Source organism: Arthrobacter echini (assembly GCF_008107445.1).
GTDB classification, from domain to species: domain Bacteria; phylum Actinomycetota; class Actinomycetes; order Actinomycetales; family Micrococcaceae; genus Arthrobacter_D; species Arthrobacter_D echini_A.
This window is the reverse complement of the sequence record NZ_VSLD01000001.1, coordinates 398,375-456,045: the sequence shown is the minus strand read 5'-3', so window position 1 is coordinate 456,045 and position 57,671 is coordinate 398,375. Positions and strand designations below refer to the sequence as shown.

Genomic DNA, 57,671 nt, shown 5'->3' with positions numbered 1-57,671 from the left:
CGCTCGAGTCCGTCGAGATCACCGTCCTCGACGAGGCCGACCACATGGCCGACCTCGGCTTCCTGCCGGTGGTCAAGAAGCTGCTCGACACCACACCCGCCGACGGTCAGCGCCTGCTGTTCTCGGCGACACTGGACAACGGCGTGGACAAGATCGTCAACCGCTACATGACCAAGCCCGTCACGCACTCCGTCGACGACCCCCAGGCCTCGGTCACCACCATGGAGCACCATGTCCTGCTGATCGGTGACCAGACCCAGAAGAAGCAGCTGATCGTCCAGCTGGCCTCTGGGACCGGGAAGCGACTGCTGTTCATGCGCACCAAGCACCACGCACGCAAGCTCGCCAAGACCCTCACCGACGCCGGCATCCCGGCCGTCGACCTGCACGGGAACCTGTCGCAGAACGCCCGCGACAGGAATCTGGCCGAGTTCTCCTCCGGCGACGTCCGCGTGCTGGTGGCCACCGATGTCGCAGCGCGCGGCGTGCACGTGGACGACGTCGAGCTCGTGGTGCATGTGGACCCGCCCACGGAGCACAAGGCATACCTGCACCGTTCCGGGCGTACCGCCCGCGCCGGCTCCTCGGGCACGGTGGTCACGATCACGCTGCCCGAGCAGAAGTCCGAGGTGCACAAGCTCATGAAGGCGGCCGGCGTGGACGTCGCGTTCGAGACCGTCAAGGCCACTTCGCCGCACGTGCTCTCGCTGGTGGGCGACATGGCCGAGAAGATCGACCCCCGCACCCGCGCGGCACTGCTCGCCTCACGGGAGACGACGCGCGGCGAGGGGAACTCCACCGGGGCCAACGCCCAGCGCAAGCGCGCTCGCCGCGGTACCGCAGCCCCGGCTGCCGGTGGACGCGGCGGCAGGGGCGGGCGCGGGCGTGTTGCCGCGGAGTCCCCGTCGACGCAGGGCAATCGCGCCGAGCGCCGCAAGGACCAGCCGCAGGCACCGCGCTTCGGCTCCGACGCCGGGTCAGGATCCTCGTCGGGCGGCTCGCGCGGCCGTGCCGCCGAGCCACGCACGACGTCGGAGACGTCGTCGCGCAGCCGACGCCCCGCCTCCGGGCAGCGCGTGGGCGATGCGGTGCGCCGTCCGGCAGCAGGAGCACCCGCAGCTCAGGGACGGGGCAGCTCGACATCGGCTCCCCGCTCCGAAGGCGCGCGGCGCTCCGGCGGGACACGCAGGGCGAGCGCCCCGGCCTCCAACGAGCGCCGTCCGCGCTAGCGGGAACGGCGTCCGAGCATCCCGGAAGTCCCCTGCCCGATCATGGGTGGGGGACTTCCGTCCGTCCGTCAGGGGCCGTGGTAGTGGTCGAGCGATGGTGCAGGTGCAGTGCCGGACGCCGTGCGGGAGAATGGGCGCATGAATGCACTCCTGAACATCATCTGGCTCCTGTTCGGCGGCATCTGGCTGGCCTTGGGTTACTTCGCGGCGGGGATCCTCTGCTGCGTGCTGATCGTGACCATCCCGTTCGGCATCGCCTCGTTCAGGATCGGTGTGTACGCGCTGTGGCCGTTCGGCCAGACCGTGATCAGCAGGGGCGGAGCGCTGGGTGCCTTCTCCACGATCGGCAACGTGATCTGGCTGCTCGTCGCCGGCATCTGGATCGCCATCGGCCATGTGCTGACGGCCATCCCCATGTTCGTCAGCATCATCGGCATCCCGCTGGGTATCGCCAATCTCAAGCTCATCCCGGTCTCGCTGGCCCCGCTGGGCAAGGTGATCGTCCCCTCGTCGTCGTACCTGCCCATGGTCCGCTGACGCGACGTCGGGCACCCACCGGAGAGGCAGCAAAATCGACCGCTGATGACGGTGTGACCGGCCCGTTGAAGTACCGATCGCAGCAAATGAAGGGCACATGGCGCAGGTGGTCGGCGGTGCAGCCTGTTGACAGATTCCGCCGTCGCGACTTCTAATGAGGTCCCGCTGATATGTAGGTCAATATGCGGACGCACGAAGGAGCTCACATGAGTTGGGTTTCGAGCTACGACAGGAACCGTGGTCGTGGACACTCGACGGCGCGCGCCAGAGCCGACGCCGACGCGGCTGCCCGGGCGGCGGTGGACCGCAACCGAGCCGCCAGGCAGAATGAAAATCAGTCGGAGTCGTGGGTGGTGATACTCCCTCGCAGAGGCTCAGAAGGTCATGCTCGGATTGCCCGTCGCGGACGAGTAGCCCTCGCTCACCCTGCGGCCCGGATCATGAGCGGCAGTCCTGGCAGTGACGGCAGCGTGACATTCGGCCTCGTCACGAAAGCGGCCGCTGCAGCGCTGATAGCAGGAGTGGGGGCAGCTGCTGGCCGGTGGCGTCACCATGGAGAGGCGAGCAAAACGGCAGATCCCCGCTCAGGCTCGTCCGCAGTCTCGAACCCTGCCGGTGAGCCTCTGTCAACCGTGACGATCGCTGAGAAGAAGCACCGGGGAAGAGAGAACGATCCTGCGTTCGAGCTTGACTCGGTCCAAGCCGCGGCCTTGCTGGCCGAGGTACGCAAGAGAGCCGAGGGGTGGAGAATCGGGTCTGCGTCTCTGGTGGCCATAATTGTTGTTTCTTTGGCGCTGCGGTCAGACAAGGGGTGGATGACCTCGTTCAAGGGTGCGCAGTTGTACTTCATCTCGGGTCTGGTAATCCTGGCGTTGCTTCTGGCGCTGCTCAGCACGTGGTTCATACTGCGAGCAGCGAACGGACCCTACCGCCTCGACACCCGCACACGTGACTACCGCGTTCCCCACGACGCCAAACGATTCTACGGTCGTGCCAAGGCCGCCGCCAAAGACCTCGCACGTGGACACATGCTGTTGTGCGGTAGCGTCATTCTCTTTTCCCTCGCTGCTTTCGCAAGCTGGCTCTTAGACCCGGGTGCTGGCTCTTCGTGGACGTTCCGGTGAAGGGGTTCATAGCGGGTCGTGGGGAACGGAGCTCGTGTCCTGGCTAGTAAGGAGCTCGTGGCCCTGCTGAGATCAGTGTCACCACGCATTCATCGTGGGCAGGAGCCACGAGCCTAAACCCATGTCGGCGGCTGTTGGCGCTGCCACGATCACCTTCGACCTGCCTGCACCCCGGGTCCTGGACGCCCTCGCTTTGCGTCACCACTGTAGGACCATCAGCGACCGGAGGCGCCGCGATGACGCCTCCAAGCCGCTCAAGAGTTGTCCTGCAAGGGTGCTGTGGAAAACACGGCACCCGCACACGAGAGGATGAGACTTCTGACGCTGCTGCCGCCCTGCTCCTCGGGAACGCGGAGCGGCGGGCGACCTCGGCCATCCCGCGGTCTTTCCGCTGGGCCGGATCTGACCGTGGTGCCTCGACAGAGTTGGGACTGCCACCTCTGCCGAGGCCGGACTACTCGGAACCGGTGGGGTTACCCGAGCTCCTCGGACCGGGTTCGGCCGCGTTCCTGAGGAGATCTCCCAGCAGGGCGATGATGTCGAGCCCTGTGGTGTCCTTGACCAGCTGTGAGGTCTGCTGGACGCCGTTCGTGACGTTCCTGCTCAGCTGGCTCGCGCCGTCGGTGGAGACCACCGTCATGGTGTCGATGGCCGACATGGGCGCCGCGATCTCGCGGGCCATCGCCGGCAGGACCTCGAGCACCTTCGAGAGGATGGCTGCCTGGTTGAACTTCTCGTAGGCCTCCGCCTGCGCGGCGATACCCGCGGCCTCCGCCTTGCCCCGCGCTTCGGCGGAGCCTGCCTCGGCGTCACCACGGGAGGCGATGACGGCGGCGTCGGCGCGGCCCTTGGCCTCGTTGATGGCGGCCTCTGCCGTGCCACGTGCGGTGTTTGCCGCGGCGTCGGCCTCTGCTGCCACGCGATCGCCCTCGGCGACCAGTTTGCGGCGGGCGAGGTCCACCGTGGCCTCGATCTCCGTGGCTTCCGAGCCCCGGCGTCGCTCCTCGAGCTTGGCGTCGGCCTGCTGGATGAGGCGGTACTTCTCCGCGTCGGCCGGCTTGCGTACCTCGGTGTCGAGCTCGCGCTCGCGCAGTTCCGCGCGTCGCTGGGCCACCTGCTGCTCGCGGATGATCACCTGCTCCTGCTGCTCGGCCTGGGCCAGGGGTCCCGAGGCATCGGCGCGGGCCTGCCGGGCATCGGCCTCCTCCTTGAGCTCCGCACGCTTGATGATCAGCTGCTGCTGGGCGAGCGCCACCTGCTCGTCGGAGAGGGCACGGGCCTGCTCGGACTCCTGCATGGAGCGGGCCTCGGCGATCTTCGCGTTGCGCTCGGCGAGGGCCGCTTCGGGTCGCCCGAGGTTCTTCAGGTACCCGGAGTCGTCGTCCACCGACTGGATCTGGAAGGTGTCGATCTCCAGACCCTGGTTGTGCATGGAGTGCTCGGCCTCCTCCTTCACGCTCTTGGCGAAGGTGGCGCGGTCGCGGATGATCGACTCGACGGTGAGGGTGCCCACGATGGAGCGCAGCGAGCCGGAGAGGGTCTCCTGCGTGTAGTGGTCGATGGCGTCCTGCTGGTTGAGGAAGCGCTGGGCCGCCTTCCGGACCGAGTCGGCGTCGCCTCCCACCTTGACCTGGGCCACGCCCGTGAGGTGGAGCTTGATGCCGTTCTTGGAGATGCCCTCGATGCGCAGGGACACCTGCCGGGAGGCGAGGGAGAGCGGGTAGGCGCGTTGGGCGAACGGGTTGATGAAGATGCGGCCGAAGACCACGCGCTGGCTGTCCGGATCCGGCTGGCCCTTGCTGTCCCGGGACGAGATGATCAGGGCCTGGTCGGGGCTGGCGATGTGCAGGGCCATGCGGGCGAGGACGATGGCGACGATGACGACGACGAGCAACACTGCCGCGCCGATGATGAGCGGGATGAACGTGAGATCCACTGCGAGCCTTTCAACGGTCTTCGTTTGCTCCGGCCGGCGGGGGCCGGAGAATGGTCAAGCTACTGGATGATGAGCTGTGCTCCGACCTCCTGCGTCCTCGATGTGGAGAACCCTCCGCGGCAGGGTGCCGGTCAGGATGCTGCACCCCTCAGGAAGGCCTGCATGAGCGGCCCGCCCGAGGTGGAACCCAGCTCGCCCTCCTCGACGAACACGGCGACGGCGAGATCTCCCTGCAGCGCGACGACCCACGCGTGGGTGCGCGGCGGCTTCTCGCTGCCGAACTCGGCCGTGCCGGTCTTGGCCAGGACCGGGTCACCCGGGACATCCTGCAGGAGCTGCGCGCCGCCCTGCTCGACGACGGCGCCCATGAGTGTCTTCAGCGTCCCGGACTCGGCCCGGGTGAACGAACTCGGCACCGCCTCCGTGGAGGGTGCGGCGTCGGGTGACGCCGTCGCGGGGCTGGTGGGACCGCTGCCCGTACTGCCGGCGTCGGGCCCGGCGGACTCGGCGGTCTCGGTGGTTGCGAGGAGGGTGGGCGTGACCCGGGATCCGGCTCCGACCGAGGCCGCCAGGGTGGCCAGGGACAGGGGGGACACGAGGACCTCGCCCTGGCCGATCATGGTGGCGGCGTGCGCTGTCCCTTCCGCGTCGGAGGGTACGGCGCCGAAGAAGGCGGGTGTGCCGATGCTCGCGGGGATGCCGATCCCGAGATCCGCGGCGGCGGTGGCGAGGTCGGCCTGGGTGACCTCGTCACGGGCGGCGATGAACCCTGTGTTGCAGGACTGCGCGAAGGTTTCCAGCAGCGGGATGGTGCCGATGAACTGCTCGGGGTAGGTGCTGGCGTTGTTGAACCTCCGGCCGTCCACGGTCACCTCCTCGGTGCACTTCGTGGGCGTATCGGGTGTGAAGCCGTTCCGCAGGAGCGCGAGGGTCGTGGCGATCTTGAAGGTGGAGCCGGGCGGGTACTGGCCGAGGAGCGCGGTCTGCAGTCCGTCGCTGCCCGGGCCGTTGGCGGCCGCGAGGATCTCCCCGGTGCTGGGTCGGAGGGCCACGACGGCGGATGCCGAGGGTTCGTCCGCCAGGACCTGTTCGCCCAGGGCCTGCAGGCGAGGATCGAGGGTCGTGGCCAGATCCGTGCCGGCCACGGGTGCACTGCTGAAGAGGCGCTGCGTGCTCGCCGCCGTACCGGCAGTGATGGCGTCGACCTCCAGCCCCGGGGTGCCCGCGAGCTGCGCGTCGTGCTGGAGCTGCAGGCCACTCAGACCGGTGATGTCGCCTGCTTCGAGGGCACCGTCGGAGCGCTCCACAAGTTCCTCGGTGGCCTCGCCGACGCTGCCGAGCAGTTCCCGGGCGAAGGTGCGTGTGGGCCCGAGTTCGAGCGTGCCGGGCTGGCCGAGAGCGCCCTCGATGGCGCTGATCTGCGCGTCGGTCACGGTCCGGTCGGCGTCGTCGCGCACCACGAGGGCGACGACGAAGGCCTCTTCCCCCGCGGCGGCCACCTGGTCCGCGTATGCCTCGGGATCGACCTCGAGCAGCTCAGCCAGTGCTCGTGCGGAGGTTGCCCGATTCGGCTCGGGGACCTGCGTCTTGTCGATGCCCACGCGAAGCACGGGCCGTTCCGTGACGATCACCTCGCCGTCCGCGCCCGTGATGTCGCCGCGGGCGGCCGGCGTGCTCGTCAGGGCGAGCTTCTCGTCGGGCAGCAGACCCTCCACGAAGACGCCGGGCTTCCACGCGGTCTGCCAGGCGTCGTCCACGCGGGTGAGCTCCGCCGTCGTGCTGTAGGTCCAGTCCCTGTCAGAGGCATCGACATCCCAGACGTAGTCCAGGGTGGCCGTCGCCGTGTCCTCGCCGGTCTCCTCGACCCCGCCGACCGTCACCCGCGGTGGCGCGGGCGTGAAGCCCTCGGTGATCGCCGCGAGCTCGGCGGTGACCTCCGCCGCCTCCCCGGAGGAGAAGGCGGACTGCCCGACGTCGAGCTGGGCGAGTCCCGCGGCGAGCGTCCCGGCGGCGTCCGCCGCGGTGGGGCGATCATCGGTGCATGAGGTCAGGCTGAGGGCGAGGGCAGCAACGGTCAGGCACGTGGTGGCGCGGTGGAGTTTCCCCATGCGGCTCATTATGTACGAGGAAGCACGCGATCCCCCGTCACGGCACGCGGTGTGCGGTGACGGGGGATCGCGTGCCGCTGCTCAGGACGCAGTCGCGCCCACGGACCGGTCCTGCGTCGATGCTGCTCGCGCCTGCTTGACGAGATCCGCGCACCGCTCGCCGATCATCATGACCGTGATGTTCGGGTTCACCGTGGTCAGCGTGGGCATCACGGAGGCATCCGCGACGCGCAGCCTGGTGATGCCTTTGACCCGCAGCTCGGGGTCGAGGGGTGACATCGTATCGTCCGCCGCGCCCATCCTGACGGAGCCGGCCGGGTGGTAGACCGTGTTGTGCGTCTTCGTGATGTAGTCCCGGATCTGCTCGTCGGTCTGCACCTCGGCGCCCGGGTACAGTTCCTCGCCCGCCCACGCTGCCATGGCGGGCTGGGCCACGATCTCGCGCGCCGTCCTGATGCCGGCGATCATCACGCGCATGTCGTGCGGATCCGTGAAATAGCGCGGATCCACGAGTGGCTTGTCCCGGAAGTCGCTGCTGCGCAGCCGGACCGTGCCGCGCGAGCGGGCATGCGTGACATTCGGGGTGAGGCAGAAGCCGTTCTCGGTGGTCGGGTAGCCCTGGCGGAGGGTGTGCATGTCGAAGGGCACCGAGCCGTAGTGGAACATCAGATCGGGCCGCTCCAGGCCGTCCTCCGTGGTGGTGAAGATGCCGATCTCCCACCACTGGGTGGAGGTCTCCGTCATGGGCTGCTTCGCTTCCCACTGGATGACGCCCTCCGGGTGGTCCTGCAGGTGCTCGCCCACGCCGGGGGAGTCGACGCGCACGGCGACACCGTTCTGGCGGAGGTGCTCGGCCGGGCCGATACCCGAGAGCATGAGCAGCTTCGGGGTGTCGATGGCGCCGGCGGACACGATCACCTCGTGCCGCGCGGTCAGGGCCCGGGTGCGTCCGAAGGCCCCGTCCACGACGTCGACGCCGGTGCAGGTGTTGTCCTCGTCGATGCGCAGCGCGCGTGCCCGCAGATCCGTGAGGAGCGTGAAGTTGGGCCGGTCCGCGATCGGGTGGATGTAGGAGACGGAGGACGACGCCCGGGTGCCGTCCGCCTGGCGGTTGATCTGGAACAGGCCCGCCCCGTTGATGACGGTCTCACCGGTGTTGAACGCCGTGCGGGGGATGCCCGCCTGCTCGCAGGCGTCGAGCAGAGCCTGCCCGGAGGGATCGTGCGCCGGGATGTTCATGAGGTGGACGGGGCCGCTGTCACCGTGGTGCGGTGCATCGGGGCCGGCGTCCTCGTTGCTCTCCAGCCGGCGGTACAGCTCGTAGGCCATCTCCGCGTTCCAGCCGGTGGCACCGAAACGCTGCTCCCACTCGTCGATGTCCTCCCGCGGCGCCCAGAACGCGATGCAGGAGTTGTGGCTCGAGCAGCCGCCCATGACCTTCGCGCGCGCATGGCGCATGAAGGAGTTCCCGTTCTCCTGGGCCTCGATCGGGTAGTCCCAGTCGTACCCCGACTCGAGGAGCTCCATCCACCGGTCCAGGCGGAGGATCACCTCCTTGCCGCGGTCGTCCGGGCCGGCCTCGATGAGTGCCACCTCGACGTCGGCGTCCTCGCTCAGCCGCGATGCAACCGCGGCGCCCGCGGAACCGCCGCCCACCACGATGTAGTCGAAGGTCGTCTTCTTGATCTGCTCCTCGGGCGTGCTCATGCTGATTCCTCCTCGATCCGCGCGTCGAACCAGCCGGTGACGGCGGGGTCGATGTTGTGGTAGATGTGCTTGGCCTCCTGGTACTCGGAGAAGCCCGTGGGGCCGAGTTCACGGCCCACGCCGGACTGCCCGTAGCCGCCCCACTCGGCCTGCGGCAGGTAGGGGTGGAAGTCGTTGATCCAGATGGTGCCGTGGCGCAGGCGGGCTGCGACGCGCTGGCCCTTCCCGGCGTCCTGGCTCCAGACGGCTCCGGCAAGGCCGTAGTGGGTGTCGTTGCCCAGTTCCACGGCCTCGTCCTCGCCGTTGAACGTCTCTACCGTGACCACGGGACCGAACGCCTCGTCGACGAGCACGGAGGACCCACGCGTCACGCGGTCCAGGACGGTCGGGGTGTAGTAGAAGCCCTGCTCGAGGTCGCCCTCACCCCAGGCACCGCCGCAGCGTACACGGGCGCCTTCCTCGACGCCTTTCCGGACGTAGGCGGTGACCTTGTCGCGATGCGCGGCGGAGATCAGCGGTCCGGTCTCGCTCTCGGGGTCGAAGGGGCCGCCGAGCCGGATCTGCCCGGCACGCCGGACGAGCTCGTCGACGAAGCGTTCCGCGATGGGTTCCTCGACGAGGAGCCGGGCTCCGGCGGAGCACACCTGGCCGGAGTGCACGAAGGCGCCGTTGAGGGCGTTGTCCAGGGCGGCGTCGAAGTCCGCGTCGGCGAAGATGATGTTCGGGTTCTTCCCGCCGAGTTCCAGCGCCACCTTCTTCACCGTCCCGGCCGCCGAGGCCGCGATGATGCGGCCGGTCTCGAGGCCGCCGGTGAAGGAGACCATGTCCACGTCGGGGCTCTCCGAGAGCGGAGCGCCCACCACGGCTCCCGGGCCGAGGACCAGATTCGCCACGCCCTGGGGGAGTCCGAGGCGTTCGAGCACATCCATCATGAGGATGGCGGTCGACGGCGTGAGCTCGCTGGGCTTGAGGACGAAGGAGCACCCGGCGCCGATGGCCGGTGCGATCTTCCATGCCGCCTGCAGCAGGGGGTAGTTCCAGGGGGAGATGAGCGCGCAGACCCCCACGGGCTCGTACGAGATACGGCTCACCACGCCGGGATTGTCGGCGTCGACGATCCGCCCGGCGTTCTGGCCGGCGAGTTTCCCGAAGTACTCGAAGCAGTCGGCAATATCGTCCATGTCGATCTCGCTCTCCACGAGTCGCTTGCCGGTGTCCATCGTCTCGGCGCGGGCGAACTCGTCCTTCCTGGCGCGCAGCTCGGCGGCCACCCTGAGCAGGAAGTCCCCGCGCTGGGGTGCCGGGACGGATGCCCAGGCACCGCCGTCGAAGGCGCGCCGTGCGGCGGCGATGGCCCGCTCCGCGTCCTCGCGCGTGCCCTCGGACACCTCGGCGACGAACGAGCCGTCGGCGGGACAGCTGATGGTGCGTGTCTTGCCGTCCGATGCCGGCACCCAGGCGCCGTCGATGAACAGTGTTGCCGGTGGGTTCTGCGTGGTCACTTTGTCTCCTCCTGGAGGGGGAAATCGGATTCCCAGTTGTCCTTGGTGGTCTGATCGTCGATCAGGGCCGTATTGCCGGGCTCGGACCGGTTCAGGTGCAGGAATTCGAGGTGGGTCTCGTAGTGGTCGAGGACGTCGGTGATGACCTGCTCCTTGCTGTACCCGGCGAGGTCGTAGCTGTGGCTGCCCTCCAGGGAGAAGACCTCCATGCGGTAGTACTTCGGGTCCAGGGCGGCGTTGCCGGGTGCGTAGGACGGCGTCTCGTACTGGACCGGGTAGATCTGGTACTTGAAGGAACGCTCGCCGCCGAGTCCCACGTGGAGGTCCACGTGCCGGATGCCGCAGGTCTCCACCACCGCGGTGCCGAGGGTGACGTCGGCGCCCTGGGCCTGGAGTTCGTCGTGCACCTCCTGCAGGGCGGGCAGCGCGACCTCGTCCACGAAGCGGTTCGCCTGCCGCGGGCCGGGATAGCTCATGGCACGGGTGAGCCGCTGCTTCCAATTGCGGCTCGCCGTGCCCTCCGCGCTACGCCCCGAGATGATGCCCGGCAGGCTTGCACGGTAGCTGTCGGTCAGGGAGTTCTCGATCCGCAGGGCCCGGTAGAGCCCGAGCATGATGAACAGCAGCAGGATGGACAGCGGCAGGCCCATGATGATCGTGGCGTTCTGCAGCGTGGTGACGCCGCCTACGGTCAGCATGGCGAGGGTCAGCAGGCCGGTGACGGCCGCCCAGAAGACGCGCAGCCACTTGGCGCCGTCGGAACTGGCGTCCTTGAGGTGGCTCGTGAAGTTGGCCATGACCAGGGCTCCGGAGTCCGCGGACGTCACGTAGAACAGCAGGCCCGTGAACGTGGCGATGCCGATGATCAGTGGCGCGGCCGGGTACTGCTCGAGCAGGCCGTAGAACGCCCGTTCGGGCTGGGCCATCGCGACCTCCCCGAAGGCGGCATTGCCGTTCATGACGATGTCCAGTGCGCTGTTGCCGAAGATGGAGATGAACAGCAGGATGAAGGCGAACGGCACCATGAGCGTGCCCAGGATGAACTGGCGGATGGTGCGCCCGCGGGAGATCCGCGCGAGGAACAGGCCCACGAAGGGTGCCCAGGCGATCCACCAGGCCCAGAAGAAGAGCGTCCAGCCCTGCAGCCAGTCCCCTGGACGGTCGTAGGCGAAGGTGTCCAGCGTCATGCCGGGGAAGCGGCTGAGCACGTCTCCGGTGTTCTGGATGATGCCATCGAGCATGAAGGCGGTCCTGCCGTTCACGAGGATGAAGACCATGAGTCCCAGGGCGAGGATGACATTCAGTTCCGCCAGCCGCCGGATGCCCTTCTCGACGCCGGAGAGCGTGGACGCGGTGGCCATGACCACGGCGACGACGATCAGGCCGATCTGCACGGACTGGTTCTCCGGCAGTCCGAACATCAGCTTCAGCCCGTAGTTGAGCTGGACGACGCCGATCCCGAGGGAGGTGGCGATGCCGAAGATGGTGCCGAGCAGGGCCGCGATGTCCACGCCGTGGCCGAGTGGGCCGTCGATCTTCTTGCCGAAGATGGGGTAGAGGGCACTGCGGATGCTCAGGGGGAGATTGTGCCGGTACGCGAAGTAGCCCAGCGCGAGTCCCATGAGCGCATAGAGCGCCCATCCGGTGATGCCGTAGTGGAACAGGGTGAGGACGAGTGCCTGCCGGGCAGCCTCCGCGGTGGCGCCATCGCCCTGCGGAGGAGCGAGGTACTGCGTCACGGGTTCGGAGACGCTGAAGAACATCAGGTCGATACCGATGCCGGCAGCGAAGAGCATGGACGCCCAGGTGAAGAGATTGAACTGGGGCTTGGAGTGATCGGGGCCCAGTTTGGTCGATCCCACCCGCGTCAGCGCGATCACCAGCACGAAGATCACGACGAGCGTGACCACGAGGAAGTAGTACCACCCCATATTGGTGGAGACCCAGGTGACCAGGGATCCGATGACCGCCTCCGCGCCGGCGGTGTCGATGATGGCCCAGGTGGCGATGGCAAGGATGCCGACGGCCGAGCCGATGAAGACGGTCCAGTTGACCCGGGTCTGCGGTTCGGCCGTGCTGCCGGTCTCCGCGGCGGCACCTCCTGCATCGGCCGTGGGCGGAGCGTCGGTGCTCTGACTCATGTCGTTCCTCTCGTTGGAAACCACCCGAGCGGTGGTGATCGTGCTGATCGAACCGGGGCAATCGTGAGCCGGGCGGCGCGCAGGCCGGCCGCAGGAGCGCTGTGTCGGGAACTCACACGCCAGGGACATGCCGCCTATCGAGGCCGGGGCATCCAGGTCCGGCAGGTCCGGCATTCCTCGCGTATGGCGGGCCCGGGTGGCACGGGATTCTGGATGCCGCGAGCACTTCATTGTACGCCGGTGCCCCTGGCAGGCATCGGGGTGGACCCGACGAGGGCGGGTTCGCGCCGTGACACGGATCTCCACGGCTCAGTCGGTCGAAGCGACCTCGTCCAGAGTTGAGTCGGGTAGACTCAAGGTACTGGTCGGACGACACACAGGGTTGAGGAAGGAACCACTCATGGACACGAATTTCACCACCAAGAGCCGCGAGGTGCTCTCAGCCGCAGCGACGAACGCCTCGACTGCGGGCAACGCGCAGATCGACACGCCACACTTCCTCAAGGCGCTGACGGACCAGCGGGAGGGAATCGCCGTCGCACTGCTGAGGGCGGCCGGTGCAGACCCCGACATGGTCAGCGTGCGGGCCAGTTCGGCCATCAAGGCGCTGCCGGCGTCGTCGGGATCGTCCGTGGCGCAGCCCCAGTTCTCCCGCCAGGCCCTGCAGGTGGTGACCACGGCCAAGCAGGAGGCGGAGACCCTCGGGGACCAGTTCGTCTCCACCGAGCACCTGCTGCTGGCGCTCGCGGCGGACGAGGGTGCGGCGGGCGGGATCCTGCGCAGCGTCGATCTCACGCGCGACGCCCTCGCCGCAGCCCTGCCCGGAATCCGCGGCGACCGGCACGTGAACTCGCCCGATCCGGAGAACACCTTCCAGGCGCTGGAGAAATTCGGGGTGGATCTCACCGAGGTGGCCCGCAGCGGCAGGCTCGACCCCGTGATCGGGCGGGACAACGAGATCCGGCGCGTGGTGCAGGTGCTCAGTCGCCGCACCAAGAACAACCCCGTGCTCATCGGTGAACCCGGGGTGGGCAAGACCGCCGTCGTCGAAGGTCTTGCCCAGCGCATGGTGGCCGGTGACGTGCCCGAGTCGCTCCGCGGAAAGAGGCTCATCAGCCTCGATCTCGGAGCCATGATTGCCGGCGCCAAGTACCGGGGTGAGTTCGAGGAGCGGCTGAAGGCCGTGCTCGAGGAGATCCGTGCCTCCGACGGCCAGGTCGTCACCTTCATCGACGAGCTCCACACGGTGGTCGGCGCCGGTGCCTCCGAGGGCTCCATGGACGCCGGGAACATGCTCAAGCCCATGCTCGCCCGTGGCGAGCTCCGCCTCATCGGTGCGACGACGCTGGACGAGTACCGCGAGAATGTCGAGAAGGACCCTGCCCTCGAGCGCAGATTCCAGCAGGTGTATGTGGGTGAGCCCTCCGTGCCGGACACGATCGGAATTCTCCGTGGTCTGAAGCAACGCTACGAGGCGCACCACAAGGTCTCCATCGCGGATTCGGCCCTGGTGGCTGCGGCGACCCTCTCCCAGCGGTACATCCCGGGGCGGCAGCTGCCCGACAAGGCGATCGACCTCGTGGATGAGGCCGCGTCGCGCCTGCGGATGGAGATCGACTCCGCCCCGGTCGAGATCGACGAGCTGCGCCGGTCGCTCGAGCGGATGCGCATGGAGGAGATGGCGCTGTCCAGGGAGAAGGACGAGGCCTCTGTAGAACGGCTGGAGGCACTGCGCGCCGAGATGGCAGACCGTCAGGAGGACCTGGACGGCCTGAATGCTCGGTGGGAGGCCGAGAAGGCCGGCCTGAACCGTGTGGGCGAGCTGAAGGCCTCGCTCGACGAGCTCCGGTCCCAGGCCGACCGCGCCCAGCGGGAGGGCGATCTCGAGACGGCGTCGCGCATCCTCTACGGGCAGATCCCGGGCCTCGAGCGCGAACTCCGCGAGGCGCAGGCCGCCGAGGAGCAGACGGTCGACCCCCACGAGCTGATGGTGGCCGAAGAGGTCACCGCACACGACATTGCCGAGGTCATCTCCGCATGGACCGGCATTCCCGCCGGGCGCATGCTGCAGGGCGAGAGCCAGAAGCTCCTGCAGATGGAGGACAGGATCGGTGCGCGGCTGATCGGCCAGCGGCGAGCAGTCACCGCGGTGTCCGACGCCGTCCGCCGTGCCAGGGCGGGCGTCTCCGACCCCGACCGACCCACCGGTTCCTTCCTCTTCCTGGGCCCCACGGGCGTGGGCAAGACCGAGCTGGCCAAGGCGCTCGCGGACTTCCTGTTCGACGACGAGCGCGCCATGGTGCGGATCGACATGTCGGAGTACTCGGAGAAGCACTCCGTGGCGCGCCTCGTCGGCGCTCCTCCGGGTTACGTGGGCTACGAGGAGGGCGGACAGCTCACCGAGGCGGTGCGCCGCCGGCCGTACAGTGTGGTGCTGCTCGACGAGGTGGAGAAGGCCCATCCGGAGGTCTTCGACCTGCTCCTGCAGGTGCTCGACGACGGTCGCCTCACCGACGGCCAGGGACGGACGGTCGACTTCCGCAATGTCATCCTCGTGCTGACCTCCAATCTCGGCTCCCAGTTCCTCGTGGACTCCTCGCTCGACGAGGCCACGAAGCGCGCCGCCGTGATGTCCGCCGTCAATGCGAACTTCCGGCCCGAGTTCCTCAACCGGCTCGACGACGTCGTGATCTTCGATCCGCTGGATCTCGAGGAGCTCTCGCGGATCGTGGACCTGCAGGTGGGACTGCTGGGGGAGCGGCTGCGGGATCGGCGGCTCGAACTCGACGTCAGTGCCGCGGCGAGCGAATGGCTGGCCCTGACGGGATTCGATCCGGCCTACGGGGCCCGGCCGCTCCGCAGGCTCGTGCAGCGGGAGATCGGTGACCGGCTGGCCAGGGGAATCCTCTCTGGGGACATCGTCGAGGGCGACACCGTCGTCGTCGACCGGCCGGAGCCGGACCCGGAGGCGATCGACGCGGGCGGACTCTCGGTGCGGGCGGCCGACCGCACGTAGGACGGCACGGCGCGGGGGGAACCGGATCGGTTCCCCTCGCGTCACGCGTGGACGAGGACCGACACCGGAGCCGGGTGGTCCTGGGGTGCCGCATCGGCGGGGCCCAGACCGCTCACGAGGGAAGCGACGAGCCAGATCAGCAGGCCGACGAGCACCACGACCGCTCCGATGACCAGCAGCAGCGGGAGTGCAATGCTCCGGGTGCGGGGCTCGTCCCTTGTGGCCCGCTCCTCCTCGTCCGGTCGGTCGCCCGATCGCTCCCCAGCGGCGATGGGCCGCCCGGTGGGCGCGTCGTGGTCCCCCTGGTACGCGCTCCCGTCCGAGCTTTCGCCAGGAGTCGGGGACGTGCCCGGCCCGTCTTCCACTACTGCCCCGGCGGGCGCGGTCCCGTCGCGGGAGGCGCGGGCAACCGGCGCGTTCCGCGGCATCGGGCCCCCCACGAGCGAACTCGCCTCCTCCGCCTGGGCGGCGACGGCGCGTGCCTCGGCCGCAGCGGCATCGAGCGAGGCGGCGTCGGCCACCTCGGGAGTGATCTCGGCGGGTGCGAGATCGGGTTCGGACAGGTCGATGGTGTCGCGTGCCACCGACAGCTCGGGGTCCAGCCGGGTGGGCGCGTCGTCGGTCGCGAATCCGCCGTCGGCGCCCGCATCGTCGGTCCGGGGGTCGTCGGTCGTCGCCGCCGGCACGGGAACGTTCTCCGGCGCCGCCCCCCGATCGTCTGGGATCTGCCCCTCGGTGCTCATGGTGGCCCCTGTCTCCTCGGATCTCCGGTGGCTCGAGGGCTGGTTGCCCCGACCTGCCGGCACTCCATCCAAGTTCATCCGGCCGGGTGCCCGCAAGGGGCGGGATGCCGGCGGCGGGGGCATGCCGGGCGGCCGTGCGGCGTCGCGTACCGGGAGCATCCGGGCGGCATTTCGGGGATGGTGAAAGCATGTAACCTAGACTTACGACAATTCGACCAAATACTCCGGGGCCTCGCTGCAGCCTTGGGCCTCGTGCCCCAGTGACCACCTCCGGATCGACGCACAAAGGGGGTCACGCCATGGGGCGCGGCCGTCAAAAGGCAAAAGCTACCAAGCAGGCCCGGGACATGAAGTACTTCAGCCCGGCCACGGACTATTCCGCACTGCAGCGAGAGCTCACGGATCAGGAGAGTCGTGCTGCTGCCCGGCGCCCCGAATCCTTCGAGCCGGAGGAGCCGGACTATTCGGCGTACGCGGACAAGTACGGCGACGACGACGACGGCGAGGAGAGCGGCGCCCGCCGCACCGGCTGAGTTCTCCCGCGATCCACGCATGGCGCATCGGCCTACAGGGGCGATGCGCTGTCTTTCGTGGGCCTCGAGGCACGTGGCCTTCGAGCTATTGGCTCGGGTCGCCGGCCGGCCCGGAACCTGACCGCCCCTGCGGTCACGACCTTCTCCCGGGGGAGGAGGTCTCCAGGTGGAACGTTCTGCTGGGTCAGGCGTACGCCCCGACGAGGCGTACCGACCCGCCGTCCACGCCCTTGGCGCCCTGCACGTAGTCCGGCCCCTCGGTGGCCCCGCCTGCAGGGGTACCGACGCTTCCCATCACCCACGAGGGCACGCCCGCCGCATTGAGCCGGGCCACGGCGGCATCCGCCCCGGCGACGCCGACGATCGCCACCATCCCCACCCCGAGGTTGAGCGTGCGCTCCAGATCCGGGAGCGGCACGTCGCCGAGTCCTGAGACGAGGGAGAAGACGGGCGGCAATGCCCAGGTGGAGCGATCCACGGTGGCTTCGAGGCCGCGCGGCAGGACCCGCGCCAGATTTGCGGCCAGGCCGCCGCCCGTCACGTGGCTGTAACCGTGGACCTGCGCCGCGTCGTCACGAGCCAGGGCCAGGCAGTGCGCGGCATAGATGCGGGTGGGCTCCAGGAGCTCCTCACCCAGGGTCCGGCCCAGCTCGGGGACCTGGCGTTCGAGGGACCAGCCGGCCCGGTCCATGACCCGCCGGACGAGGGAGTAGCCATTGGAATGCAGGCCCGAGGACGCCATGCCGATCACCACGTCGTCCTTCTGCACGCGTTCGGGCCCGAGGACGTGCGCAGCCTCGACGACGCCGGTCGCTGCGCCCGCGACGTCGTACTCGTCGACGCCGAGCAAACCGGGATGCTCTGCTGTCTCCCCTCCCACGAGTGCGGTGCCGGCCAGGGAACAGCCGGCCGCTATGCCGCGGACAATATCGGCGATGCGCTCGGGGACCACCTTCCCGCACGCGATGTAGTCGGTCATGAAGAGCGGCTCGGCACCGACCACCACGATGTCGTCGACCACCATGCCCACGAGATCGAGACCGATGGTGTCATGGATGTCCAAGGCCTGGGCGATCGCCACCTTCGTGCCCACACCGTCGGTTGACGTCGCCAGGAGGGGCCGCGTGTAGGTGAGGAGGCGGGAGACGTCGAAGAGTCCGGCGAAGCCGCCCACCCCGCCGAGGACGTCGTCGCCGTGCGTCGCGCGGACCGCGTCCTTCATGAGTTCGACGGCGCGGTCGCCGGCCTCGACGTCCACACCTGCGCCTGCGTAGGTGATGGGGTTCGGCGAACTCATACCCGTTCCTTCTTGTCGTCGTCGGTCAGCAGCACTTCCAGCTCGGCACCCGGTCCCGGGTCGCAGCCCGTTGCGCCGATCTTGTCGGCGGGGTTCACGCGCTCGAGGAATTCTTTGCCCCGGCGGTCGTCGTCGGCCAGCGGGATGGGGTATTTCCCGGTGAAGCAGGCAGTGCACAGGCGCTCGCGTGGTTGCTGGGTGGCATCGATCATGCCGTCCTCGGAGATGTAGGCGAGGCTGTCGGCACGGATGGAGGCCGTGATCTCCTCCACCGCGGCACCATTGGCGATCAGTTCCGCCCGCGAGGCGAAATCGATGCCGTAGAAACAGGGCCAGCGCACCGGAGGTGAGGAGATCTTCACATGGACCTCCGCGGCGCCGGCCTCGCGCAGCATCCGCACCACAGCGCGCTGGGTGTTCCCGCGGACGATCGAATCGTCCACCACGATGATGCGCTTGCCGCGGATCACGGACTCGAGCGCGTTGAGCTTCAGCCGGATGCCGAGCTGGCGCAGGGTCTCGCTGGGCTGGATGAAGGTGCGTCCCACATAGGCGTTCTTCACGAAGCCGTGGGCGAAGGGGATGCCGGACTCCTCGGCGAAGCCGACCGCTGCCGGGGTGCCGGACTCGGGGACCGGGATCACGATGTCCCCCACCTCCGAGTTCTCGCGCGCCAGCTGGCGGCCCATCTCCACGCGCGCCTCGTACACCGAGCGTCCGGCGATCGCGGCGTCGGGCCTGGCAAGGTACACATACTCGAAGACGCAGCCCGCGGACGTCTGCGGGGCGAAGCGGCTGCTGCGTACGCCGTCCTCGTCGATCGCGATGAACTCCCCGGGTTCGATCTCGCGGATGAAACTCGCGCCCACGGTCGCGAGGGCGGCCTGCTCGGAGGCGACCACCCAGCCGCGTTCCAGCCGGCCCAGGACGAGCGGGCGGACACCGTGGGGATCCCGTGCAGCGTACAGCGTGCCCTCGTCCATGAAGACGAAGCAGAACGCGCCGTGGATGGCGGGCAGGAGCTCCAGCGCCGTCTGCTCGAGTGAGCGGTCGTCGTCGCCGCCGAGCAGCGCGGTCACCAGCGCGGTGTCGGTGGTGTTGCCCTGGGCCAGTTCCCCGGCGCGGGGCTTCCCGTGCCGGGCCAGCACCATCTCGTAGAGCTCGGCGGAGTTGGTCAGATTGCCGTTGTGCGCGAGGGCCACCGTGCCGGCGGCGGTGGCGCCGAGTGTGGGCTGGGCGTTGGCCCACAGCGAGGACCCGGTGGTGGAGTAGCGGCAGTGCCCGACGGCGATGTGCCCTTTGAGCGTGTTCAACGTCGGTTCGTCGAAGACCTGGGACACCAGGCCCATGTCCTTGTACACATTGATGCGGCGGCCGTCGCTGGTCGCTATACCCGCCGATTCCTGACCGCGGTGCTGCAGCGCGTACAGCCCGTAGTAGGCGAGCTTGGCGACCTCCTCGCCGGGCGCCCAGACGCCGAAGACACCGCAGGCGTCCTGCGGTCCTTTTTCGTTGGGGAGAAGATCGTGGGATAGCTGTCCGTCGCCGCGCACCATGCGGCCATTCTCTCACGCCGCCCGCTGCGAGCCGCGTGGTGCCGACCGCCGGGGCGCGTGGTGGTGACCGCGCCCCGGCAGATCAGGGCAGGGCGGCGCGGGTCTCTCCGGCGAGCGCCCCGATGAGCCGCTCCATGCGGGCGATCCCCACGTACCTACCTGCGTTGTCGCTCACGAGCAGGGGAGTGAAGCGCGACGTCGGGTCCCTGGTGATCGACCGCGACAGCGCCTCGTCGACGGGTGTGTCCACATTGACGATCAGCCCGGCGGTCACCAGGCCCAGGTAGGCGGCCTCCTCGGACAGGATCGTGACCGGCCGCCGGCCGTCGAGGAGGACGACATCGGTGAGGTGCGCCCCCTCGGCGAAAAGGGCCGCGGCCGCCTCGTGGGACGACGCCGTCGGTGCATGCTCGAGGATTCCGCGCACCAGGTGGCCGCTCGCGGGGTCCGGTCGGGTGGCGAGTCGCAGGGCGAGATCCGGGTCGAGTGAGGACCAGGGCGGCGCGGGCCTACCGAGCAGGTAGCCCTGGACGAGCGGCACCCCGAGGCCGGCGATCACGTCGAGTTCCTCGACGCGCTCGATGCCCTCCGCGAGGATCCATGCGTCCACCCGGCTCGCGAACAGGCCGAGCATCTCCAGCAGTGCCCGCTTCGCCTCGTCGGTGTCGATGTCGCGGACGAGTTCCCGGTCCATCTTGATCATCGCCGGGCGCAGGGCGAGCAGATGCTGCAGTCCCGCATAGCCGGAGCCGGCGTCGTCGATGGCGATGAGCGCACCCGCGGACTTCAGGGCGTTCAGGTGCGGCTCCAGCTCAAGATAGGAGTCGATCGGGGTCTGTTCGGTGAGCTCTACCATCACACCGCCGAGTGAGCCCTGGTCCGCCCACACGCTGCGGATCTCCGGTGACACGAGCAGGTGGGGCGAGACGTTGACGGTCATGAAGCAGTTACCGGGAAGGGAAGCGCGGTGCTCGAACGCGCGCCGGAGCGCGACGGCCTCGAGTTGCGCGTCGCAGCCTGCGCGGCGCGCCCGGGAGAACCAGGCCTCGGGGTTCTTCTCCTCGTAGCCGGGGAAACGGACGAGGGCCTCGTAGCCGACGATCGTGCCGTTACCGGTGCTGATGATCGGCTGGTACGCGGAGGTGACACCCTCGCCGGTACAGGCCCTGAGGAGCTCGATGTCCTCGTGCACCCTCGGGTCGTCGCTTCCGGTAGCGCCGCTGGGAGTCTTGCTCAGACCGTGACGATATTGCTGCGGACCGCGCTGACGAGCTCCGGGCTGATCTCGGTCAGGCCGTGGGCGGACGTGGCGTGGGGTGCTACCTGGGCCAGGATCTCGTCCTCGGTGCTGCAGACCCAGCGGGCGTTGCAGCCGGGTACGACATCTCCACAGGCGAATGATTTCATGGCGTGCTCCTCGGTGGTCGGGGCGGCGTTCGACCGCCAGCTCACTCTAACTGTCGACCACCACGAGTGGGCCGTTAGCCACTCCGACTCGGGCGTTGACAGGAGTCGGGAAGCGGAGGTCAGGCCTCGTCGTCGAAGGCCCGCTCCGCCCGCGCCCGCTCCGCCTTCCGGATACTGCGGCGGTCTATGACCAGGACGAGCAGCGCTGCGAGGAGGAGCCCGGGAACGGCGAACGCGACGGTGAAGAAGCCCAGGACCGAGCCGCGGGTGAGGGTGGGATCCACCGGGCCCGTATAGGCGAGCACGAGGGCCACGAGGAAACCGAGGACGGCACCGAGAACCATGAACGGCACGATCTTCGGGGCCCTCCGGACCGTCACCTCACGGTAGGCCGGACCGCCGGCCACAGGGCTTTCCGGGGCGGCCTGCGGTGCAGTCGTGTCGCCGCCGGCGGTCTCCCGCGAAGGTGTCCTGTCGTGGTCCGTCGGCGCGGGCTGACCGTCCGCCGGGACGGCGCCCCGGGTGTCCGCCGGCTCGGAGGCGTGCCCTGCGGATTGCCCTGCGGATTTTCCGGCGGATCGCCTGGCGGGTGGCTCGGCGGGATCGGTGGGCGGATGCTGCTCGGAGGTCATGCCTGAAGGCTACCGGGATTCAGCGTTCCGCCCGCACGAGCTGGTAACCGGCCTCGTCGAAGTCGACGGTGTAGTCGGTGCCCGGGTAGAGCTGCTCGGCATGGGCCTCGGCGTCGGCGGGTCGCACGGGACCCCAGCTCCAGTCGTCGGCGTCCACGATCAGGTAGTCGGGCGCAGGATTGGCGTTCCCGATCCAGTAGACCCGCGCATCGGGGACCAGGTACGCCATCAGGACCACTCCGCTCTCCACGGAGGCGCCCTCGTCGATGAGGGCCATCATGCGGTGCGCGGCATCCCAGCGCTCGGACTGCTGGTAGGTCTCCGGTTCCGCGAGCACGGCGAACTGCTGGGCAGGCAGGAGGACCAGGCTCGCGGCGGCGGCGAGGGGTACTCCGAACAGCGACGCGGTGCGGGCCACCGGTCGGGGGCTGGTCCGGAGCGTATGGACGCCGTCCACCAGGGCCAGGAAGAGGACCGGCATGAGGACGGCGCTGTAATGCCATTCGGGGCCCCAGTACCCGTCCTGGCCCGAGGCGAATCTCCACAGGAGGGTGGGCAGCAGTACCAGGGCCAGGGACGAGCGCAGGAAGAGGAAGCCCCCGGCGAGCAGGAGGAGCAGCAGCGAGTGGTACTTGGCGGGCCCGGAGACGAGGTCGACGACGGCGGAGGTGGGATCCGCGAGCATCGCGCCGACGTCGATGCGATCCGAGTAGTCGTATCGGCCGCCGGTGTTGAGCGCCGGCAGGATCAGCGCGACCGACAGGACGAGCCACAGCGCGCCCCAGGCAGCGAGCCACAGACCGGCGACGGAGCGCAGCCGCCAGGCGATCACGAGGCCGAGCATCATCACCGTGAGCCCGAGATCCTCCTTGACGAAGACCAGCAGGCCACTCCAGACGACGGCGGGCACCACGCGGTGGCGCAGAACGGCCTCGAGGCCCAGGGCCAGGAGCGGGACCGCGAAGGCGATCTCGTGGAACTGCGCGGCCACCGCGGACTGCAGTCCCCAGGAGAGGGCATACGCGATGCCGACGACGATCCCCGGCGCCGTCCCGAGGAGTCGTATCGCGGCCCGCGACACGACGGCCACCGACAGCCCGAAGAGGAGATTCTGCACCACCAGGAGCGTCAGGGCCGACGGCGCCACGGCATAGGCCGGTCCCAGGAGGACCAGCAGCGGATGGAAGTGGTCGCCGAGCAGGTTGAAGCCCTCCCCCTTGATGGGGACGATCGGCGCGCCCGGCCCGGCGTAGGCCTTCGCGAGCTGCGTGAAGATCCCGAGATCCCACGAGGGCGACGCGAGCCGGTACCACTGGGTCAGGGAGAAGAGGGTGTAGAGCAGGGTGGCGCCGAGACCGGTCAGCCAGGCGGCGGCGGGCTGTTCCCGCCCAGCGGCCAGCACACGCGTGCGCAGCGGCCGGTCTGCCAGACGGCTCACTGCCTTCACCACCTTGCGAAGGGCAGCCACGGGCTGAGATCGGCACGCTGGCCCGACGCCGCGATCCTGCCCGCCGCCACCGCATCCGCCCACGCCAGCGATCCCGTGACCAGGGCCAGCCAGGTGGTGGCGTCCGTCTCCACGACGTTCGGCGGTGTGCCGCGCGTGTGGCGCGGACCCTCCACGCACTGGGTGACACCGAAGGGAGGCACACGCACCTCCACGCTGTTGCCGGGGGCCTGCTCTGCCAGTTCCTCGAGCGTGAACCGTACGGCCATGGCGAGCTCGGACCGGCTCGCGGCACCTGCGGCGACCTGCTCCAGCGCCAGCCGGCCGTCCTGGGAGGTGATGCGTCGTCGTGCCATCGGTCCCGCCGTTCCTAGTCGAGCAGCGCCATGACCGGCGCGGCGAGCCGGAGGCTGCCCACGGGCAGCCCTCCGCCGAGCACCGGCGGGACCACGCGTTCCAGGACCGCTCCGACGGCGTCGGCATCGATCGCGCCCGCCGCGGCGAAGAGGGTCAGGCCCACGAGCGTCGCGGCGCGGGAGTTCCCGTCGAGCACCTTCAGGGCCAGCGCCGCACCGGTCGGAGCGCCGAGGACCAGGACGCCCTCGGCCCCGCTCTTGGCCAGGATCCCGAGGTCGTCCATGACCACGGAGTTCTCCATGCCACGTCCATGGACCGCCCACGGGTAGTCCAGCATCGCGGTGGTGATGGTTGCCGCCCGGGCATCCGCGTGCTTGTCGGAGGGCGCTTTGGCCATCTTCCCGATACCCCGGGCCAGACCGGTCAGCGACATCGCGGCAACGGGAGCGCCGCAGCCGTCCACACCCCAGGCCGCCACGGACTCCTCCGTGTACTCCTCGATGACCTCGGCCACCGACCGCTGGAGCGGGTGGGCCGGATCCAGGTACGTCGCGGTGTCCCAGCCGTTCTCGACGCAGGCCCAGAGGAACGCCGCGTGTTTGCCGGAGCAGTTGAACGCGATGCGCTGCTTCCCCTTGCCTGCGCGCACGAGCTCGTTGCGCGCTGCCTCGTCCTGTGGCCAGTCCGCGGGGCATTGCAGGTGTTCCTCGGTGAGGGAGGCGGCGTCGAGCATGGTCCGGACCACGTCCATGTGCTCATTGCTGGCCACATGGCTCGCGGCGGCGAGCGCCACCTGCGGTCCGCGCAGCGGCACACCGGCCTTCATGCTGGCGAGGGCCTGGAACGGTTTGAGGGTGGAGCGCGGGAAGATCGGGCTGGTGATGTCCCCGAGTCCGGTGACCACGGAGCCGTCGGACGCCAGGACCACGGCCGAGCCGATGTGGCGGGACTCGGTGAAGCCGTTGCGTTCGAGGACGGCGAGGTCCACGGCGTCCGCCGTGGTGAAGGTGGAGGGCATGCGTCCAGTATTCACCATGTCCTGCGGCCGTCGGTGCCTGTTCATGCGGGGCACCCGGGCACAACTGCGCCCACCGGAGGGAACGGTCATCCGGTGGGCGCAGATCGTTCGGAGCGGGGCGCTCCGGGTCTGAGGTGGGGCATGGCCCGGGGATCAGGCTCAGGCCACCGTGAACTGCACGAGCTGCCAGCCCGATGCGCCGTCGGGCACGGTCTCGGCCCGCTCGTCGGTCTGGACGCCGTCGACGGCGTCGGTGGCGCGGGCCCGGACGGTGTGGAGTCCGGCGTCGAGCGTGACCGCGTGGGACCACTGCCGCCAGGTATCCACGGAGGCTTCGGCGGCGAGGTCCACCGCCTCCCAGTCGCCGTCGTCCACCGAGACCTCCACCTTCGTGATGCCCCGCTGCTGGGACCACGCGACACCGCCGATCATCACTTCGCCGGCGTCGACCGAGGCGAACGGCTTCGGGACCTCGACGCGGGTCATGGTCTTGATGGGACCGCGCTCGGCCCAGCCGCGATCCGACCAGTAGGCCTTGGCGTCGGCGAAGCGGGTCACCTCGAGATCCACCACCCACTTGGTGGCGGAAACGTAGCCGTAGAGCCCGGGTACCACCATGCGCACGGGGAAGCCGTGCTCGGCCGGCAGTGGTTCGTCGTTCATGGCGACGGCGAGGATCGCATCGCGGTCGTCCTGCAGGACGGGCAGGGGAGTGGAGGCGCTGAAGCCGTCCGAACTCGTGGACAGCACCATATCGGCGCCGGCGAGGGGGCGGGCGCGGGCCAGGACCTCGCGCAGCGGATACCCGAGCCACTTCGCGGTGCCCACGAGCCCGCCGCCCACCGGATTGGAGACGCAGGTCAGGGTGATGTGGCGTTCGATCAGGTCGGCGTCGAGCAGATCCTGGAAGGAGAGCTCGAACTCCTCCTCGACCATGCCGTGCACCCGCAGCACCCAGTCCTCGGCACTGAGTTGGGGCACGCTCAGCGCCGTGTCGATCCGGTAGAAGTCGCTGTTCGGGGTGACGAAGGAGGTGACGCCCTCCACGGATGACTGGACGCCGTCGGGCAGCGGGGGTGCGGGGCTTGCAGGAGCCGGGAACCGCAGGCTGTCCCGGGCGGCTGCGAGGTTGCTGCGGGCGCCGGCGAGGAGGCGGCCTCCGCCGGCCGCGGCAGCCGCGACGACGGCGGTCACGCCCGCCGCGACGAAGAAGCCGCGGCGTGAGGTGGCGTGACCGGGCGTCGCCGCGGAGCTGGTGGACCCCGTGCGGGGGAGTTCGTCGTCGTGCGCAGCTCCGGCTTCCGCCGCCGCGGAGCTCTCGGTGCGGGTCGCGGCGTCGGCTCGGTGCAGGCGGGCGATGAGCCAGCGGAGAGCGAGCAGTCCGGCGGCAGTGCCGATCACGGTCGGGATCATGTCCGGGAGGGACGCCCCTGCGCGGGTGAGCACGGCGGCGAGGATGATCGCGCCCATCAGGAGGACCCCGGCGGCGCCGAGGACCCACCGGCGGTAGGCCACGATGCCGAGCACGGCGGCGAGGAGCGCGATCGTCACGCCCATGCCCACCAGGAGGGCGAGCTTGTCATTGGTACCGAAGGTCTCGATCGCGAAGTCCTTCATCCAGGACGGTGTGAAGTCGATGAAGGTGGAGCCCATCGCGATGACCGGGGTGGCGCTGGCGCGGAAGAATGCGCCCACGAGTTCGGCGACACCGAGCACCAGGCCCGCGGCGATGATGCCGGCGAGCGCGGCCAGGACGGTGCTGCCGCGGCGTCCTCTGGTGGAATGTGTCATGCCGGGTATTCGGAGGGGTCCGGCAACAGTATGGGTGGCGGCAGGCTCCGTAACAGGCGTCCGGGCTCTGGGTGGGCCGGAAGCCCTCCAGTACGCTGTCCTACTGTGAAGATTCTCGTGCTGGGCCCCGGAGGCCGCGAACACGCCATCGTCCGTGCCCTGCTGGCCGACCCGTTCGTCGCGGAGGTGCATGCGGCCCCCGGCAACGCCGGAATCAGCCAGGATGTGACTGCGCACCAGCTCGATGCCGGTGACCCTGCCGCCGTCACGGAGCTGGCCCGTGGGCTCGGTGTGCACCTCGTGGTGATCGGCCCGGAAGCCCCGCTCGTGGCCGGGGTCGCCGATGCCCTCCTCGAGGCCGGGATCCCCGTGTTCGGCCCCACCCGGGCCGCCGCGCAGCTCGAGGAGTCCAAGGCCTTCGCGAAGCAGATCATGGCCGCAGCCGATGTCCCCACCGCGATGGCGCGCGTGGCCACCACCGAGGAGCAGGCCGACGAGGCCCTCAGTACGTTCGGAGCCCCCTACGTGGTGAAGGACGATGGACTCGCCGCTGGCAAGGGAGTGGTCGTCACGGACGATCCGGACGAGGCGAGGGCGCACGCGGCCGCCTGTTTCCGGGCCGGGAGCGCCGTGGTCATCGAGGAGTACCTCGACGGACCGGAGGTCTCCCTGTTCGTCCTCTCCGACGGACGCACCGTGGTCCCGCTGGCCCCCGCGCAGGACTTCAAACGCATTCGCGACGGGGATCAGGGCCCCAACACCGGGGGCATGGGCGCGTACTCACCGCTCGACTGGGTGCCAACGAGCCTCGTCAGCGACGTCGTCACCCGCGTGGCCCAGCCCGTGATCGACGAGATGGCCCATCGGGGCACCCCGTTCGCGGGCGTCCTCTACATCGGCCTGGCGCTGACCTCCCGCGGCGTGCGCGTCATCGAGTTCAACGTCCGCTTCGGCGATCCCGAGACCCAGGCCGTGCTCGCGCGGCTGACCACCCCGCTCGGTGGCGTGCTGCTCGCGGCGGCCAGGGGCACCCTCGAGGACCTGGACCCGCTGAACTGGTCGCCGAAGACCGCCGTCGCCGTGGTGCTGGCCTCGGAGAACTACCCGGACGCGCCGGTCACGGGCCGCCGCATCCGCGGGTTGAAGAAGGCCGGCGCCGTCGAGGGGGCGCGGGTCCTGCACGCGGGCACGGCGCTCCACGACGGGCAGATGGTCAGCGCGGGTGGGCGGGTGCTCACCGTCGTCGGGCTGGGGGCCTCGCTCGAGGACGCACGCGCCACCGCCTACGAGGCCCTGTCCTGCATCTCGCTCGAGGGCGCGCAGTTCCGCACGGACATCGCCCTGAAGGCCGCCCGCCACGAGGTCGGTGCCGCGCTCGCCGGTGGGCCCTACGGCACGACGCCGTGACGGTCTTCGCCCCCGACCACCCGGAGCTGCCGGGCTGGCGGCACGTCTACTCCGGCAAGATCCGTGATCTCTACGCACCGCTCGACGGGCGCGACGACGTCGTCCTCGTGGTCGCGAGCGACCGCATCAGCGCCTACGACCACGTGCTGGCCACGGAGATCCCCGACAAGGGCCGCGTGCTGACGCAGCTCAGCCTGTGGTGGTTCGAGAGGCTCGACGGGATCCCGAACCACGTGCTCGCCGCCGATGCCGCCGGTGGGGTGCCCGCCGCCGTCGAGGGCCGGGCCATGATCTGCCGCCGGCTCGCCATGTACCCGATCGAGTGCATTGCGCGCGGCTATCTCACGGGCAGCGGTCTGCTCGAGTACCGCGCGTCCGGGACGGTGTGCTCGCTCCCATTGCCCAGCGGGCTGGTGGACGGCTCGCCGCTGGACCCGGCGCTGTTCACGCCGTCGGCCAAGGCCGAGGTGGGCGAGCACGACGAGAACATCACCTACGACGCCGTCGTGACCATGGTGGGCGACGACGCCGCGGCGCAGTTGCGCGCGCTCACGCTCCAGCTCTACACGCGCGCCGAGTCCATCGCCCGGGAGCGCGGGATCATCCTCGCGGACACGAAGGTGGAGTTCGGGCTCGATCCCGTCACCGGGCGGATCACCCTGGGCGACGAGGTGCTGACGCCGGATTCCTCGCGCTTCTGGGACGCCGCTCTGTACGCGCCGGGGCAGACCCAGCCTTCGTTCGACAAGCAGTACGTGCGCAACTGGCTGACCTCGGACGCGTCGGGCTGGGACCGTTCCTCGGAGCCGCCGGTGCTGCCCGACGACGTCGTGGAGCGCACCCGTGCACGCTACGTCGAGGCGTACGAGCGGCTCACGGGGCGCTCCTTCACCTGACCGGCTGCTCTCCCTGCCGCGGGTCCTGTCAGGCGAACTCCTACCGGCTCCGTCGCGACGCGCCGGCTGACGCGACGCAAAACGACGAAGGACCCACCGGCTGCTGCCGACAGGTCCTTCGTTTCCATTGGTCGGGGTGACAGGATTTGAACCTGCGACCTCGTCGTCCCGAACGACGCGCGCTACCAAGCTGCGCCACACCCCGATGTCACTGCTGGTGGAATGGAACCATTCGCACAGCAACCGTCCAAGACTAGCCGAGGATCAGCGGCGAGGAAAACCGGCATCGCCCAGGACGACGCCTCAGACCAGCGAGTCCTTCCACGCCGCATGGAGCGTGGCGAAACGACCCGAACCACCGATGAGGTCATCCGGCGAACCGTCCTCCACCACCTGGCCGTCGTGCACCACCAGCACGCGGTCGGCGATGGCGACGGTGGAGAGCCGGTGCGCGATGATGAGCGCCGTCCTTCTGCCGAGGAGCTTCTGCAGACCCTCCTGCACGAGCCGCTCACTCGGGATGTCGAGGGAGGACGTGGCCTCGTCGAGGATCAGCACGGCCGGGTCCGCGAGGAAGGCCCTGGCGAAGCTGATGAGCTGCCGCTGGCCTGCCGACACGCGGCCGCCCCGCTTGTTGACGTCGGTGTCGAAGCCCTCGGGAAGATCCAGGATGAACTCCTCGGCCCCGACGGACCGCGCGGCCGCGATGATCTCCTCCCGGGAGGCGTCAGGCTTGCCGAGAGCGATGTTCTCGGCCACGGAGCCGGTGAAGAGGAAGGCCTCCTGCGTGACCATGACGACGGCCCGGCGCAGATCCTCCGGTGCAAGTTCGCGCAGGTCCACGCCGTCGAGCGTGAGACTGCCCTCCGAGACGTCGTAGAAGCGGGCGATCAATTTGGCGAGTGTCGACTTGCCGGCACCCGTCTGCCCCACGAGCGCCACGGTCTGGCCCGCGGGGATGGACAGATCCAGACTGGGCAGCACCACCGGTCCTTCCCCGTACCGGAACTGGACGTCATGGAAGCTCACGGCGCCGCGCGGATCCAGCAGCGGCACGGGATTCCTCGGTGGGCGCACCGTGGGGATCTCCTCGAGGAGCCCCGAGACCTTCTCGAGGGCGGCGGCCGCCGACTGGAAGGAGTTGTAGAACATGGCCATCTGGTCCACGGGCTGGAAGAACCGCTTGCTGTACAGCAGCAGGGCGAGCAGGGCTCCCACCTCCAGTGACCCGCCCAGCACGCGGAAGCCTCCGACCACGAGCACGACGGCGACCGTCACATTGCCGATCAGGACCAGCCCGGGCTGGAAGATGCCGTTGAGATTGATGGAGCGTACGGTGACCCGGCGGTAGTCCTCGGCCAGCTCGTCGTAGCGATGGGCGTTGACGGCCTCGCGCCGGAAGGCCTTCACGGCGCGGATGCCGGTCATCGTCTCGATGAAGTGGCCGATCAGCTTCGCGGACACCACCCGTGAGGCGCGGTACGCGAGCTGGGAGTGCCGCTGGTACCAGCGGGCCAGGAGGAACATGGGGACGGCCGCCGCCAGGATCAGGAGCCCGGTGCGCCAGTCGAGCGCGAAGATGGTGACCGCGGTGAAGACCATGAAGATGGCACCCGAGGCCAGGGAACTCACGCCGGAATCGAGCAGTTCCCGCAGCGCCTCGAGATCGGACGTCTGCCGGGAGATGATCCTGCCGGAGGTGTACTTCTCGTGGAACTCCAGGCTCAGTCGCTGCGTGTGGCGGAACACGCGGACCCGCAGATCGAGGAGCATGGCCTGGCTGAGCCGGGCCGTGGCGCGCAGGTACCCGGCGGTGAGGACTCCCGCGAGGACGGCGGCCAGCAGATAGGTGCCGCCTCCCACCCAGAGCAGCATCGGGTCCCCGGCGAGCAGTGCGGGCAGGGCCCGGTCGATGCCGAAGGCGATGATGGCCGGACCCGCCACGCGGGCGGCCTGCGAGATGACCACCAGCAGGACCGTCCAGATGAACTGCCGGCGGTTGGGCCGGATGAGCGAGCCCAGGAGCCTGAACGACCTCGACCGCACCGCTCTGCTCTGCGCCCGGTCGAGGACGACGTCGTCCTCGTTGCGAACGCCGGTGGATCCCTGCGGTTCGCGGTTCCGGCCCGGCCCGTTCTCGTCCTCGTTCCTGTCCGACGGCGTCGTGCCGGACGGTGCGGTGCGGCTCATGCCACGGCCCCCTCGTCGTCGTGCTCGGGCTGCCCTGACCGCTCCAGTTGGGCTGTCTCCTCGTCGTCCAGGCTCGCGATCACATAGCGGTAGTGCTCGCTGCGGGCGAGGAGCTCGGGGTGGGTCCCGACGTCGGTGATGCGCCCGTCCTGCAGCAGGGCCACACGGTCGGCGAGGGCCACGGTGGAGGGCCGGTGCGCCACGATCAGGGTGGTGGTGGACCCGAGCACGGCCCTGAGCCCCTGCTCCACACGCTCCTCGGTGGCCACATCGAGTGCCGAGAGCGGGTCGTCGAGGACCAGCACGGTGGGCCGGGCCGCGATCGCCCGGGCCAGCGCGATCCGTTGCCGCTGTCCGCCCGAGAGACTCAGGCCCTCCTCCCCGATGAGCGAGTCGACACCCTCGGGCAGCGTGTAGGCGAACTGCGCCTGGGCCACCTCGAGGGCTTCGGCGAGGACGCGGTCGGCCTCCTCCCCGGTGGCCTCCGAGCCCATCAGGACGTTCTCCCGCACCGAGCTGGAGAACAGGGTGGTGTCCTCGAACGCCACCGAGACGAGAGTGCGCAGCTCGGCGAGGGAGAACTGCCGAAGATCCACGCCGTCGATCCTGATGCTGCCGCCCGTGACGTCGTAGAGGCGGGGAACGAGGTGGAGGAGCGTGCTCTTGCCGTTGCCCGTCACGCCGACCAAGGCCATCGTCTCTCCGGCCCGCAAGCGCAGATCGACGCCGTCCAGGATGTCGGCCGAGGACTCGGGCGCATCGGGATAGCGGAACCGGACGTCGTCGAACACCACCTCGCCCCGGGGTGCGGCCAGGTGCACCGGCTGGGCTGCATCGGTGATGGTGATCTCGGCGTCCATCACCTCGTAGTGCCGGTCGATGGCGGTCTTGGCGGTGAAGGTCATCGCCAGCAGCGGCCCGATGAACTCGACGGGCCCGGCGACTGCCGCGGCGGTCGCGAAGAACGCCACGAGCGCGCCGATGGTCACGCCGCCGTCGGCCGCCAGCCACACCCCGACCACCAGCGAGGCGCCCAGGGCGAGCTCGGGCAGCAGCGTCACGATCATGGAGAAATTGGCGAGCGACTTCGCCTTGAAGATCTCGGTCCGGCGGAGCTCCTCGGCCTGCTCCTCGAAGTCCTCGAGGGCTTCCTGGCTGCGACCGAAGGCCTTCAGGACCCGGATGCCGTGGACGGACTCCTCGACCGTGGTCGCGAGATCACCGGCCTGGTCCTGACTCCTGCGCGAGACCCGGCTGTAGGAGGTACGGAAGCGGTAGCCGTAGATCATCAGGGGGACGGCGGCTGCGACGAAGATCAGGGCGAGCGGCCAGCTGGTGAAGAACATGATGGTCACGCCCATGACCACGGTCAGCGAGGTCACCACCAGCATGATCAGGCCGAAGGCCATCCAGCGGCGCATCAGATTGAGATCGCTCATGGCCCGGGAAAGCAGCTGGCCGCTGCCCCAGCGATCGTGGAACTCCACCGTGAGCTCCTGCAGGTGCCGGTAGAAGGAGGTGCGCATCCTCGTCTCGACCGTCGTCGCCGGGGTGATGACGAACTGGCGCCGCAGTGCCACGAACGTGGCCTCGAGGACGCCCAGGAGCAGGACGACGCCGGAGGCCACCCACACGGTGCTCGCGGCACCGCCCTCGGCCAGGACGTCGTTGATGAGGACGCGCAGCACCTGCGGGATGGCCAGGGCCATGACGCTCGCCCCGAGGGCACAGAGCAGGCCCAGCAGCAGGCGCGGCACGATGGGCCTGACATGCGGGTAGAGCCGAGCGAAGGATTCCCGCAGGGTGTTCTGGTTCGCCATGACGTCTTCTCGGTACTCGGTGGTTCCTGGTGTCCCTCAGCAACGATCCTGGGTCAGGACGGCCGAGACGCCGATCACCTGCCGCGGGACGATCGGTCAGGTCAGTCGGTGCTCCGCGGGAGCAAGGTCAGGAGTACGGCCTCGGGCCTGCAGGCGAAACGGACCGGAGCGAAGCGTGAGGTTCCGATCCCGGCGGAGACATTGAGGGGCACCCTACGCCCCGCGTGCTCCCACCAGGTCAGGCCGCGGGCGCGCCACGTGGGCAGATCGCAGTTGCTCACCAGAGCCCCGTACCCGGGTACGCGCACCTGCCCGCCGTGGGTGTGGCCGGCCAGGATCAGCTCGGCCCCGCCGTCCGTGAAGTAGTCGAGCACGCGCTGATACGGAGCATGGGCTACGGCCACCCGGAGGTGCGGTGCCTCGCGGGAGGTGCTGCTGCCGGCGGGGTAGCCGGCGTACTTGTCACGGTTGATGTGGGGATCGTCGACGCCGGTGAAGTCGATGCGCATGTTCCTGAAGCCGACCGATTGCGAGCGATTCGTCAGGTCCACCCAGCCTGCGGCGCCGAAGGCACTGAACATGTCGGCCCAGGGGAGCTCCTTCGGAGCTTTTTCCTTGAGCGAGATCGAGGGGCCCGCGAAGTACCGCAGCGGATTCCTGAGGACCGGCCCGTAGTAGTCGTTGGAACCCGGGACAAAGACGCCGGGTACCTTCAGGAGCGGCTCGAGGGCTTCGAGCAGGGGTCCTACGGCCTTGCGATGGCTGAGGTTGTCCCCGGTGTTCACCACCAGGTCCGGCTTCAGGTCCGCCAGATCATGGAGCCAGTCGGCCTTGGACCTCTGCCCGGGCACCATGTGGATGTCCGCCAGGTGGAGGACCCGCAGGGGCGCCGCCCCCCGGGGGAGGATGGGCAGGGACTCCTGCCGTACCTGGTAGAGGGTGCGCTCCACGGCAGAGGCGTATCCGAGGGTGGCTGCTGCGGCGGTCAGGGTGAGCCCGGCCGCCCAGCCGAGTGGCGCCCCGCGCCGGGGTGTCGTGGTCGAAGTCACGCTAGCCGTTTCCTCCAAAGTCATTGCCGCCGTTGGTGACGGGTCCTTCCCCAGTGGTACCACCGAGGATGCCGCCGATGCCATTCCTGGTGTCGGAGCCGTTCCGTCGCTCGGTCGAGTTGCGCTGTGGGGCATTGATCATCTTGGAGGGCGGGTCCACGAATGGCTTACCCACGTAGAGACCGGGGATCTGCTGCATGAAGCGTGCCCAGGAGGGTGCGGCGATCAGCGAGCCGTCGATCTCGGGGTACACTTGGCCGCCGATCTGCAGGCCACCCAGACCGCTCTTCTCGCCCTCCTCCTGCCAGTTGCCCACCCAGCTCGCGGTGACCATGCCGGTGTTGTACCCCATGAACCAGGTCTGCGAGCGGGCATCGTTGGTGCCCGTCTTGCCCGCCATGGGAATGTCCCCGTACTCGAGGAGCTGCCCCGAGCCCTCGGTCATCACGCGCTGTGTGGCGTAATTGACGCCGCGGGCCACGTCGGTGGGGATCTTCCGATCGCAGGAGACGGCGGGAACCGGGACGGTCTCACCATCGACAGCGGTGACGGACGTCAGCGCCCGGGGCTCGCAAACCACTCCGTCGTTGGCGAAGCCGGCGTAGGCGGTCGCCATGGACAGGGGCGCTGCCTCGCCGCCGCCACCGATGAGTGCGGCGGGCTGGTACCCGAACCGTTCTTCCTCGCCGTCGGAGCTCTTGGCCTGGTGGACCCCCAGGTCGTAGGCGATGTCCCTGATGCGGCAGAGGTCCAGCTGCTTCGCGCTGCCCATGGTGATGGTGTTGAAGGACTTCGCGAGTCCCTCGAGCACAGTGGTGTTGCGGTAGTTGATGTCGCCGTAGTTCTGCGGGGTGTAGCCGTCCTCCTCCTGGATGAGGAATTCGCCGCCCGGGGCGCAGCTCGCCTCCCAGGTCTCGCCCTGGCGGTAGGTTCGCTTGGACCCGTCGATCACCTGGTTCAGGGCCTTACCGTCCTCCAGCCAGGCAGCCACGGTGAACGGCTTGTACGTGGAGCCGGGCTGGAAGCCGCCGCCGCCGCCCAGGCTCTTGGCCGGGTCGCCGCCGTCGTACTGGTCCACGTTGAAGTTCAGTACGGTGTTGCCCTCGGCCGGCTCCGGATCGAACCGGGTGTTCTGGGCCATGGAAAGGATGTTGCCCGTTTTGGGGTCCAGGCTCACCAGGGTGTGACCGACCTTGCCATTGGTCGTGTCCGGGTCGGCCGTCTCGTTGACGGCGACCTGTGCTGCCTTCTGTACGCGGGAATCGAGGGTCGTCTTGATCGTCAGGCCTGAGCGGAACAGGACCTTCTCGCGCTCGTCCTCGGTCTCGCCGTACGCAGGATCGTTCATGATCAGGTGGGTCACGTAGTCGCAGAAGTAGGGTGCCTGGGCCGCGCCCACGCAGCCGCTGAGCGTCGGCGTGATTTCCAGACCGAGATCGCTGGCGATGGCGGCGTCGTGCTCCTCCTGCGTGATCTTGTCGCGGGTGAGCATGGCGCCGATCACGAGGTTGCGCCGCTGGAGCGCGCCCTCCGGGTTCTCCGTGGGGCTGTACAGGGTGGGGCCGTTGACCAGGCCGGCCAGCAGGGCGCTCTGCTGGATGTTCAGATCCTTGGCGTCCACGTTGAAGAAGTACTTCGACGCCGCCTGCACGCCGTAGGTGGTGCCGCTGAACTGGACGATGTTGATGTAACCCTCGAGGATCTCGTCCTTGGTCAGTTCCTTCTCCACGGCGATGGCGAGCTTCATCTCGCGCAGCTTGTCGCCGACACCCTTCTCCTTGCCGTTCAGGACGACCGTGCCGCCGTTCTGCCGGGCGGAGTCGTTGAGTACGTTGGTGACGAACTGCTGGGTGAGTGTCGACGCCCCGCGCCGGGTACCACTGGTGACGTTGCTCGCGATGGCGCCGAAGATGCCCTCGAGATCGACACCGCCGTGGTCGTAGAAGCGGTAGTCCTCGATGGCGATCAGCGCGTCCTTCATCTCCGGCGAGACCTGGTCGAGGGTCACGGGCTGCCGATTCTCCTCATACAGCGTCGCGATGAGGGAGTCGTCCTTGGCGAGGATCTTCGTCGGCTGGGCGAGCGCTTCACGCGCCAGCTCCGCCGGCAGATCCTCGAAGAACTGGAGCGACGCCGAGGCCCCGGTGCCTGTAGCGGCGGCAACCGGCACCAGCAGGCCTGCAGCGAGGACACCGGCGAGACCGCTGATGCCGAGGAAGGCGATGAGCTTGCCGAGTGTGGTTGCAGTGTCGAAGAGGGGGGATTTGCGAGCAGCCATTATTGCAGTTTACAAGCACGCGCTAGGCTTTCCTCATGACGAAATGGGAGTATTCCACGATTCCGCTCATCATCCACGCCACGAAGCAGATCCTGGACCAGTGGGGCGATGACGGGTGGGAGCTCGTCCAGGTGGTCCCGGGCCCGGACGGCAACGGCCTGGTGGCATACCTCAAGCGGGAGAAGAACTAGCAGTGGCGCCCGAAGAACCGGTAGTTTCGGCGGTCGAGGGACGACTCGGGGAGTTGGGCATCACACTCCCCGAGGTCGCGGCGCCCGTGGCAGCATACGTTCCCGCCGTGGTCACCGGCAGCTATGTCTACACCTCCGGACAGCTGCCCTTCATTGAGGGCAAACTCACAGCCACCGGCAAGGTCGGCGCGACCGACGGCGTGGATGCGCAGACGGCATCGGCACTCGCTGCCACGTGTGCGGTCAACGCCCTGGCGGCCATCAAGAGCCAGATCGGCGACCTGGACAGGATCACGCGGATCGTGAAGGTTGTCGGTTTCGTGGCCTCCGACCCCTCCTTCACAGGACAACCGGGTGTGATCAACGGTGCCTCCGAGCTGCTCGGCACCGCTCTCGGCGACGCGGGCGTGCACGCCCGCTCGGCCGTGGGTGTGGCAGTACTCCCCCTCGACTCGCCCGTCGAGGTCGAGGTCATCGCGGAGTTCTCCTAGACCGTGGACCGTCTCTGCACCCGGCTCTTCCCGATTCCGCCCGATCAGCGCTCTGCCGCCCAGAGCTGGATCGAGCACGGGGAGCGCAGCCCGCTGGAGGCCCGGCCGGCGTCGTCGGTGGTGCTCCTGCGCGACACCGCGACCGGCACGGAGACGTTCCTGACCTGTCGCCGGGGTCAGTCCCCCCTCGGTGTGATCGGGTTCCCGGGAGGAAGTATCGAGGAGTCCGACGACGACGAGCTGCCCTGGTACGGTCCCCCACCCTCGGCGTGGGCGAAGATGCTCGGCATCGACGACCACCAGCTGGCCCGGCGGCACGTGCTGTGTGCCATCAGGGAACTGTTCGAGGAGACCGGCGTCCTGCTGGCCGGCCCTGACGCGTCCTCGCTGGTGGAGGGTACGCAGGCCAAGGAGTGGATGAAGGCCAGGGAGGCCCTGAACGAGGGCGAATGTACCTTCGCCGACATCCTTCGCCGCCGCGGGCTCGGCGTCCGCACGGATCTGATCAAACCGCTCTCCCACTGGCTGACCCCGGACTTCGCCCATCGCCGCTTCGACACCCACTACTTCGCGGCAGCACAGCCTGTGAATCAGGAACCGAGCATCCTCGGCAGCAAGGGCATCTGGGGGCAGTGGCGCTGGGCTGCGCGGGAGATCGACGATCGGGACACCACGGCGCTCGGTGACACGGTGGCGGAGCCGAACACGAGAGGGCGGACCCTGAGCGACCTCGCGGTACCGGCGGTGGAGATCATCCTGGAGAAGATCGGTTCCTCGCGCGGCTGTATCGCCTACCTCTCCCACAAGCGTCCGGTGAAGGTGTACCACCCGGAACTCGCAGAGCAGGACGGCATGCTCATGCTTCAGGTGGAGTGCCCCAAGCTCACCGAGGGCGGCTCGGTACAGCGCGGACGCTGAGCCGCCGTGAGCGGCTGCTGAGGCGGTCGAGCGTCAGCGGCTGTGCAGGCGTCGACGGTCCCCCGGACTCTGCACTGGGCGGAGACCAGCGGTCAGCGCCTGTTCTGAACGGCGGGCGGTCAGCGGCTGCGGCTCTGTCGGCCGCCGGTTGGTGCATGCTCTGGCCGGAGGCCGATGGCCAATGGTCGACTGCGTCGCGCTGACAGGGCTGCCGCTCAGCAGTGGTGATGTGCTGGCTGCGTCGCGCTGACAGGGCTGCCGCTCAGCAGTGGTGATGTGCTGGCTGCGTCGCGCTGACAGGGCTGCCGCTCAGCAGTGGTGATGTGCCGACTGCGGGTTGGTGCATGTTCTGGTCGGATGCCGATGGTTGCGCCTTGCCGGCCTGGGGTCAGCGGCTGCGCTGGCGCAGGCGGGGCAGATCGAGGATGACGACGGCGCGTGCCTCGAGCCGGAGCCAGCCCCGCTGCACGAATTCGGCGAGAGCCTTGTTCACCGTCTCGCGCGACGCGCCCACGAGCTGTGCAAGTTCCTCCTGGGTGAGCTCGTGGGCCACGAGGACGCCGTCGGTGGCGGGGCGTCCGAAGCGGTCCGCGAGATCGAGGAGGGCCTTGGCCACGCGACCGGGCACATCGGAGAAGACGAGATCCGCGAGGGATTCGTTGGTGCGGCGCAGCCTGCGGGCGAGTGCCTGGAGGAGCTGGGCCGACACCTCTGGGCGCGTCTCGAGGAGCGTGCGAAGGTTCTCGTTCTTCAGCCCGGCGAGCCGGGTTTCGGAGACCGCCGTGGCTGTGGCCGTGCGGGGGCTGGGATCGAAGAGGGCCATCTCGCCGAACAGCTCGCCCGGGCCGAGGATGGCCAGCAGGTTCTCGCGGCCGTCCTGGGCCGTGCGGCCGAGCTTGAGCTTGCCGGAGATGATGAAGTACAGCTGATCGCCCTGGTCCCCCTCCCGGAACACCGATGACCCGCGCGGCAGATCCAGCTCCGTCAGCTCGTCCGTCAGAGCGGCGAAGACATCGTCTCCCAGTGATGCGAAGAGGGGCGCCCGGCGCAGTACCTCGATGTCCATGAATTCTCCTGATGCTTCTCGTGTCAGTCCGTGGTGCGGACGTGTCTGCCGTCTTCTCAAGTCCATCTTGCCGTACACGGGCTCATGTGACGACCGATACACGCGCGCGAAGCTCTCCGGGGCCGCCGCTACCTGCCGGCACGGACTCCGTCCCGCTGCTCTGGGCCCGTCAGCGGGAGAGAGCACCGGATCCCACTGGTCGAGGCCGGGCAATGGGAGCGAGGCTTCGTCCGGGGCATCCGGCACTCTACCCCCACTGCTCGGACCCGAGTACTGGGAGCGATGCAGCGCTTCCTGCCAGCAGTTCCGTCCCTCCCACTGCTCGAGGTCGGTCGGCGGGACGGAGCATCACTTCCCACTGCTGGAGTCCGGTCACTGGGCAGGACGCAGTGCTCCGGGCAGCCCGACGCTTCAATCCCGCTCCTCGAGCCCGATCAGTGGGGCAGAGCGCCGCTCCCAATGGTCGACGCCGAGCACCGGGAGTGGTGCAATGCCATGGGCAGCCCGGAGCTTCAATCCCGCTCCTCGATCCTGATCAGTGGGAGCGACGCAATGCTCCAGTGCTTGCGGCAGTCCTTCCCACTGGTCGAGTCCTAGTACTGGGAAGGACGCAGCGCTTCCCGCCGGCTAGGACGTCCCTCCCGCTGCTAGAGCCCGGTCGGTGGGGCGGGGCGCAGGATCCCACTGGTCGACGCCGACCACCGGGAATGACGCTCGTAGCCTTCAGCGTCCCCCCGTCCCGCTCCTCCGACACCTCACGCGAGAATCCCGAGCAGCGCTCCACGCCCGTCCGGCCATCCCTCCACTTCTCGGACCCGAAGAGTGGGAACGACGCAGCGCTCCACGCCCGCCCGGCCGTCCTTCCCACTGCTCGAGCCCGGTCGGTGGGGCGGGGCGCAGGATCCCACTGGTCGACGCCGACCACCGGGAACGACGCAGCGCTCCACGCCCGCCCGGCCGTCCTTCCCACTGCTCGAGCCCGGTCGGCGGGGTGGGGCGCAGGATCCCCGTGGCACGGAGGACTTCACACGTGGTGCCCATGGAGCGCGGCTAGAATCTCTCGCAGCGACGGGACAGTGGGTGCCCGTCACAGCGCAGGGAGATCGTTCGTGCCGGAAATCAGCTTCGGGGAGTTCACGCTCCTCGACATCATCCTGGTGGTGGTCCTCCTCGGCTACCTCGTCACGGGGCTCCGCAACGGCTTCCTCGTCACGCTTGGTGGCATCGCAGGCTTCGTGGCCGGTGCTATCGCGGCGTTCTTCGCGATTCCGCTCGTCAGCGGCTGGGTGCCCAACAACCCCTGGCGGTTGATCGCCGTCATCGGCACCGTGCTCGTCCTGGTCATCGTGGGGCAGGCCATGGGGTCCGCCCTCGGTGCGTCGATCCGCCGCTGGTCAGACTTCCCGCCCCTGCGCGTCATTGACCGGATCCTCGGCGGTGCCGTGAATGTCGTCGTGGCGGCGCTGGTGCTGTCGATGCTGGCCTTCAGCGTCGGCACGCTCGGCGTGCCGGTGCTGTCCCAGCAACTGGCGTCCTCACAGGTCATCCAAGGGATCGACCGGCTGACCCCGGGCCCGGTGCGCTCCTGGCTCGCCCAGTTGCGTTCCATCGCCGTCGACGAGGGCATCCCTACCATCCTCGACGGCGTGGGCCCTGCCGCACCGCCGGCCGTGGTCCCGGACGCGTCGGTGGACACCCCGGAACTCGCCGCCGCGGCATCTTCCGTGGTCCGCATCACCGGTACCGCCTACGCGTGCGGGCAGAACCAGACCGGCTCGGGGTTCGTGATCGCGCCCGAACGGGTGATCACGAACGCGCACGTGGTCGCGGGCGTCGGCGAACCCGTCGTCGAGATCCCCGGCGAGGGCGCGCTCCCGGGGCGCGTGGTGCAGCTCGACACGGTGCGCGACATCGCCGTGATCGCGGTCGAGGACCTCCAGGCGGCACCGCTGCCGCTCGGGGAGGAACTGGAGAACGGCACGACGGCGGCCTTCGCGGGGTATCCCGCCGGTGGCCCCTACCGGATCCAGCCCGCCGGCGTGCAGAGCCTCTCGCCCGTGCTCGTGAACAATATCTACGGCGCGGACGCGCAGCCGCTCACGGTCTACAGCCTCGCGGCGAACGTGCAGCAGGGAAATTCCGGCGGGCCGCTGCTGGACCTGCAGGGTCGCGTGGCCGGTGTGGTCTTCGCGAAGTCGACCGCCGATGCCCCGGTCGGCTACGCGCTCTCCCTGGACGAGCTACGGCCCATCGCCGACAGTGCCTTGGGGCTGGAGGACGCGGTGTCCGCGGGCCAGTGCAACCGCGGCTGATTCCCGCGCCGTCGTCGCGCGCTACAGCCACTCGATCGACTGGCCGTGCGCGCCGGTCCGGGCGATCGCCTGACCGTTGTACTGGAGCAGGAAGCGCCCGTCGCGCTCCTGGGGATCCTTCACCAGGGCGCCGCTGACCCCGGCCAGGGTGCCGTGGCCCTCGTGGGAGAGCCAGTGCACCGCTCGCCCGCTGTCCCGGACGAGGTCCAGCATGGTGGCGCGGAACCGGTTCCGCCCCGGTTCGTCGAGGTAGGCGAGGACGGCGCTGTGGAACACCACGACGGCGGCGTCCGGCGGGGCCTGCGCGAGGAGCGGCAGGAGCTGCTCGTTCAGATCCCCGCGCACCAGCAGCGGCGGGTCCGCGCGGACGACGTCGAGCGCTGCGCGGAGGCGCTCGACCCGGGCGGAGTGCTCCGGCCATACGAGCGCCTCGAGCCAGCGGGCATCGTCGTCGTTGCCCGCGTCCAGCGGATTGAGATCTATCCCGGCGCGCCAGAGGACCCGGGGGAGCGTCGCGGGGAAGGGCACGTCACCGCTGACCGAACACTCTATGGCCGGAACGGCAGAGCCACCGGGCGGCTGGAGGGCGGGTCCCGGCGAATACACGTACGCATAGCGGTCCGGGTAGAGGCACGCTCCCGCCGAGGCTCCCACCTCGATCAGGGCGAGCGATCTGCCCTCCTCCGCGCTGATCGAGGCGAGGGAGGGCAGCAGGACGGCGCACCGGCCCGCCTCGTTGGTCTGCGTGGAGCGCTGCAGCATGACCTGCCGGACGTCGTACGAGCGGTCCAGGACGAAGGACCGGAAGCCCTCGTAGTCACCGATCTGCACCCCGAGGAAGCGGGCGGCTCCCAGGAACAGATTGGGCTGGCGACGCGGCGCCGGGAGGGTCCCGAGGAACTCCAGGATCTCACCGTCCGTGCTGATGGCCAGGCACCAGGCCTCGTACCGGGGCGAATAACCACGCGCCTCGACCTCGGCGAAGCGCCGGTACCGCTCGGCCGTCACTGCTGCTGTCGTCATGCCCGACCCCTTCCGACCGCGCATCCGCGATGCCAAATCGTAACCACCCAGATGCGCCGAATACCGTACAGACCCGCCCATGAAGTTAGGCTCGTCACACGGATCGGGGCGCGCGGCGCCCACAACCCCGTGGATACCGCTCATCGCGGTGTCCATCACTCGTTCACCAGGGAGCACTACATGTCTAAACGAGTCACCTCCGCGCGTGGCGCGGGAACCGCGCGCTCGCGCGCCACACTGACCGCCGGAATCTCCATCGCAGCACTCCTGCTCACGGGCTGTGTGCAGAGCGAACGCGAGGAGGACGCCGGGGGCGGTGGCGATTCCGCCGTCGACCCCACCTTCGTCTTCGCGGCGTCGTCCGATCCCAAGTCTCTCGATCCTGCGTTCGCGAGCGACGGCGAGTCCTTCCGCGTGAGCCGCCAGATCTTCGAGGGCCTCGTGGGGGTGGAACCGGGGACCGCCGATCCGGCGCCGCTGCTCGCCGAGTCGTGGGAGACGGCGGAGGACGGACTGTCCACCGTCTTCCAGCTCAAGGAGGGCGTGACCTTCCACGACGGCACACCGTTCAACGCCGACGCCGTGTGCTTCAACTTCGACCGCTGGTACAACTGGACCGGGATCCAGCAGGCGGAGACCACGTCCTACTACTACGGATCGCTCTTCCGCGGGTTCGCCGACAGCCCCGAGGACGCCGTGTACGAGTCGTGCGAGGCCCAGGGCGACAACGAGGTCACCATCAATCTCGCGAAGCCGTTCGCCGGCTTCATCCCGGCGCTGTCCCTGCCCGCCTTCGCGATGCAGAGCCCGACGGCGCTCGAGGAGTTCTCCGCGGACGAGATCGGCGGCACCGCCGAGGCTCCCTCCCTCAGCGAGTACGCGCTGGGAGAGCCCGTGGGAACGGGCCCGTTCATGTTCGATTCGTGGAACGTGGGGCAGCAGCTCGAACTGTCGATCTACGACGACTACTGGGGCGACAAGGGTCAGATCACCAAGACCATCTTCCGGATCATCGACGACCCGCAGGCTCGCCGGCAGGCCCTCGAGGCAGGCACGATCGACGGCTACGACCTCGTGGCCCCGGCCGACACGCAGTCACTCAAGGACGCCGGCTACAACATCACCCCGCGCGATCCGTTCACCATCCTCTACCTGGGCATGAACCAGGCGGTGCCCGAGCTGAAGGACCCGCTGGTCCGCGAGGCGATCTCCCACGCGATCGACAAGCAGGCGCTGGTGGACCAGACGCTTCCCGAGGGGACGAAGGTGGCCACCCAGTTCATCCCCGAGGTGGTGGACGGCTACAACGAGGACGTCACCACGTACGACTTCGATCCCGAGCGAGCCAAGGAGCTCCTGGCCGAGGCGGGCTACCCCGACGGCTTCGAGGTCACGTTCAACTACCCGACGAATGTGTCGCGGCCCTACATGCCGACCCCCGAGCAGGTCTTCACCAATCTGCAGGCACAACTGTCCGACGTCGGCATCACCGTCACGCCGGCACCCGCGGCCTGGTCGCCCGACTACCTGAACCAGGTGCAGGGCACGGCGGACCACGGACTGCATCTCCTCGGTTGGACCGGTGACTACAACGACACCGACAACTTCATCGGTGTCTTCTTCGGGCAGGAGAAGCTGGAGTTCGGCTTCGACAATCCCGAGCTGTTCACGGCCCTCGACGACGCGCGCGCTGTCAGCGACCGCGACGAGCAGACGGAGCTGTACAAGGACATCAACGAGCAGATCGCCGAGTTCAACCCGGCCGTCCCGCTCGCCCACCCCGCTCCGTCGCTGGCGTTCGCGCCGCGCGTCACCTCCTACCCGGCGAGCCCCGTCAATGACGAGGTCTTCACCGAGATCGAGTTGAGCGAGTAAGAGTGGTCCAGCGCGGGCCGGTCACCTCGTCGGTGGCCGGCCCGCGCTGCGCCGGCCCTGTCCGGGTCGGCAGAGTCCGAGTCGGCCGGTCAACCCGGAAGGATCCTGCGAGTGCTGCGTGTCATCGGTAAACGGATAGCCCTGCTCATCCCCACGCTGTTCGGTCTGTCCATCCTGCTGTTCCTGTGGGTCCGCAGTCTTCCCGGGGGTCCCGCCACCGCCCTGCTCGGGGAGAAGGCCACTCCCGAGGCGATCGCCCGGGTCAACGAGCTCTACGGCTTCGACCGCCCGCTGATCGCGCAGTACTTCACGTACATCGGCAAGCTCCTGCAGGGCGACTTCGGCGTCTCCATCAACACCGGGCGGCCCGTGCTCGAGGAGTTCGCCACGCGTTTTCCGGCGACGCTGGAGCTGACCATCATCGCCCTGATCTTCGCCATCGGTGTCGGCGTGCCGCTCGGCTATCTCGCGGCGCGGCATTACGGTCGTCTGGTGGACCACGGCTCCGTGGTGCTCAGCCTCATCGGTATCACGGTGCCGGTGTTCTTCCTGGCGTTCATCCTCAAGTACCTGTTCGCCATCCAGTGGTCCCTCCTGCCCCCCGACGGCCGGCAGAATCCACGCATCAATGCCACGCACTACACGGACTTCTACGTACTGGACGGTCTGCTGACGGGCGAGTACGACGCGGCCTGGGACGCCTTCCTGCACCTGATCCTGCCGGGCCTGGCGCTGGGCACCATCCCGTTGGCGATCATCGTGCGCATCACGCGCGCCTCGGTCCTCGAAGTGCAGAACGCCGATTTCGTCCGGACCGCGCGTGCCAAGGGACTCATGGAGCGCACCATCCGGGGCAGCTTCATCCTGCGCAACGCGATGCTGCCGGTCGTCACCACGATCGGCCTCCAGCTGGGCCTGCTCATCTCGGGGGCGGTCCTGACCGAGACGGTCTTCGCGTTCAACGGTATCGGCAGATTCCTGCGGGACGCCATCTTCGGGCTCGACTATCCCGTGCTCCAGGGGTTCATCATCTTCATCGCGATCTTCTACGCCCTGATCAACCTGGTCGTGGATCTCTCCTACTCCGTCATCGACCCGAGGGTGCGTGTGCAATGAGTGCCATCCTTCCTCCAGCAGCCGGCGGCTCCGCAGCCCCGGACGATCCGGCGATCGACACCGGGAGGGGTGCAGGTCTGTGGCGGAACGCCTTCGTGCGCCTGCGGCGGAACCCGCAGGCCATCGTCGGGGCGGTCATCATCGGCCTGTTCCTGCTCGTGGCCCTGTTGGCACCGATCCTGGCCCCCTACGGGGGCAACGACCTCCCCGGCCGCACCGAGATCACCCCGACCACCATCCCGGGGCCGGGGGAGCTGGACGGCTTCCCGCTGGGACTGGACCGCTTCGGCGGGGACGTCCTCAGCAAGCTCATCTGGGGGGCACAGGCGTCACTGCTGATCGGTGTGGTCTCCACGGCGCTGGGACTGGCGGGCGGCATGCTGCTCGGTGTCCTGGCGGGCGGCTTCGGTGGCTGGGTGGACAACCTGATCATGCGTTTCGTGGACATCCTGCTGTCCGTGCCGAATCTGCTCCTGGCCGTCAGTATCGCCGCGGTCCTCGGGCAGAGCGCCTACGCGATCATGATTGCCATCGGCGTCTCCCAGATCCCCATCTTCGCGCGGCTGCTGCGCTCCACCATGCTGTCCCAGCGGGGGGCGGACTACATCCTCGCCGCCCAGACGCTCGGGCTGAGCCGGCGGACGATCACCATGAGCCATCTGTTGCCCAACAGCATGGGACCGGTGATCGTCCAGGCCACCCTGACCCTGGCCACGGCGGTGATCGACGCGGCTGCGCTGTCCTTCCTCGGACTCGGCGGCGGGCTTCCGCAGACGGCCGAGTGGGGGCGCATGCTCACCTATGCGCAGGCCGAACTCGCGGTGGCACCGCAGCTCGCGTTCCTGCCCGGTGCGTGCATCGCCATCACGGCGCTGGGTTTCACCCTGCTGGGGGAGTCGCTGCGCGAGGCGCTCGACCCGAAGACGCGCACCAAGTGATCGCGTCCGGTACCGCCCCGTCGCGGACCGGCGTCGGGATCCGACGCCGGTCGCTCCGGGGAACGCCGCCGCGCCCCGCTCAGGAGTTGTGGCGCGGCAGGCGGTGGGGATCGAGGATCAGGTTCTCGTCCCAGTGCCCGGTGGTCGCGGCGGCCCGGTACGTGGCTTCGAAGAACTCCAGCAGCACGGCATCCGGGTCAGCGGCGCGGCGCACTTTCTCGTAGGGCAGCAGGAACTGTCCGAACTCCTCGCTGTAGAAGGAGCCCTCGACGCCGAGCTCCACCTCCTTGAAGCCCTCCGGCTCCGGATAGGCGTAGGAGTAGAAGGCGCCCTCCTCGCCGCCGCCGGGCCAGAAGCCACAGCTGGAGAGCTCATGGGAGTACCCCTCCTCCATGACCCAGTCCGCACAGTTCGGTGCTCCGCCGGGATGCGTGGGGGCCGACCTCCCGGAGAAGCGCGTGCAGGCCAGATCCATGGCTCCCCAGAAGAAATGCACGGGACTCACCTTGCCGAGGAAGGTGGACCTGAAGCGGGTCATGACCCGCTCGGCCTGGATGAGCTGGCGCCAGAAGGCGGTGACGGACGCCGCGTCGTAGGATGCCGTGTCGTGGTCCTCGGCGAACGGCACGGCAGGGTCCACCTCGGTGGGCACCGGCCGGATGGGCGCCTCGATGTGGAGCTCGTCGAGGGCCGCCATGGTGCGCTCGTAGAAGCGGGCAACCGACTGCGGTTCAAGAGACACCGTGCGGTCCTCCCCGGAACTGCTCCGGATCAGGAGTCGGTGGTCCACGACGTCGAACTCGAGATCGAACATGCCGGTGCGGTAGGGGATCGCCGAGGTGCCCAGGCCGCGTGGCGTCACATAGAGCGGCACCTGCCACCAGTGGTTGATGAGCGGGGCGTGGGCCATCCGGATCTTGCCGATCACCTGCAACCACATGTGGATGGTGGCCTGCGTGTCCTGCCAGTCGGAGACCCGGAGCTCCGGCCATCCGTTGTCCGTCGTCGTGGTGTCCTGCTCGCTCATGGTGTTCTCCGTGTCGATCGGGGTGTCCAGCCACTGTAGGCGGTGGCTCCGGCAGGTGCTACCGCACCGCCCGTCGGGGTGCCGGGCTTGCCGGGGTTGCCCGCACGGATCCCGGCCGAGATGGAGCCACGGGTCACCTCGACGACGGAGAGCCTCGAGGTCATGACGATGGAGAGCGCAATTCGTCGTGCCCACCTCACGGGCCGTGGCGCGTGGGTGGAATCCCTGGACCCGCGGCGGGGCGGGCTGCTCCGAGCCGCCCTGGACCGGATCGAGTGGCCCTGAGGCCTACGAGGCGAGGTCCTCGTCGATCTCGAGCTCGTTCCCGGGGATCGAGGCGAGGAGTTTGCGCGTGTAGGGATGTCGCGGATTCTGGAAGACCTCCTCCGAGCTGGCCGCCTCCACCAGCTCCCCGTCCTTCATGACGCAGACGTAGTCCGAGATGAGGCGCACCACCGCGAGATCGTGCGAGATGAACAGATAGCTCAGGCCCAGCTCGGACTGCAGGTCACCCAGGAGCTTGAGGATCTGCGCCTGCACCAGGACGTCGAGTGCCGACACGGGCTCGTCGCACACGATCAGTTCGGGCTTCAGGGCCAGCGCGCGGGCGATCGCCACACGCTGCCGCTGCCCCCCGGAGAGCTCTGCGGGATAGCGCCGGAGCGCATTCTGCGGCAGGGAGACCTGGTCCATCAGTTCCCGAACCCTCGCAGCGCGCTCCTTCTTGGACCCCCGCCTGTAGGCGTTGAGGGGCTCCTCGACGATCCGCTCGATCGTGAACATGGGATTCAGCGACGAGTACGGGTCCTGGAAGATGGGCTGCACCCGCTGGCGGAAGTCGTTCAGCTGCGTCTTGTCGAGCGAGGCGACATCCATGCCGTCGAACATCATGGTGCCCGACGTCGGTTCGATCAGCTTCAACAGCATGCGCGCCGTCGTGGTCTTGCCGGACCCGGACTCGCCGACGATGGCGACGGTCTGGCCGCGCGGGACATCGAGCGTGACGTCCTTGACCGCGTAGAAGTCGTCCTTGCTGCCCCTGCGCTTGTAGACCTTCGTGAGCTCGCGGAGCTCCACGATGTTCGTGGAAACCACCTCCCGCCCCTGCCCGGCCTGCGGCGGGGTCGAACCGTCCGACGATGCCGCGTGTGCTCCGCCGCGACCGTTCCCGACGCCGTCCTGCGGGGCCTCGTGCGTGATGTCGGGCTGCGCGGCGGTGGCGTCGCGGTGCCGAGTGCGCCCGGCCTCGTGCTCCGCGAAGGACTCCTCGGCCAGCTTCTGCCGCGTGGCGGCGTCGACGGTGAACGCGCCGGGGCGCAGGCGGACTGCAGCCACGCTGGGGGCCGCACGGACGAGCGACTGGGTGTAGGGGTGCTGCGGATCGTTGAGCAGCTGCTCGGCGGGCCCGGTCTCCACCACGCGGCCGCGGTGCATCACCACGAGCTGGGATGCTCGCTCGGCAGCCAGGCCGAGATCGTGCGTGATCAGCAGCACGGAGGTGCCGAGCTGCTCCGTCATCGAGTCGATCTGGTCGAGGATGGTGCGCTGCACCGTCACGTCCAGGGCCGACGTCGGCTCGTCGGCGATGAGCAGGCGGGGCTGGCAGGCCAGGCCGATCGCGATGAGTGCGCGCTGTCGCATACCACCCGAGAACTCGTGCGGGTACTGTTTGGCGCGCTCCCCGGCGTCCGGCAGTCCTGCAGCGGTCAGGACCTCGATGACGCGCTGCTTGACGTTCTTCTTCGTGGCCATGCCGTGGACCAGGAGGGTCTCGCCGACCTGCGTCCCGATCTTCGTCACCGGATTCAGATTGGACATCGGATCCTGCGGAACCAGGCCGATCGCCCGGCCGCGGATGGAGCGCATCCTCGCCTCCGGCAGCTGCACCAGGTCCTGGCCCTCGAACAGGATGCTGCCGCTCTTGACCCTGCCGTTCGCGGGCAGCAGCCCGATGCACGCCATGGCCGTCGTGGACTTGCCCGATCCTGACTCTCCGACGATCGCGAGCGCGCTCCCACGCCGGAGCGTGAAGCCCGCGTTCTCGACGGCGCGGACCTCGCCGTGCGTGGTCCGGAAGGCCACCTCCAGATCCCGCACCTCGAGCAGGGGCGCGTCCGGGTTCTCGGGCTGGTCCGCTGCACGTCCCGCGGGAGTGATGTCCGTCATGCCACCATCGTGCCCTATGCGCGGACCGTACGGCGTGCGCGGCGTGTCCTGAAGTAGAGCGCGGCTCAGCGTCCCGATTCCTCGTGCGGCTGCCGTGTCTGCAGCTTTCGGGCGAGGTGGTCGATCGCGAGGCGGTAGCCGTCGACCCCGGCGCCGACGATCACGGCGTCCGCTACCGCCGAGAGGTAGGAGTGGTGCCGGAACTCCTCCCGCCGGTGGACGTTGCTGATGTGGACCTCGACCACCGGGAGCCCGACGCCGACGAGGGCGTCACGGATCGCGATGGACGTGTGGGTGAGGGCTCCGGCGTTGATCACGATGCCGTCCGCGGTCGTCCGCGCAGCGTGGATGGCGTCGATGATCGTGCCCTCGTGATTGGACTGCATCGCCGTCGTCGTGCAGCCGTGGGCTTCAGCGGCGTCCGAGGCGAGGCGGACGACGTCGTCGAGCGTCGCCGTGCCGTATACGGCCGGTTCCCTGCTCCCGAGCAGATTCAGGTTCGGTCCGTTGATCAGGAGGATGCGCGCGGGAGCCATGCCCCAACTATGCCGTACGGCTGGGGACGTCCACGGGATACGCCGCTCGTGAGCGCAGGGACACGGCGCCCAGCGCGCCGATGAGGGTCACGAGACTCATCGTTGCGAGGACGACGCCGGGGTGCCACCAGGCACCGTTGGTGGCAATGCCGAACTTCTGCGTGATCGACGGCGCGAAGCCCGCGATGATCGCCGCGATGCTGTAGGCGAAGGACAGCGCCGTGAACGCCGTCGCCGGTTTGAAGATGTCGGCCATGAGCCCGCCGAGCGCAGCCCAGCTGGCCGTGGGGAGGATCCCGCCGAGGATGATCGCCGCGATGTACACGGGCTCGGTGGCGATGCTGATCACCCAGTACAGCGGGAACGCGATCAGGGCCGTGCCGATGGCCCCGCCGGCCACCACTTTCGCCGAGCCGATGCGCATGGCCAGGTAGCCGAAGGCGGGGATGGTGACGAGCTGCAGGAGGGAGCCGACCAGGGCGGCGTTGAGCACCGCCTCCTGCGACAGGCCGAGGGTGGCTGTGCCGTAGCCCTGCGTGTAGGTCACCAGCAGGAAGTAGGAGCCGACGCCGAGGACCGCGGAGGCGATGGCCACCACGATGGCGACCGGCTGGGATTTCAGGACCTCGAGGAAGGGAACCCTGGAGAGCGCCTTCGCCTGGCTGGTCCTCCGGAACACGGGAGTCTCGTCGATCGCCACCCGCAGGTAGATCGCGACGGCGAGGAACGGGAAGGCGAGCAGGAACGGGACACGCCAGCCCCAGGTGGTCATGGCGTCCGGAGCGGCGATCGTGAAGATCAGGAAGACGGCGGAGACGAGCATGGTGCCCACGGGGGAGCCGAGCTGGGGGATCGACGCATACAGGGCGCGCTTGCGAGGATCGGCGTGCTCGGTGGCGATCAGAATGGACCCACCCCACTCCCCGCCGAGGGACAGGCCCTGCAGCAGCCTCAGCAGTGTGAGGATGATCGGGGCCCAGACACCGATGGTGGCGTAGTCGGGCAGCAGGCCCACCGTCCCGGTCGCCAGTCCCATGACGGTGATCGTCAGGATCAAAGTGCGCTTGCGGCCGATCCTGTCCCCGAGGTGGCCGAAGAGGATGGCGCCGAGTGGGCGGGCCACGAATCCCATCGAGAAGACCAGGAAGGCCGAGAGGGTTCCGACGAGCGGATCCTGCTCGGGGAAGAAGACCGTGCTGAACACCAGCGCCGCCGCTGTGCCGAACACGTAGAAATCGTAGGACTCGAGGGCCGTACCGACGAAGGAGGCGCCGGCCACCCGGCGGGCCATGCGCGGGGATGAGGCGGTGGGCTGCTGCGCTGTTGTGGACACGCTGATATTGTCCTCTCGCCTGTTTCGCCCGGCCGACTTTCAGGAGCAACGTCACACCGTCCGGTGTATGGCCGGCCCGAGCGCCGACGGTCGGCCCGCCCGTGCTCAGGCGGGCAGCGGCCCGCCTCGATGGGCCGCGATGATGGTGCGACCCGCCGGGAGCAGCACATCGGCCACGGTGCCGGGGGTGTCCAGGGAGCCGGCGACCATGGCGCCGTCGCGCAGTGTGATCAGTTGGGCGGCGATTGCAGCAGGCTCGTCCACGCCGAGGTCGGTGAGCAGTCCGGAGACCGCATCGTGCAGCCAGGTGCGATACCGCCCGACCGCACGGCGCACCGGGTGATCGGGCATCGGGTACTCGGCGGCGGCGTTGTTGAAGATGCAGCCGCGGAAGCCGGGACGGCACGCAGCACTGTGATTGACCTCGGCCATGAGGAGGAGGATCCCGCACGCGTCGGTACCGTCGGTACGCGCCTGCCGGACAGCATCCTGCAGTTGGAGGAGGTGGCTGTCGAGATAGGCCACCACGAGGTGGTCCTTGGTGGGGAAGTACCGGTAGAACGTGACCTTGGTGGTGCCGACGTCGTCGACGATGCGATCGGCGCTGACGGCGCGGATGCTCGTCGACTCGAACAGGCGGGTGGCCGAGGCGAGGATGCGCTCGCGGACCGGCGGGGCGGTGGTCATCAAGCTCCTGGAGGGATCGGTGTGGGTGAGCAGGATTTGATCGAGGTAGAGTTACTAGTTAGTCTACATGGGACATCGGGAGCCGGAAGGCACCCACAACGGAAGGATCGACACTCATGAGCGCTCTCTACACGGCAGTGGCCACGGCGACCGGCGACGGTCGCAACGGTGAGACCCGCACGGACGACGGCGGCCTCGTCGTCGATCTGGCCGTGCCCAAGGAGATGGGTGGGGCCGGTGGCGCCTCGAATCCGGAGCAGCTCTTCGCCCTCGGGTATGCCGCCTGCTTCCACAGCGCGCTGAAGCTCGTGGCCGGCCGCAGCAAGGCCAGGATCAGCGACTCCGCGGTCACCGCCGAGGTCGGGATCAACCCCACCGAGGAGGGCGGTTTCAAGCTCGAGGTCGCGCTCCACGCCGAGATCGGCGGAGTGGATCAGGAGACCGCCGACAGCCTCGTGGAGCAGGCGCACCAGGTGTGCCCCTACTCCAACGCGACGCGCGGCAACATCGAGGTCACGGTCGACGCCACCATCGGCTGACTCTCCGCCCGCGAGACACAGGGAAGGCCCCCGCAGCAGCGGGGGCCTTCCCTGTGTGGCCTCGAGTCACTTCCGCAGGGAGACCGCGATCTGCTGCATGATCGTCGGATCGGACAGCGTGGACGAGTCTCCGACCTCCCGACCCTCCGCGACATCCTTGAGCAGACGACGCATGATCTTGCCGCTGCGGGTCTTCGGCAGTTCCGGGACCACCAGGATGTTCCGCGGCTTGGCGATCGGGCCGATCTCCTTGCCCACGTGGGTGCGCAGAGTGGTGACGATGTCGTCGTCGTCCTTCGCCGAGCCGCGCAGGATCACGAAGGCCACCACCGCCTCACCCGTGGTGTCGTCGGTCGCGCCGACGACGGCGGCCTCGGCCACGGACGGATGGCTGACCAGCGCCGACTCGATCTCCGTGGTCGAGAGCCGGTGGCCGGAGATGTTCATGACGTCGTCCACGCGGCCGAGGAGCCACAGATCGCCGTCGTCGTCCTTCTTGGCGCCGTCGCCGGCGAAGTACATGGCGTCGAAGCGCGACCAGTAGGTCTCCTTGAAGCGCTCCGGATCGCCCCAGATGCCGCGGAGCATGGCCGGCCAGGGCTCGCGGATGACGAGGTACCCGCCCGAGCCGGCCGGGACGGACTCTCCCATCTCGTCGACCACGTCCACGGCGATCCCGGGCACGGCGACCTGAGCGGAGCCCGGCTTGGTGGCCGTGACGCCGGGCATCGGTGCGATCATGTGCGCACCGGTCTCCGTCTGCCACCAGGTGTCGACGACGGGTGCGCTTCCGCCGCCGATGACCTCCCGGTACCACATCCACGCCTCCGGGTTGATGGGTTCACCCACCGAACCGAGCACGCGGATCGAGGAGAGGTCGTACTTCTGCGGGATGTCTCGACCCCATTTCATGAATGTCCGGATCGCGGTCGGCGCCGTGTACAGGATGGACACTTTGTACTTCTCGATCAGCTCCCACCAGCGGCCCTGGTGCGGGGTGTCGGGTGTTCCCTCGTACATGAGCTGGGTTGCGCCGTTGATGAGCGGTGCGTAGGCGACATAGCTGTGCCCCGTGACCCAGCCGATGTCGGCCGTGCACCAGAAGACGTCGGTCTCCGGTCGGAGGTCGAACGTGTTCAGGTGCGTGAACGCCGTCTGCGTGAGGTACCCGCCGGTGGTGTGCAGGATGCCCTTGGGTTTCCCCGTGGTGCCGGAGGTGTAGAGGATGAACAGTGGGTGCTCGGAGTCGTGCGCCACCGCGGTGTGCTCCTCCGATGCGTTGTCGACGACGTCGTGCCACCAGAGATCGCGCCCGTCGGTCCACTCGACCGGTTCGTTGTTGCGCCGCACCACGACCACGCTCGTGACGGTGTGGCCCTCCTTCTCGAGGGCGCCGTCGACGGCGGGCTTGAGGGCGCTGGGCTTGCCGCGCCGGTAGGTGCCGTCCGAGGTCACCACGAGTTTGGCTTCGGCGTCGTCGATGCGGCTGCGGAGGGCATCGGCCGAGAAGCCGCCGAAGACCACGGAGTGCACGGCCCCGATACGGGCGCAGGCGAGCATGGTGATCACCGCCTCGGGGATCATCGGCAGGTAGACGGCCACGCGATCGCCCTTCTCCACGCCGAGGGACTCGAAGGCGTTGGCAGCCTTCTTCACCTCCTGCGTCAACTCGGCGTAGGTGATGGTCCTGGTGTCCCCTGGTTCACCCTCGAAGTGGATGGCCACGCGGTCTCCGAGACCGGCCTCGACATGGCGGTCGAGGGCGTTGTACGCGGCATTCACCGTCCCGCCCACGAACCACTTCGCGAACGGTGCGTCCGACCAGTCGAGTGTCTGGGTGAAATCCTGCTCCCAGGTGAGGAGCTCCCTCGCCTGGGTGGCCCAGAACTCCACGCCCTGCTCCTGGGCGTCGTCGTAGAGCGACTGCTGGGCCACGGCGTTCGCCGCGAAGTCCTCGCTGGGCGGGAAGCGGCGGTTCTCGCGCAGCAGGTTCTCGAAGGCGTCGCCTGGGTTCTCGGCGTTCATGGTCTACCCCTCTATGCGTATCACTGACGAACGGGACGGTCGGTGGTACGACGATACGCCGCACCCGAGCGTGCTCCAGAGGAACACTATCCACTCCGACGGGCGGTGCGTGTGCCCCGCGTCACAGGGTTAGCCGAGTTGCGGGGATTGTGCGACGAGCGGCGAAGCTCAGTCACCGGTGGAGAAGGGGACAGCCGGTGGCTAGGGTGGACGCAGGAGACCGACGCCGGGATGTGCTGCGGGCCGGCGGTAAGACGTGCAACGAACGGGAGTACACCATGAGCCAGGCATTCACGGGAGAACCAGGCGCCCCTGCGCCGGTAGCCGACGACGACCGGGGTGATCCCGGGGCAGCCGAGCCTGACGAGAATGGCGCGACCGGCCCGAGCAGAGCACTCCTGGGTCCCTTCACCCTGCGCGAGGTGGTGTTCGGCGGTGGGGTCCTGGTCATGTTCGTCGGAACACTGCTGCCGTTCATCGGCGGTGCGCTCGGCTACGTCAACTTCTGGAACACCGCGCCCCTGTTCTACATCGGTATCGGGATCCTGCTTCCCGTCGCGGCATGCGCACTCCTCGTCGGGCGCCGCACGGGCAGGTCCGGGTTGCGGGTCGGGTCCCTGTCGGTCGACCAGTTCGCCTCCGTGACCGCGGTGCTCGCTGCCAGCTACTTCTTCCTGCAGACCGTCACGGTCTTCGGACTCGGGTCGCTCCTGGGGCTGATCGGTTCCCTGGCGCTGATCGCCACGACCGTCGTCGGGCCCTATCTGCCCGTCATCAGGAATGACTTCCTCGACCGTCCGGAAGTGCCGGCCCACCGCCTCGCCCGGCCGGTGACCGCCGCGCGGGAGCGCCCCGCGAAGCCGCCGAAGGCCTCCCTCGAGTCCGTGTCCGAGGTCCGGAGCGATACCTCTTCGGACGATCACAGCACCTCCTCGCCGGTGCTCGGAGACGATGCGTCGATCGGCGCCGAGCCGGACCACCGGAACGGGATCAACCCGGCCGTGGCCATCCCACGGCAGAACGGCGCCGGTCTGTACGGGGCAGGGGCGGCCGGAGCCGTCGGTGCAGGAGTCGCGGCCTCGGGTCAGTCCGGCCTTGCATCGGAGGAGGCGGACTTCGGCGGAACGGACTCCACAGGACGGGGTGCCACCGGATCCGATTCCGCCGGGCAGAAGCCGAGAGCCACCGCCGAGGGTTCCCACGCGGTGGTGCGTGACACCGGAGGCGACGACCTCGTGGCGCCTGCTGCGACCGGCACCGACATGTCGGACGCCGTGGGTGACGCCGCGTCGGACACTGATGCGGCGGCTGCCGCCGATGGTGCCACCTCCACGACGCGGTCGCCGGTGACTCCGGTGACACCGGTGGACGAGACCGGATCGGACGGCGTCATCGACGTCGACGGACCGGAGGTGCAAGAGAACGGCTCCGGTCCGCTGGAGGATGCGGCGGAGGAGAGCGACCGCCGGGAGACCATCACGGCGACCCGCTCCGCACAGGACGAGGAGCCCGTCGTCGAGGCCTTCTGGTTCGCGGTCGGTTCGCCGCGCCCGGTGCTGGACGAGCAGTCGGGGCGTGAGCTCTTCATCCTCGAACCCGGTGACTGGGAAGTGGGCATCGAGGATCGGGGCAACGAGTTCCTGGTCCAGGACAAGCGCACCGGCATGGTCGGGATCCTGCAGGACCTGCGGAACATCGAGCGCGCACCGCGCGACTGATCCGCCCGGGTACCAGCGAAGCAGGAGCGGTGGATTCGTCGGGGGAGGAGACGTGCGTGGCAGATAGGACAGCGGGCGGTCCGGGGGATTCCGCGCGGACCGGGGTGTCGCCGGTGGCCCTGAAGCGTCGCGCCAGGAAGATCCACCGGGTGCTGGCCGAGACGTACCCCTACGCGGTGGCCGAACTCGACTTCCGGAATCCGTTCGAGCTCCTGGTGGCCACCGTGCTGTCCGCGCAGACCACCGACGTGCGGGTCAATCTCACCACCGGTGCCCTGTTCGAGCGCTATCCCGATGCCCGGGCCCTGTCGGAGGCGCAGGAGGCCGAACTGCAGGAGCTCATCCGACCCACCGGGTTCTACCGGGCGAAGGCCACCAGTCTTCTGGCACTGTCCCGGAGGCTCGTCGACGAGTTCGATGCGGTAGTACCGAATCGGCTGGAGGATCTGGTCACGCTCCCCGGTGTGGGGAGGAAGACCGCCAACGTGGTCCTCGGGAACGCCTTCGGCATCCCCGGCATCTCCGTCGACACGCATTTCGGGCGCCTCGCCCGCCGCTTCGGCTGGACGGCCTCCGCCGACCCGGTGAAGGTGGAGCAGGACGTCGCGGAGCTCTTCGAGCGCAAGGATCACACCATGCTCTCGCATCGGGTGATCTTCCACGGGCGGCGCGTCTGCCACGCGAAGAAACCCGCGTGCGGGGCATGCCCCATCGCAGCGCTCTGCCCCTCCTACGGGGAGGGTGAGACGGATCCGGTCCGTGCCGCGAAACTGCTCAAGTACGAACTGTCGCCCGGGCGCGAGGACCTGCTCGAACTCATGCGGGCAGGGCGCACCCGCATGGAACTGCGCGACGCCGGGTACGGTCTGGGTGCCTGACCTGCTGGCCTCCGCCGCGTCCGTGCACTTGCGTGCTGTGCGGACACGGACATGACCGCCTACTCCGAGCTGGTGGCGTGGGTGGGGTCCATGGACCCCGCGCGGACGGCGAAGGAGCGCCCCGACGGCTGGCAATTCGCACGCTTCGATCCGGCCAGGAGCCGCCGGGCGGCGGTCCTGATCCTTCTGGGCGACCACGGTGGTGGCCCGGCACGAGCGCCCCTGGAGGCGCGACCCGATGACCTCGACATCCTCTTCGTGGTCCGTGCGAGCTCGCTCTCCAACCATCCCGGGCAGGTGGCCTTCCCGGGGGGAGCCATCGACGCCGATGACGCCGACGAGGGCGCGGCAGCCCTGCGTGAGGCCGAGGAGGAGACGGGGCTCGACCCGAACGGCATCGAGATCCTCGGTATGCTCCCGGCGGTAGGGCTGCCCGTCAGCAACTACATCGTCACGCCCGTCCTCGGCTGGTGGTCCGAGCAGTCCCCCGTCCGCGCGATGGACCCCGCTGAATCCGAGCTGGTCTTCCGATGTCCGGTCAGCAGGCTGCTCGACCCCTCCTACCGCAGGACGGCCGTCGTCCGCCGCGACGGGTTCGTCAGCAGGACACCCGCTTTCCTCACGAAAGACGCGGTGATCTGGGGATTCACGGCGATGCTGCTGGACGAGATGTTCGACGAACTGGGCTGGACCCGATCGTGGGACCGGGCCCGGGAGATGCCCGCACCCCTGTGAGCCGGCCCGGGGAGCGGACGGGGCCGGCGTCGACCACGACCGCACCGTAGCGGTCCTTCAGCGCTCCGGGCAGGGCGACGAGTCCACGTGCGGTCTCGATCCGGTCCCGGGTCCTCACTGCGGCCTCGGCTGCGGGAAGGACGGACGAGCCCAGGCCCTTGCTCCGCAGCAGGGCGAAGACCTGGTCGGACGCGCTGCCACCCACGGCGCCCGGTCCCACGACCATCCTGCGCGCAGGGAGCGACAGCCGGCCGCGGACGAGGGAAGCCGGGCTCGAGAGTGCGACGGAGACGGCCCGGGAATCGAGGAGCTTCAGGCCTGCCGAGCCGACCGGTCGGAGGACCCGCGCGGCGGGCGCGAGCCGGGAGGGGCGGCC

General features: G+C 69.0%; 47 protein-coding genes and 1 tRNA gene (2 of these 48 running past the window's edge). 19 read left to right on the top strand and 29 right to left on the bottom strand.

The features are described 5' to 3' along the window. The 3 genes from FQ377_RS02095 to FQ377_RS02085 all read left to right on the top strand — a co-directional run. Positions 1-1,229: the 3' portion of a DEAD/DEAH box helicase gene (locus tag FQ377_RS02095; RefSeq protein WP_148599579.1), read on the top strand. It extends 442 nt beyond the left edge of the window; 1,229 of the gene's 1,671 nt are visible here — the last part of the coding sequence; its start codon lies beyond the left edge, outside the window; it ends in the stop codon at positions 1,227-1,229. Positions 1,230-1,367: 138 nt separating this feature from the next. Next, entirely contained in the window at positions 1,368-1,766 is a 399-nt protein-coding gene (locus tag FQ377_RS02090) for a YccF domain-containing protein (RefSeq protein ID WP_148599578.1), read from the top strand. A gap of 632 nt (positions 1,767-2,398) precedes the next feature. Then, positions 2,399-2,890: a hypothetical protein gene (locus tag FQ377_RS02085; protein WP_148599577.1), complete on the top strand. Its 492-nt coding sequence runs from the start codon at positions 2,399-2,401 to the stop codon at positions 2,888-2,890. Between the two features lie 454 nt (positions 2,891-3,344). Here FQ377_RS02085 and FQ377_RS02080 read toward each other — a convergent pair whose 3' ends face one another. The 5 genes from FQ377_RS02080 to betT form a co-directional block, all read right to left on the bottom strand. After that, complete coding sequence (locus FQ377_RS02080; protein WP_148599576.1) at positions 3,345-4,826, bottom strand: flotillin family protein; 1,482 nt, start codon at positions 4,824-4,826, stop codon at positions 3,345-3,347. A 131-nt stretch (positions 4,827-4,957) separates the two neighbouring features. Further along, positions 4,958-6,934: a penicillin-binding transpeptidase domain-containing protein gene (locus tag FQ377_RS02075; protein ID WP_262364212.1), complete on the bottom strand. Its 1,977-nt coding sequence runs from the start codon at positions 6,932-6,934 to the stop codon at positions 4,958-4,960. Positions 6,935-7,015: 81 nt separating this feature from the next. Next, positions 7,016-8,641: a GMC family oxidoreductase gene (locus FQ377_RS02070; RefSeq protein ID WP_148599574.1), complete on the bottom strand. Its 1,626-nt coding sequence runs from the start codon at positions 8,639-8,641 to the stop codon at positions 7,016-7,018. Further along, positions 8,638-10,143 carry an aldehyde dehydrogenase family protein gene (locus FQ377_RS02065; RefSeq protein ID WP_187393224.1) on the bottom strand — a complete coding sequence of 502 codons (1,506 nt, stop codon included), beginning with the start codon at positions 10,141-10,143 and terminating at the stop codon, positions 8,638-8,640. Before FQ377_RS02065 ends, FQ377_RS02070 begins: the two co-directional genes overlap by 4 nt. Continuing rightward, on the bottom strand, positions 10,140-12,284 hold the full coding sequence (betT, locus tag FQ377_RS02060) for a choline BCCT transporter BetT (protein ID WP_148599573.1): 2,145 nt from the start codon (positions 12,282-12,284) through the stop codon (positions 10,140-10,142). The genes FQ377_RS02065 and betT overlap by 4 nt, the downstream gene beginning before the upstream one ends. 400 nt (positions 12,285-12,684) lie before the next feature. Between betT and clpB the strand changes: the two genes are divergently transcribed. Further along, positions 12,685-15,300, top strand: coding sequence for an ATP-dependent chaperone ClpB (clpB, locus tag FQ377_RS02055; protein WP_148599572.1), 2,616 nt, complete (start codon positions 12,685-12,687; stop codon positions 15,298-15,300). A 41-nt stretch (positions 15,301-15,341) separates the two neighbouring features. Here clpB and FQ377_RS02050 read toward each other — a convergent pair whose 3' ends face one another. Further along, a complete protein-coding gene (locus tag FQ377_RS02050) occupies positions 15,342-16,043 on the bottom strand; it encodes a hypothetical protein (RefSeq protein WP_148599571.1) in 702 nt (233 codons plus the stop codon). Positions 16,044-16,342: 299 nt separating this feature from the next. Here FQ377_RS02050 and FQ377_RS02045 point away from each other — a divergent pair, with 299 nt between their 5' ends. After that, positions 16,343-16,576: a DUF3073 domain-containing protein gene (locus tag FQ377_RS02045; protein WP_148599570.1), complete on the top strand. Its 234-nt coding sequence runs from the start codon at positions 16,343-16,345 to the stop codon at positions 16,574-16,576. 184 nt (positions 16,577-16,760) lie between these two features. Here the strand turns inward: FQ377_RS02045 and purM are convergent, their stop codons facing one another. The 9 genes from purM to FQ377_RS02000 form a co-directional block, all read right to left on the bottom strand. Further along, positions 16,761-17,873: a phosphoribosylformylglycinamidine cyclo-ligase gene (gene purM / locus FQ377_RS02040; RefSeq protein ID WP_148599569.1), complete on the bottom strand. Its 1,113-nt coding sequence runs from the start codon at positions 17,871-17,873 to the stop codon at positions 16,761-16,763. Next, complete coding sequence (purF, locus tag FQ377_RS02035; protein ID WP_148599568.1) at positions 17,870-19,429, bottom strand: amidophosphoribosyltransferase; 1,560 nt, start codon at positions 19,427-19,429, stop codon at positions 17,870-17,872. The genes purM and purF overlap by 4 nt, the downstream gene beginning before the upstream one ends. A gap of 82 nt (positions 19,430-19,511) precedes the next feature. Continuing rightward, complete coding sequence (locus FQ377_RS02030) at positions 19,512-20,621, bottom strand: EAL domain-containing protein (protein WP_148599567.1); 1,110 nt, start codon at positions 20,619-20,621, stop codon at positions 19,512-19,514. A 41-nt stretch (positions 20,622-20,662) separates the two neighbouring features. Beyond that, positions 20,663-20,836: a DUF1059 domain-containing protein gene (locus FQ377_RS02025; protein ID WP_148599566.1), complete on the bottom strand. Its 174-nt coding sequence runs from the start codon at positions 20,834-20,836 to the stop codon at positions 20,663-20,665. Between the two features lie 119 nt (positions 20,837-20,955). Beyond that, a complete protein-coding gene (locus FQ377_RS15080) occupies positions 20,956-21,468 on the bottom strand; it encodes a hypothetical protein (RefSeq protein ID WP_262364211.1) in 513 nt (170 codons plus the stop codon). A 19-nt stretch (positions 21,469-21,487) separates the two neighbouring features. Further along, entirely contained in the window at positions 21,488-22,906 is a 1,419-nt protein-coding gene (locus FQ377_RS02015) for a DUF2079 domain-containing protein (protein ID WP_187393223.1), read from the bottom strand. Between the two features lie 5 nt (positions 22,907-22,911). Then, a complete protein-coding gene (locus tag FQ377_RS02010; RefSeq protein WP_148599564.1) occupies positions 22,912-23,271 on the bottom strand; it encodes a sterol carrier family protein in 360 nt (119 codons plus the stop codon). Between the two features lie 14 nt (positions 23,272-23,285). After that, positions 23,286-24,290, bottom strand: coding sequence for an asparaginase (locus FQ377_RS02005; protein ID WP_148599563.1), 1,005 nt, complete (start codon positions 24,288-24,290; stop codon positions 23,286-23,288). A gap of 159 nt (positions 24,291-24,449) precedes the next feature. Continuing rightward, positions 24,450-26,081 carry a molybdopterin-dependent oxidoreductase gene (locus FQ377_RS02000; RefSeq protein ID WP_148599562.1) on the bottom strand — a complete coding sequence of 544 codons (1,632 nt, stop codon included), beginning with the start codon at positions 26,079-26,081 and terminating at the stop codon, positions 24,450-24,452. A gap of 105 nt (positions 26,082-26,186) precedes the next feature. Here FQ377_RS02000 and purD point away from each other — a divergent pair, with 105 nt between their 5' ends. Beyond that, positions 26,187-27,488, top strand: coding sequence for a phosphoribosylamine--glycine ligase (purD, locus tag FQ377_RS01995; protein ID WP_148599561.1), 1,302 nt, complete (start codon positions 26,187-26,189; stop codon positions 27,486-27,488). Continuing rightward, the gene (locus FQ377_RS01990; RefSeq protein ID WP_148599560.1) at positions 27,485-28,384 is read left to right on the top strand and encodes a phosphoribosylaminoimidazolesuccinocarboxamide synthase; all 900 of its coding nucleotides are present in this window, start codon (positions 27,485-27,487) and stop codon (positions 28,382-28,384) included. The genes purD and FQ377_RS01990 overlap by 4 nt, the downstream gene beginning before the upstream one ends. Before the next feature lie 128 nt (positions 28,385-28,512). Here FQ377_RS01990 and FQ377_RS01985 read toward each other — a convergent pair. The 5 genes from FQ377_RS01985 to FQ377_RS01965 all read right to left on the bottom strand — a co-directional run bounded on the left by FQ377_RS01985 (position 28,513) and on the right by FQ377_RS01965 (position 35,721). Further along, positions 28,513-28,589, bottom strand: a tRNA-Pro gene (locus FQ377_RS01985). A gap of 98 nt (positions 28,590-28,687) precedes the next feature. After that, positions 28,688-30,574 carry an ABC transporter ATP-binding protein gene (locus tag FQ377_RS01980; protein ID WP_148599559.1) on the bottom strand — a complete coding sequence of 629 codons (1,887 nt, stop codon included), beginning with the start codon at positions 30,572-30,574 and terminating at the stop codon, positions 28,688-28,690. Then, positions 30,571-32,394 (bottom strand): ABC transporter ATP-binding protein, encoded by a 1,824-nt coding sequence (locus FQ377_RS01975; protein WP_148599558.1) that lies wholly within the window; start codon positions 32,392-32,394, stop codon positions 30,571-30,573. Before FQ377_RS01975 ends, FQ377_RS01980 begins: the two co-directional genes overlap by 4 nt. Before the next feature lie 101 nt (positions 32,395-32,495). Continuing rightward, a complete protein-coding gene (locus FQ377_RS01970; protein ID WP_148599557.1) occupies positions 32,496-33,467 on the bottom strand; it encodes a metallophosphoesterase in 972 nt (323 codons plus the stop codon). Further along, a complete protein-coding gene (locus FQ377_RS01965) occupies positions 33,445-35,721 on the bottom strand; it encodes a transglycosylase domain-containing protein (protein WP_148599556.1) in 2,277 nt (758 codons plus the stop codon). The genes FQ377_RS01970 and FQ377_RS01965 overlap by 23 nt, the downstream gene beginning before the upstream one ends. Positions 35,722-35,756: 35 nt before the next feature. On the opposite strand from FQ377_RS01965, the gene FQ377_RS01960 reads away from it, so the two are divergent. Genes FQ377_RS01960 through FQ377_RS01950 form a run of 3 tightly spaced genes read left to right on the top strand, consistent with a single transcriptional unit; the run spans position 35,757 to position 37,321 of the window. Then, complete coding sequence (locus FQ377_RS01960) at positions 35,757-35,912, top strand: Sp36 family protein (RefSeq protein WP_148599555.1); 156 nt, start codon at positions 35,757-35,759, stop codon at positions 35,910-35,912. Between the two features lie 2 nt (positions 35,913-35,914). Next, the gene (locus FQ377_RS01955) at positions 35,915-36,403 is read left to right on the top strand and encodes a RidA family protein (RefSeq protein ID WP_148599554.1); all 489 of its coding nucleotides are present in this window, start codon (positions 35,915-35,917) and stop codon (positions 36,401-36,403) included. A gap of 3 nt (positions 36,404-36,406) precedes the next feature. After that, entirely contained in the window at positions 36,407-37,321 is a 915-nt protein-coding gene (locus FQ377_RS01950; RefSeq protein ID WP_148599553.1) for an NUDIX hydrolase, read from the top strand. Between the two features lie 388 nt (positions 37,322-37,709). Here FQ377_RS01950 and FQ377_RS01945 read toward each other — a convergent pair whose 3' ends face one another. After that, positions 37,710-38,387 (bottom strand): Crp/Fnr family transcriptional regulator, encoded by a 678-nt coding sequence (locus FQ377_RS01945; RefSeq protein ID WP_148599552.1) that lies wholly within the window; start codon positions 38,385-38,387, stop codon positions 37,710-37,712. Between the two features lie 1,118 nt (positions 38,388-39,505). Here FQ377_RS01945 and FQ377_RS01940 point away from each other — a divergent pair. Next, positions 39,506-40,699 (top strand): MarP family serine protease, encoded by a 1,194-nt coding sequence (locus FQ377_RS01940; RefSeq protein ID WP_262364268.1) that lies wholly within the window; start codon positions 39,506-39,508, stop codon positions 40,697-40,699. Positions 40,700-40,720: 21 nt separating this feature from the next. Here FQ377_RS01940 and FQ377_RS01935 read toward each other — a convergent pair whose 3' ends face one another. Then, on the bottom strand, positions 40,721-41,722 hold the full coding sequence (locus FQ377_RS01935; RefSeq protein WP_148599550.1) for a DUF2332 domain-containing protein: 1,002 nt from the start codon (positions 41,720-41,722) through the stop codon (positions 40,721-40,723). Positions 41,723-41,902: 180 nt separating this feature from the next. Between FQ377_RS01935 and FQ377_RS01930 the strand changes: the two genes are divergently transcribed. The 3 genes from FQ377_RS01930 to FQ377_RS01920 all read left to right on the top strand — a co-directional run bounded on the left by FQ377_RS01930 (position 41,903) and on the right by FQ377_RS01920 (position 45,651). Further along, entirely contained in the window at positions 41,903-43,597 is a 1,695-nt protein-coding gene (locus FQ377_RS01930) for an ABC transporter substrate-binding protein (protein ID WP_148599549.1), read from the top strand. Between the two features lie 111 nt (positions 43,598-43,708). Further along, on the top strand, positions 43,709-44,713 hold the full coding sequence (locus FQ377_RS01925; protein WP_148599548.1) for an ABC transporter permease: 1,005 nt from the start codon (positions 43,709-43,711) through the stop codon (positions 44,711-44,713). Further along, on the top strand, positions 44,710-45,651 hold the full coding sequence (locus FQ377_RS01920) for an ABC transporter permease (RefSeq protein ID WP_148599547.1): 942 nt from the start codon (positions 44,710-44,712) through the stop codon (positions 45,649-45,651). Before FQ377_RS01925 ends, FQ377_RS01920 begins: the two co-directional genes overlap by 4 nt. Positions 45,652-45,730: 79 nt before the next feature. Here the strand turns inward: FQ377_RS01920 and FQ377_RS01915 are convergent, their stop codons facing one another. Beyond that, positions 45,731-46,678, bottom strand: coding sequence for a DUF5996 family protein (locus FQ377_RS01915; RefSeq protein ID WP_148599546.1), 948 nt, complete (start codon positions 46,676-46,678; stop codon positions 45,731-45,733). A gap of 120 nt (positions 46,679-46,798) precedes the next feature. Between FQ377_RS01915 and FQ377_RS14785 the strand changes: the two genes are divergently transcribed. Further along, positions 46,799-46,963 carry a hypothetical protein gene (locus tag FQ377_RS14785; RefSeq protein ID WP_187393222.1) on the top strand — a complete coding sequence of 55 codons (165 nt, stop codon included), beginning with the start codon at positions 46,799-46,801 and terminating at the stop codon, positions 46,961-46,963. A 3-nt stretch (positions 46,964-46,966) separates the two neighbouring features. Here FQ377_RS14785 and FQ377_RS01910 read toward each other — a convergent pair whose 3' ends face one another. The 4 genes from FQ377_RS01910 to FQ377_RS01895 all read right to left on the bottom strand — a co-directional run bounded on the left by FQ377_RS01910 (position 46,967) and on the right by FQ377_RS01895 (position 51,400). Beyond that, positions 46,967-48,844, bottom strand: coding sequence for a dipeptide ABC transporter ATP-binding protein (locus FQ377_RS01910; protein ID WP_148599545.1), 1,878 nt, complete (start codon positions 48,842-48,844; stop codon positions 46,967-46,969). A 65-nt stretch (positions 48,845-48,909) separates the two neighbouring features. Continuing rightward, on the bottom strand, positions 48,910-49,380 hold the full coding sequence (gene aroQ / locus FQ377_RS01905) for a type II 3-dehydroquinate dehydratase (protein ID WP_148599544.1): 471 nt from the start codon (positions 49,378-49,380) through the stop codon (positions 48,910-48,912). Positions 49,381-49,387: 7 nt separating this feature from the next. Further along, positions 49,388-50,713: an MFS transporter gene (locus FQ377_RS01900; protein ID WP_262364210.1), complete on the bottom strand. Its 1,326-nt coding sequence runs from the start codon at positions 50,711-50,713 to the stop codon at positions 49,388-49,390. 105 nt (positions 50,714-50,818) lie between these two features. After that, a complete protein-coding gene (locus FQ377_RS01895; protein ID WP_148599543.1) occupies positions 50,819-51,400 on the bottom strand; it encodes a TetR/AcrR family transcriptional regulator in 582 nt (193 codons plus the stop codon). A gap of 116 nt (positions 51,401-51,516) precedes the next feature. Here FQ377_RS01895 and FQ377_RS01890 point away from each other — a divergent pair, with 116 nt between their 5' ends. After that, positions 51,517-51,939 (top strand): organic hydroperoxide resistance protein, encoded by a 423-nt coding sequence (locus FQ377_RS01890; RefSeq protein ID WP_148599542.1) that lies wholly within the window; start codon positions 51,517-51,519, stop codon positions 51,937-51,939. Between the two features lie 66 nt (positions 51,940-52,005). On the opposite strand, the gene acs is transcribed toward FQ377_RS01890, so the two are convergent. Next, complete coding sequence (gene acs, locus FQ377_RS01885; protein WP_148599541.1) at positions 52,006-53,964, bottom strand: acetate--CoA ligase; 1,959 nt, start codon at positions 53,962-53,964, stop codon at positions 52,006-52,008. Between the two features lie 197 nt (positions 53,965-54,161). On the opposite strand from acs, the gene FQ377_RS01880 reads away from it, so the two are divergent. The 3 genes from FQ377_RS01880 to FQ377_RS01870 are packed head-to-tail and all read left to right on the top strand — an operon-like array spanning position 54,162 to position 57,295. Further along, positions 54,162-55,682, top strand: a complete 1,521-nt coding sequence (locus tag FQ377_RS01880) for a hypothetical protein (RefSeq protein ID WP_222861820.1) — start codon at positions 54,162-54,164, stop codon at positions 55,680-55,682. Positions 55,683-55,738: 56 nt separating this feature from the next. Next, entirely contained in the window at positions 55,739-56,560 is an 822-nt protein-coding gene (nth, locus tag FQ377_RS01875; RefSeq protein WP_187393221.1) for an endonuclease III, read from the top strand. Positions 56,561-56,611: 51 nt separating this feature from the next. After that, positions 56,612-57,295: an NUDIX hydrolase gene (locus tag FQ377_RS01870; protein WP_148599539.1), complete on the top strand. Its 684-nt coding sequence runs from the start codon at positions 56,612-56,614 to the stop codon at positions 57,293-57,295. Here the strand turns inward: FQ377_RS01870 and FQ377_RS01865 are convergent. Beyond that, positions 57,207-57,671, bottom strand: partial view of a WXG100-like domain-containing protein gene (locus FQ377_RS01865; protein WP_148599538.1) — the final stretch only. 1,020 nt of this gene lie beyond the right edge of the window; 465 of the gene's 1,485 nt are visible here — the last part of the coding sequence; its start codon lies beyond the right edge, outside the window — the gene reads right to left on this strand; its stop codon occupies positions 57,207-57,209. The two genes, FQ377_RS01870 and FQ377_RS01865, sit on opposite strands and share 89 nt — an antisense overlap.

What these genes read in the sequence shown, in the direction of transcription:
- FQ377_RS15080 (WP_262364211.1), bottom strand. Translation starts at nt 21,468, where the DNA reads ATGACCTCCGAGCAGCATCCGCCCACCGATCCCGCCGAGCCACCCGCC.
- FQ377_RS01935 (WP_148599550.1), bottom strand. Translation starts at nt 41,722, where the DNA reads ATGACGACAGCAGCAGTGACGGCCGAGCGGTACCGGCGCTTCGCCGAG.
- FQ377_RS02005 (WP_148599563.1), bottom strand. Translation starts at nt 24,290, where the DNA reads ATGCCCTCCACCTTCACCACGGCGGACGCCGTGGACCTCGCCGTCCTC.
- FQ377_RS02070 (WP_148599574.1), bottom strand. Translation starts at nt 8,641, where the DNA reads ATGAGCACGCCCGAGGAGCAGATCAAGAAGACGACCTTCGACTACATC.
- clpB (WP_148599572.1), top strand. Translation starts at nt 12,685, where the DNA reads ATGGACACGAATTTCACCACCAAGAGCCGCGAGGTGCTCTCAGCCGCA.
- FQ377_RS01870 (WP_148599539.1), top strand. Translation starts at nt 56,612, where the DNA reads ATGACCGCCTACTCCGAGCTGGTGGCGTGGGTGGGGTCCATGGACCCC.
- FQ377_RS01915 (WP_148599546.1), bottom strand. Translation starts at nt 46,678, where the DNA reads ATGAGCGAGCAGGACACCACGACGACGGACAACGGATGGCCGGAGCTC.
- purF (WP_148599568.1), bottom strand. Translation starts at nt 19,429, where the DNA reads ATGGTGCGCGGCGACGGACAGCTATCCCACGATCTTCTCCCCAACGAA.
- FQ377_RS02045 (WP_148599570.1), top strand. Translation starts at nt 16,343, where the DNA reads ATGGGGCGCGGCCGTCAAAAGGCAAAAGCTACCAAGCAGGCCCGGGAC.
- purM (WP_148599569.1), bottom strand. Translation starts at nt 17,873, where the DNA reads ATGAGTTCGCCGAACCCCATCACCTACGCAGGCGCAGGTGTGGACGTC.
- FQ377_RS02050 (WP_148599571.1), bottom strand. Translation starts at nt 16,043, where the DNA reads ATGAGCACCGAGGGGCAGATCCCAGACGATCGGGGGGCGGCGCCGGAG.
- FQ377_RS02090 (WP_148599578.1), top strand. Translation starts at nt 1,368, where the DNA reads ATGAATGCACTCCTGAACATCATCTGGCTCCTGTTCGGCGGCATCTGG.
- aroQ (WP_148599544.1), bottom strand. Translation starts at nt 49,380, where the DNA reads ATGGCTCCCGCGCGCATCCTCCTGATCAACGGACCGAACCTGAATCTG.
- FQ377_RS01980 (WP_148599559.1), bottom strand. Translation starts at nt 30,574, where the DNA reads ATGAGCCGCACCGCACCGTCCGGCACGACGCCGTCGGACAGGAACGAG.
- FQ377_RS01890 (WP_148599542.1), top strand. Translation starts at nt 51,517, where the DNA reads ATGAGCGCTCTCTACACGGCAGTGGCCACGGCGACCGGCGACGGTCGC.
- FQ377_RS01965 (WP_148599556.1), bottom strand. Translation starts at nt 35,721, where the DNA reads ATGGCTGCTCGCAAATCCCCCCTCTTCGACACTGCAACCACACTCGGC.
- FQ377_RS01960 (WP_148599555.1), top strand. Translation starts at nt 35,757, where the DNA reads ATGACGAAATGGGAGTATTCCACGATTCCGCTCATCATCCACGCCACG.
- FQ377_RS01930 (WP_148599549.1), top strand. Translation starts at nt 41,903, where the DNA reads ATGTCTAAACGAGTCACCTCCGCGCGTGGCGCGGGAACCGCGCGCTCG.
- betT (WP_148599573.1), bottom strand. Translation starts at nt 12,284, where the DNA reads ATGAGTCAGAGCACCGACGCTCCGCCCACGGCCGATGCAGGAGGTGCC.
- FQ377_RS01975 (WP_148599558.1), bottom strand. Translation starts at nt 32,394, where the DNA reads ATGGCGAACCAGAACACCCTGCGGGAATCCTTCGCTCGGCTCTACCCG.
- FQ377_RS02000 (WP_148599562.1), bottom strand. Translation starts at nt 26,081, where the DNA reads ATGACACATTCCACCAGAGGACGCCGCGGCAGCACCGTCCTGGCCGCG.
- FQ377_RS01945 (WP_148599552.1), bottom strand. Translation starts at nt 38,387, where the DNA reads ATGGACATCGAGGTACTGCGCCGGGCGCCCCTCTTCGCATCACTGGGA.
- FQ377_RS01895 (WP_148599543.1), bottom strand. Translation starts at nt 51,400, where the DNA reads ATGACCACCGCCCCGCCGGTCCGCGAGCGCATCCTCGCCTCGGCCACC.
- FQ377_RS14785 (WP_187393222.1), top strand. Translation starts at nt 46,799, where the DNA reads ATGGAGCCACGGGTCACCTCGACGACGGAGAGCCTCGAGGTCATGACG.
- acs (WP_148599541.1), bottom strand. Translation starts at nt 53,964, where the DNA reads ATGAACGCCGAGAACCCAGGCGACGCCTTCGAGAACCTGCTGCGCGAG.
- FQ377_RS01910 (WP_148599545.1), bottom strand. Translation starts at nt 48,844, where the DNA reads ATGACGGACATCACTCCCGCGGGACGTGCAGCGGACCAGCCCGAGAAC.
- FQ377_RS01920 (WP_148599547.1), top strand. Translation starts at nt 44,710, where the DNA reads ATGAGTGCCATCCTTCCTCCAGCAGCCGGCGGCTCCGCAGCCCCGGAC.
- FQ377_RS02075 (WP_262364212.1), bottom strand. Translation starts at nt 6,934, where the DNA reads ATGGGGAAACTCCACCGCGCCACCACGTGCCTGACCGTTGCTGCCCTC.
- FQ377_RS01970 (WP_148599557.1), bottom strand. Translation starts at nt 33,467, where the DNA reads ATGACTTTGGAGGAAACGGCTAGCGTGACTTCGACCACGACACCCCGG.
- FQ377_RS02025 (WP_148599566.1), bottom strand. Translation starts at nt 20,836, where the DNA reads ATGAAATCATTCGCCTGTGGAGATGTCGTACCCGGCTGCAACGCCCGC.
- FQ377_RS02010 (WP_148599564.1), bottom strand. Translation starts at nt 23,271, where the DNA reads ATGGCACGACGACGCATCACCTCCCAGGACGGCCGGCTGGCGCTGGAG.